Origin of the sequence: Streptosporangium sp. NPDC000239 (assembly GCF_040300765.1) — a bacterium.
Classification (GTDB): Bacteria; Actinomycetota; Actinomycetes; order Streptosporangiales; family Streptosporangiaceae; genus Streptosporangium.
Genome location: NZ_JBEPEI010000016.1, coordinates 114,379 through 170,489, shown reverse-complemented (window position 1 = coordinate 170,489; position 56,111 = coordinate 114,379). Strand labels below are relative to the sequence as shown.

54 protein-coding genes (2 of these 54 only partly in view) are annotated in these 56,111 nt (G+C 69.5%); 30 read left to right on the top strand and 24 right to left on the bottom strand.

Going from position 1 to position 56,111, the window contains the following annotated elements; all coding sequences use genetic code 11:
• The 17 genes from ABT340_RS31500 to ABT340_RS31420 all read left to right on the top strand — a co-directional run.
• Positions 1-872, top strand: partial view of a M20/M25/M40 family metallo-hydrolase gene (locus tag ABT340_RS31500; protein ID WP_352014501.1) — the 3' portion only. The gene continues 439 nt to the left of window position 1, outside the view; 872 of the gene's 1,311 nt are visible here — the last part of the coding sequence; the start codon falls outside the window, past its left edge; the stop codon is at positions 870-872.
• Between the two features lie 262 nt (positions 873-1,134).
• On the top strand, positions 1,135-2,301 hold the full coding sequence (locus ABT340_RS31495; protein WP_352014500.1) for a DUF559 domain-containing protein: 1,167 nt from the start codon (positions 1,135-1,137) through the stop codon (positions 2,299-2,301).
• A 4-nt stretch (positions 2,302-2,305) separates the two neighbouring features.
• The gene (locus ABT340_RS31490; protein ID WP_352014499.1) at positions 2,306-2,953 is read left to right on the top strand and encodes a hypothetical protein; all 648 of its coding nucleotides are present in this window, start codon (positions 2,306-2,308) and stop codon (positions 2,951-2,953) included.
• Positions 2,950-6,189, top strand: a complete 3,240-nt coding sequence (locus ABT340_RS31485; protein WP_352014498.1) for an ATP-binding protein — start codon at positions 2,950-2,952, stop codon at positions 6,187-6,189. The genes ABT340_RS31490 and ABT340_RS31485 overlap by 4 nt, the downstream gene beginning before the upstream one ends.
• Positions 6,190-6,314: 125 nt before the next feature.
• Positions 6,315-6,908 (top strand): DUF2975 domain-containing protein, encoded by a 594-nt coding sequence (locus ABT340_RS31480; RefSeq protein WP_352014497.1) that lies wholly within the window; start codon positions 6,315-6,317, stop codon positions 6,906-6,908.
• Positions 6,908-7,141 (top strand): helix-turn-helix domain-containing protein, encoded by a 234-nt coding sequence (locus ABT340_RS31475; RefSeq protein ID WP_352014496.1) that lies wholly within the window; start codon positions 6,908-6,910, stop codon positions 7,139-7,141. Before ABT340_RS31480 ends, ABT340_RS31475 begins: the two co-directional genes overlap by 1 nt.
• A gap of 863 nt (positions 7,142-8,004) precedes the next feature.
• Complete coding sequence (locus ABT340_RS31470; protein WP_352014495.1) at positions 8,005-8,550, top strand: hypothetical protein; 546 nt, start codon at positions 8,005-8,007, stop codon at positions 8,548-8,550.
• Between the two features lie 509 nt (positions 8,551-9,059).
• Positions 9,060-9,341 (top strand): hypothetical protein, encoded by a 282-nt coding sequence (locus ABT340_RS31465; protein ID WP_352014494.1) that lies wholly within the window; start codon positions 9,060-9,062, stop codon positions 9,339-9,341.
• A 35-nt stretch (positions 9,342-9,376) separates the two neighbouring features.
• Positions 9,377-9,877 (top strand): ATP-binding protein, encoded by a 501-nt coding sequence (locus tag ABT340_RS31460; RefSeq protein ID WP_352014493.1) that lies wholly within the window; start codon positions 9,377-9,379, stop codon positions 9,875-9,877.
• Between the two features lie 177 nt (positions 9,878-10,054).
• Entirely contained in the window at positions 10,055-10,882 is an 828-nt protein-coding gene (locus ABT340_RS31455) for an amino acid ABC transporter permease (protein ID WP_352014492.1), read from the top strand.
• Positions 10,883-10,890: 8 nt separating this feature from the next.
• Positions 10,891-11,640, top strand: a complete 750-nt coding sequence (locus ABT340_RS31450) for an amino acid ABC transporter ATP-binding protein (protein ID WP_502992549.1) — start codon at positions 10,891-10,893, stop codon at positions 11,638-11,640.
• Between the two features lie 196 nt (positions 11,641-11,836).
• Positions 11,837-12,736 (top strand): transporter substrate-binding domain-containing protein, encoded by a 900-nt coding sequence (locus tag ABT340_RS31445; RefSeq protein WP_352014490.1) that lies wholly within the window; start codon positions 11,837-11,839, stop codon positions 12,734-12,736.
• 42 nt (positions 12,737-12,778) lie between these two features.
• Complete coding sequence (locus ABT340_RS31440) at positions 12,779-13,630, top strand: helix-turn-helix domain-containing protein (RefSeq protein WP_352014489.1); 852 nt, start codon at positions 12,779-12,781, stop codon at positions 13,628-13,630.
• A 126-nt stretch (positions 13,631-13,756) separates the two neighbouring features.
• Positions 13,757-14,260, top strand: coding sequence for a helix-turn-helix domain-containing protein (locus tag ABT340_RS31435; RefSeq protein WP_352014488.1), 504 nt, complete (start codon positions 13,757-13,759; stop codon positions 14,258-14,260).
• A gap of 147 nt (positions 14,261-14,407) precedes the next feature.
• A complete protein-coding gene (locus tag ABT340_RS31430) occupies positions 14,408-15,871 on the top strand; it encodes an FAD-binding protein (protein ID WP_352014487.1) in 1,464 nt (487 codons plus the stop codon).
• 588 nt (positions 15,872-16,459) lie between these two features.
• The gene (locus ABT340_RS31425; protein WP_352014486.1) at positions 16,460-16,966 is read left to right on the top strand and encodes a SigE family RNA polymerase sigma factor; all 507 of its coding nucleotides are present in this window, start codon (positions 16,460-16,462) and stop codon (positions 16,964-16,966) included.
• A complete protein-coding gene (locus ABT340_RS31420) occupies positions 16,963-17,838 on the top strand; it encodes a hypothetical protein (protein WP_352014485.1) in 876 nt (291 codons plus the stop codon). Before ABT340_RS31425 ends, ABT340_RS31420 begins: the two co-directional genes overlap by 4 nt.
• Positions 17,839-18,116: 278 nt before the next feature.
• On the opposite strand, the gene ABT340_RS31415 is transcribed toward ABT340_RS31420, so the two are convergent.
• The 3 genes from ABT340_RS31415 to ABT340_RS31405 form a co-directional block, all read right to left on the bottom strand.
• Positions 18,117-18,404: a carbohydrate-binding protein gene (locus tag ABT340_RS31415; protein ID WP_352014484.1), complete on the bottom strand. Its 288-nt coding sequence runs from the start codon at positions 18,402-18,404 to the stop codon at positions 18,117-18,119.
• A 1,116-nt stretch (positions 18,405-19,520) separates the two neighbouring features.
• Positions 19,521-20,195: a response regulator gene (locus ABT340_RS31410; protein WP_352014483.1), complete on the bottom strand. Its 675-nt coding sequence runs from the start codon at positions 20,193-20,195 to the stop codon at positions 19,521-19,523.
• 13 nt (positions 20,196-20,208) lie between these two features.
• Positions 20,209-21,411, bottom strand: coding sequence for a sensor histidine kinase (locus tag ABT340_RS31405; protein ID WP_352014482.1), 1,203 nt, complete (start codon positions 21,409-21,411; stop codon positions 20,209-20,211).
• A gap of 205 nt (positions 21,412-21,616) precedes the next feature.
• Between ABT340_RS31405 and ABT340_RS31400 the strand changes: the two genes are divergently transcribed.
• Positions 21,617-22,303: a hypothetical protein gene (locus ABT340_RS31400; RefSeq protein WP_352014481.1), complete on the top strand. Its 687-nt coding sequence runs from the start codon at positions 21,617-21,619 to the stop codon at positions 22,301-22,303.
• A 99-nt stretch (positions 22,304-22,402) separates the two neighbouring features.
• On the opposite strand, the gene ABT340_RS31395 is transcribed toward ABT340_RS31400, so the two are convergent.
• Positions 22,403-22,819 (bottom strand): SRPBCC family protein, encoded by a 417-nt coding sequence (locus tag ABT340_RS31395; RefSeq protein WP_352014480.1) that lies wholly within the window; start codon positions 22,817-22,819, stop codon positions 22,403-22,405.
• An 81-nt stretch (positions 22,820-22,900) separates the two neighbouring features.
• Here ABT340_RS31395 and ABT340_RS31390 point away from each other — a divergent pair, with 81 nt between their 5' ends.
• The 4 genes from ABT340_RS31390 to ABT340_RS31375 all read left to right on the top strand — a co-directional run bounded on the left by ABT340_RS31390 (position 22,901) and on the right by ABT340_RS31375 (position 26,713).
• Complete coding sequence (locus ABT340_RS31390; protein ID WP_352014479.1) at positions 22,901-23,383, top strand: MarR family winged helix-turn-helix transcriptional regulator; 483 nt, start codon at positions 22,901-22,903, stop codon at positions 23,381-23,383.
• 61 nt (positions 23,384-23,444) lie between these two features.
• Positions 23,445-23,945, top strand: coding sequence for a SigE family RNA polymerase sigma factor (locus ABT340_RS31385; protein ID WP_352014478.1), 501 nt, complete (start codon positions 23,445-23,447; stop codon positions 23,943-23,945).
• Positions 23,942-25,078, top strand: a complete 1,137-nt coding sequence (locus ABT340_RS31380) for a hypothetical protein (protein ID WP_352014477.1) — start codon at positions 23,942-23,944, stop codon at positions 25,076-25,078. Before ABT340_RS31385 ends, ABT340_RS31380 begins: the two co-directional genes overlap by 4 nt.
• Before the next feature lie 432 nt (positions 25,079-25,510).
• The gene (locus ABT340_RS31375) at positions 25,511-26,713 is read left to right on the top strand and encodes a methyltransferase domain-containing protein (RefSeq protein WP_352014476.1); all 1,203 of its coding nucleotides are present in this window, start codon (positions 25,511-25,513) and stop codon (positions 26,711-26,713) included.
• A gap of 38 nt (positions 26,714-26,751) precedes the next feature.
• On the opposite strand, the gene trpS is transcribed toward ABT340_RS31375, so the two are convergent.
• Positions 26,752-27,894 carry a tryptophan--tRNA ligase gene (gene trpS, locus ABT340_RS31370; protein ID WP_502992547.1) on the bottom strand — a complete coding sequence of 381 codons (1,143 nt, stop codon included), beginning with the start codon at positions 27,892-27,894 and terminating at the stop codon, positions 26,752-26,754.
• A 179-nt stretch (positions 27,895-28,073) separates the two neighbouring features.
• Positions 28,074-29,027 carry an acyl-CoA desaturase gene (locus ABT340_RS31365; RefSeq protein ID WP_352014475.1) on the bottom strand — a complete coding sequence of 318 codons (954 nt, stop codon included), beginning with the start codon at positions 29,025-29,027 and terminating at the stop codon, positions 28,074-28,076.
• A 261-nt stretch (positions 29,028-29,288) separates the two neighbouring features.
• On the opposite strand from ABT340_RS31365, the gene ABT340_RS31360 reads away from it, so the two are divergent.
• The 4 genes from ABT340_RS31360 (at position 29,289) to ABT340_RS31345 (ending at position 34,622) form a co-directional block, all read left to right on the top strand.
• A complete protein-coding gene (locus ABT340_RS31360) occupies positions 29,289-30,587 on the top strand; it encodes a cytochrome P450 (protein ID WP_352014474.1) in 1,299 nt (432 codons plus the stop codon).
• A complete protein-coding gene (locus ABT340_RS31355) occupies positions 30,584-32,155 on the top strand; it encodes a peroxidase family protein (protein ID WP_352014473.1) in 1,572 nt (523 codons plus the stop codon). Before ABT340_RS31360 ends, ABT340_RS31355 begins: the two co-directional genes overlap by 4 nt.
• Positions 32,152-34,296, top strand: a complete 2,145-nt coding sequence (locus ABT340_RS31350) for a hypothetical protein (protein ID WP_352014472.1) — start codon at positions 32,152-32,154, stop codon at positions 34,294-34,296. The genes ABT340_RS31355 and ABT340_RS31350 overlap by 4 nt, the downstream gene beginning before the upstream one ends.
• Positions 34,297-34,361: 65 nt before the next feature.
• A complete protein-coding gene (locus ABT340_RS31345; RefSeq protein ID WP_352014471.1) occupies positions 34,362-34,622 on the top strand; it encodes a hypothetical protein in 261 nt (86 codons plus the stop codon).
• A gap of 198 nt (positions 34,623-34,820) precedes the next feature.
• On the opposite strand, the gene ABT340_RS31340 is transcribed toward ABT340_RS31345, so the two are convergent.
• Positions 34,821-36,407, bottom strand: coding sequence for a flavin monoamine oxidase family protein (locus ABT340_RS31340; protein ID WP_352014470.1), 1,587 nt, complete (start codon positions 36,405-36,407; stop codon positions 34,821-34,823).
• Between the two features lie 140 nt (positions 36,408-36,547).
• Between ABT340_RS31340 and ABT340_RS31335 the strand changes: the two genes are divergently transcribed.
• Together ABT340_RS31335 and cyaB are read left to right on the top strand one after the other, a co-directional pair.
• Positions 36,548-37,390: a M55 family metallopeptidase gene (locus ABT340_RS31335; RefSeq protein ID WP_352014469.1), complete on the top strand. Its 843-nt coding sequence runs from the start codon at positions 36,548-36,550 to the stop codon at positions 37,388-37,390.
• A gap of 305 nt (positions 37,391-37,695) precedes the next feature.
• On the top strand, positions 37,696-38,241 hold the full coding sequence (cyaB, locus tag ABT340_RS31330) for a class IV adenylate cyclase (RefSeq protein ID WP_352014468.1): 546 nt from the start codon (positions 37,696-37,698) through the stop codon (positions 38,239-38,241).
• Positions 38,242-38,294: 53 nt separating this feature from the next.
• Here cyaB and ABT340_RS31325 read toward each other — a convergent pair whose 3' ends face one another.
• From ABT340_RS31325 to ABT340_RS31290, 8 genes are all read right to left on the bottom strand, one after another.
• Positions 38,295-38,753: an NUDIX hydrolase gene (locus ABT340_RS31325; RefSeq protein ID WP_352014467.1), complete on the bottom strand. Its 459-nt coding sequence runs from the start codon at positions 38,751-38,753 to the stop codon at positions 38,295-38,297.
• Complete coding sequence (gene tmk / locus ABT340_RS31320) at positions 38,750-39,385, bottom strand: dTMP kinase (protein WP_352014466.1); 636 nt, start codon at positions 39,383-39,385, stop codon at positions 38,750-38,752. The genes ABT340_RS31325 and tmk overlap by 4 nt, the downstream gene beginning before the upstream one ends.
• Positions 39,382-40,842 (bottom strand): B12-binding domain-containing radical SAM protein, encoded by a 1,461-nt coding sequence (locus ABT340_RS31315; protein ID WP_352014465.1) that lies wholly within the window; start codon positions 40,840-40,842, stop codon positions 39,382-39,384. Before ABT340_RS31315 ends, tmk begins: the two co-directional genes overlap by 4 nt.
• On the bottom strand, positions 40,808-41,647 hold the full coding sequence (locus ABT340_RS31310) for a DNA glycosylase family protein (RefSeq protein ID WP_352014464.1): 840 nt from the start codon (positions 41,645-41,647) through the stop codon (positions 40,808-40,810). Before ABT340_RS31310 ends, ABT340_RS31315 begins: the two co-directional genes overlap by 35 nt.
• A gap of 97 nt (positions 41,648-41,744) precedes the next feature.
• Positions 41,745-41,975, bottom strand: a complete 231-nt coding sequence (locus tag ABT340_RS31305; RefSeq protein ID WP_352014463.1) for a helix-turn-helix domain-containing protein — start codon at positions 41,973-41,975, stop codon at positions 41,745-41,747.
• 16 nt (positions 41,976-41,991) lie between these two features.
• Complete coding sequence (locus ABT340_RS31300) at positions 41,992-42,237, bottom strand: hypothetical protein (protein WP_352014462.1); 246 nt, start codon at positions 42,235-42,237, stop codon at positions 41,992-41,994.
• 483 nt (positions 42,238-42,720) lie between these two features.
• Positions 42,721-43,089, bottom strand: a complete 369-nt coding sequence (locus ABT340_RS31295) for a hypothetical protein (protein WP_352014461.1) — start codon at positions 43,087-43,089, stop codon at positions 42,721-42,723.
• Positions 43,086-43,313 (bottom strand): hypothetical protein, encoded by a 228-nt coding sequence (locus ABT340_RS31290; protein WP_352014460.1) that lies wholly within the window; start codon positions 43,311-43,313, stop codon positions 43,086-43,088. The genes ABT340_RS31295 and ABT340_RS31290 overlap by 4 nt, the downstream gene beginning before the upstream one ends.
• Positions 43,314-43,459: 146 nt before the next feature.
• Here ABT340_RS31290 and ABT340_RS31285 point away from each other — a divergent pair, with 146 nt between their 5' ends.
• Positions 43,460-44,812, top strand: a complete 1,353-nt coding sequence (locus tag ABT340_RS31285; protein WP_352014459.1) for a helix-turn-helix domain-containing protein — start codon at positions 43,460-43,462, stop codon at positions 44,810-44,812.
• A gap of 262 nt (positions 44,813-45,074) precedes the next feature.
• Here the strand turns inward: ABT340_RS31285 and ABT340_RS31280 are convergent, their stop codons facing one another.
• The 8 genes from ABT340_RS31280 to ABT340_RS31245 form a co-directional block, all read right to left on the bottom strand.
• The gene (locus ABT340_RS31280) at positions 45,075-45,611 is read right to left on the bottom strand and encodes an NUDIX hydrolase family protein (RefSeq protein WP_352014458.1); all 537 of its coding nucleotides are present in this window, start codon (positions 45,609-45,611) and stop codon (positions 45,075-45,077) included.
• Positions 45,612-45,781: 170 nt separating this feature from the next.
• A complete protein-coding gene (locus ABT340_RS31275) occupies positions 45,782-46,540 on the bottom strand; it encodes a maleylpyruvate isomerase family mycothiol-dependent enzyme (RefSeq protein ID WP_352014457.1) in 759 nt (252 codons plus the stop codon).
• Positions 46,541-46,719: 179 nt separating this feature from the next.
• Entirely contained in the window at positions 46,720-48,201 is a 1,482-nt protein-coding gene (locus ABT340_RS31270; protein WP_352014456.1) for a multicopper oxidase family protein, read from the bottom strand.
• A gap of 40 nt (positions 48,202-48,241) precedes the next feature.
• Positions 48,242-49,603, bottom strand: coding sequence for an FAD-binding oxidoreductase (locus tag ABT340_RS31265; protein ID WP_352014455.1), 1,362 nt, complete (start codon positions 49,601-49,603; stop codon positions 48,242-48,244).
• Positions 49,600-50,838, bottom strand: a complete 1,239-nt coding sequence (locus ABT340_RS31260; RefSeq protein ID WP_352014454.1) for an acyl-CoA dehydrogenase family protein — start codon at positions 50,836-50,838, stop codon at positions 49,600-49,602. The genes ABT340_RS31265 and ABT340_RS31260 overlap by 4 nt, the downstream gene beginning before the upstream one ends.
• Positions 50,839-51,002: 164 nt before the next feature.
• Positions 51,003-52,373 carry a condensation domain-containing protein gene (locus tag ABT340_RS31255; RefSeq protein ID WP_352014453.1) on the bottom strand — a complete coding sequence of 457 codons (1,371 nt, stop codon included), beginning with the start codon at positions 52,371-52,373 and terminating at the stop codon, positions 51,003-51,005.
• 7 nt (positions 52,374-52,380) lie between these two features.
• A complete protein-coding gene (locus tag ABT340_RS31250; protein ID WP_352014452.1) occupies positions 52,381-53,538 on the bottom strand; it encodes an epoxide hydrolase family protein in 1,158 nt (385 codons plus the stop codon).
• Positions 53,456-54,931 (bottom strand): FAD-dependent oxidoreductase, encoded by a 1,476-nt coding sequence (locus ABT340_RS31245; RefSeq protein ID WP_352014451.1) that lies wholly within the window; start codon positions 54,929-54,931, stop codon positions 53,456-53,458. The genes ABT340_RS31250 and ABT340_RS31245 overlap by 83 nt, the downstream gene beginning before the upstream one ends.
• A 322-nt stretch (positions 54,932-55,253) precedes the next feature.
• Between ABT340_RS31245 and ABT340_RS31240 the strand changes: the two genes are divergently transcribed.
• A complete protein-coding gene (locus ABT340_RS31240; protein ID WP_352014450.1) occupies positions 55,254-55,958 on the top strand; it encodes a DUF2306 domain-containing protein in 705 nt (234 codons plus the stop codon).
• Between the two features lie 57 nt (positions 55,959-56,015).
• Here ABT340_RS31240 and ABT340_RS31235 read toward each other — a convergent pair whose 3' ends face one another.
• Positions 56,016-56,111, bottom strand: partial view of an acyl-CoA dehydrogenase family protein gene (locus tag ABT340_RS31235; RefSeq protein ID WP_352014449.1) — the end only. Its footprint extends 1,086 nt past the window's final position; only the last 96 of its 1,182 coding nucleotides appear in the window; the start codon falls outside the window, past its right edge — the gene reads right to left on this strand; the stop codon is at positions 56,016-56,018.

Sequence of the window (56,111 nt, the reverse complement as noted above, 5' to 3'; positions counted from 1 at the left end):
TCGCCGACGAGGAGGCCGGCGGTTTCTACGGCGCCCGCTGGCTGGTCGACAACCGCCCCGAGCTGTTCGAGGGCGCGACCGAGGCGATCAGCGAGGTCGGCGGCTTCTCGGTCACCCTCGCCGACGACGTGCGCGCCTACCTCGTCGAGACGGCGGAGAAGGGCGTCATGTGGCTGCGGCTGACAGCCAGGGGTACGGCGGGGCACGGGTCGATGCTGCACAGGGACAACGCGGTGGCGAAGCTGGCCGCCGCGATCACCCGCCTCGAACAGCACCGCTTCCCGCTCGTGCTCACCGACCCGGTGCGTGAGCTGCTCACCGGCGTCGCCGAGGTGACCGGCGTCCCCTTCGACCCCGACGACCCCGAGGCCGCCGTCGCCCGCCTCGGGAACCTGTCCAGGATGATCGGCGCGACCCTCAGGGACACCGCGAACGTCACGATGTTCGAGGCCGGATACAAGGCCAACGTCGTCCCCTCGGTGGCCAGGGCGACCGTGGACGGCCGGATGCTCCCCGGGCGGGAGAAGGCCTTCGAGGCCGAACTCGCCGAGGTCCTCGGCCCGGACATCATCCGCGAGTGGGACAGCCTGCCCCCGGTACGGACCACCTTCGACGGGGCGCTCGTCGAGGCGATGGCCACGGCCGTCACGGCGGAGGATCCGGGCGCCCGCCTCCTGCCCTACATGCTGTCGGCGGGCACGGACGCCAAGTCCTTCCAGCGACTCGGCGTGCGGCACTTCGGTTTCTCACCGCTGAAACTGCCGCCCGATCTCGACTTCACCGCGCTGTTCCACGGGGTGGACGAACGCGTGCCGGTCGATGCCCTGGAGTTCGGCACCAGGGTTCTCGACCGTTTCCTGCGCGCGTGCTGAACGCCGTACCGGACTCGTCGCCCCGAGTCCGGTACGGTCCCAACTAGCGCCTTAAGGGCATTTCCCGGGAAATCTATACACGGGTCCAGGCATTCCCCTATGGTCTTTTCCCTGGATCTTTCGCTCGTGCGGGTTGACGTACCACCAGGCCCGTTTCTCCGGGGCGTCCACCGTTTTCCCGGAGAACGACCACGACAGGCGGGAGATCTGGAAAAGACCCGGTCTCCACCGGGCTGAAACTCCGCGGCCCGGAGGAAACGACATGGTGCGATCGTGGAACGAGCCACCGGCGCGGCGGGTCGTCTGGATTCGCCGGGCTGATCCCACGGCCGCCACGAAGGTCACCTCGGCCCCGTCGTCCTCGGCCGATTTCACGACCACCACGGCGTCCGCGATGTTTCCCCACACCATGGGCGGCGGCCCGGCCGTACGGGAGACGGTCGCCGAGGTGCTCGACGCGCTGGAGAAGGCCGTCACCGGTCTCTACCCCGCCTGGCTCCCCGAGGCCGCGGACATCACCGGGCCGGGCGGGCTCGCGCTGCCCGCCGTACGCGAACTGGCCAGACGGAGGGTCCGGGGCCGTCGCGACCTCGCCGCCTTCCTGGGCGACCTCGCCGCGCGCTCCCTGGTGGGCGGGAGCCTGCGCCTTCCCCACCGGCCCGTCCCGCCGGAGACGCGGGCCGAGGGCCTGGCCATGGCGTTCGCCGCGAGCTTCGGCCGCCCGCACACCGTGGTCCTGGCCACGATCCCCGAGGGACTCTCGCCCGCCCGGGAGGAGACGCTGGTGGCGGCGGCCGAATGGCTCACCCACCGCGGCCACCTGGGCGTCTGCCTCACCGGAGCCGCCCTGACCACGGTCGACCGAGTCCCGGTGCTGACATCTCTCCAGGAGTACGGCCCCGCCTCACCAGGGACGAGTTCCCCGGCTGCCGGGGCTCCTTCTACGGGTGGTTCTTCGGTTCCCTTGGCCACGGGGCGTTCTGCGGCCGGTCCTCCGGCTTCTCCGCTGGCCGGTTCCTCCATGAACGGTTCTACGGCGGTTGTGGAGTCCTCGGTGGCGGGGTCTTCGGCCGTGGCGGGGCGTCCGCATCCGGGGAGTTCCGTCGAGGCGACTCTGGAGCGGGCGCTCAGTGCGCACACCTGGGCGGCGGGGCGCGCCTGGAACCAGACCTACCAGCCACATCCGCTGGTCAACCCCATCAAGGTCGACCTGATCTGGCAGGCCGAACGCTGCGTCGTCGAACTCGACGGCCGCGACCATCGCAGGCCGAGGAAGCTCGCTGGGGACCGTCTACGCGACGAACGCCTCATTGAGGACGGTTACGCGGTCATCCGTTTCACCAATGAGCGCGTCTTGACCGATATGCCGTCCGTACTCCGAGAACTGAAGCGCTTTCTCCACACCCACCGCGCCACGCACGAAGGATAGAGATATGTCTGATTCAGGGCTTTCGTTCACCGAAATCACGGTTTTGATGGTTCTGGCGGTCGAGGGGGAGAAGATTGTCAACCCTGACCTGGAGAAGCGCTACCGCGTGGTCCTCAGAAAGGAATCCCGCGAGAAGCTGAACGACCTCAAGCTCATCGAGAGCCACAAGCAGGGGCGTTCCCTTGTTCATACCCTGCTGGACAAGGGTTGGGAGGAACTGAAGCTCGCGGTCGCATCCGATGTTTCTCCGCCCAGCGGTGCGGGCGGGGCGATGAGTCTCGCTCTGTTGTCCCTGGTCCGTGGAATCCTGACGCGGACCGGACGGGAGTTCTCTGACCTCTTCCTTCCGGAAGACTCTCCGACGGCTGCCGTCGAAGTGGAAACCGATGGGGACATCACCACGCGCATCCGCGCGGCCTATACGAGGTTGGCGGAGAAGCCTGGTGCCTGGGTCAACCTGGTACGGCTGCGCCCGCTGCTCGGAAATGCCACGCGAGAGGAAGTGGACATCGCACTCAAGGGGATGATCCACATTCCCGAGGTGAGCATCGTGCCGGAGAGCAACAGGAAAACCCTCACTCCGGAGGCCAGGGCGGCTGCGGTGATCATCGGGGAGCAGGAGAAGCACCTCATCGCGATCGAGGCCCGGTGAGCACCCCGGAGCTCGAAGCCCTCCGGAGGCTGAAGGGCAACTACGTCGAGGGGCCGGAGGACGTGTGGAATCCCGCCACCTTCCACGTTGAGGGCCTGAACCGGACTGTGGAACGCGCCATCCTCAGCGGTCTCGATGATGTGGCGACCGGGGGCGCGACCAGCCCCATCGGCCTGGTTCTGCGCGGGCAGAAGGGCACAGGCAAAACTCGTCTGCTCGGTTGGATTCGCGAGAGGATCCAACAAGACGGTGGTTACTTCTTCCTGATCCAACTGCTGGACGCGCAGGCTTTCTGGGAGAGCGCCCTGTCCGCCATGCTCGACGGCCTGTCCAGGAACGGTGCCGAAGGGGAGAGCCAGCTCAAGATCCTGCTGCGGCGGCTGTCCGAACTCACCAACATGCCTCGCGGGGTGCACCGTGAGGTGATTGGGAACCGTGGGGTGACGAGGGAGAGCCTCGACGCTTTCGTGGAAGGGGTGCGCACTCTCAATTCCCATGTAGGCAGGGATGCCAGGGATACCCTGCGCGCCCTTGTGCTGTACGCAGGAGCCGACTACGCCGCACAGGACGTGGGTGAGGGTTTTCTCCGCGGGCTGCAGGAAGAAGGATTGGATGGACGTGAGGCCTGGGGCATTCGACAACTGTTCAAAACACCGCAGGCGATCGTCAAGGACATCTCTCGGCTGCTCGCGTTGACCGGACCATCCGTCATCGCCGTCGATCAGATCGACGTACTCGTCGCTCATTCGCCGTTTGCCACCGAAGGTACGGCGGCGCACGACTGGCGTGACCTGATCATGATCGACCAGGTGGCCGGCGGTCTGATGGCGCTGCGCGAGACCACTAACAGGACTCTGACGATCGTCTCGTGCCTGCAGCAGACCTGGACTCTCATCGAGACATATGCCGTGGACACTGCGCGTGACCGGTTCAAGGTGATGCCCGACCTCAAGCCCCTGCCCAGCGATGAGGCTGCCCAGGAGTTGGTCGAGAAACGGTTCGCCTCCCGATTCGCGGAGATCGGCTTCGTTCCGCCGTACCCGACCTGGCCGATCCGGCCGACTGTCTTCGAGAACGCCAGCGAGTACACCCCGCGACAGCTTCTAACGAGGGTCGACGCTCACATCGACGCCTGCTTGGCAGACGAGCAGGTACGAGAGCTTGAGCGCCTCGGGCAGACCATCGACCGCCAGCCCAAACAGATTATCCAGCCCTCCGCCTTCGAGCAGCTCGATGCTCGGTTCGCCGATCTCAAGAAGCTGACGCCCACGGACGACGCCCTGAACGCCACCGTTGAGGACGCCGTCATGCCCGCCCTGCTCGCGGCCGGGCTTTCGGCCTGGATCGACGGACTCGGTGAGGCCGGGGCCCAGTTCAGTGTGGACCCGCCGCCCAGCAGCAAGCCCCCGCTCCACGCGCGACTGCGGCGCACCCTGGACGAGGAGACCGAGGACGAGGAGCACTGGGCGTTCCGGGCCATCGCCGCCACGCACCACATCGCCGCCCTCAGCCGCCTGCGCGCCGCCTCCGTCACGGCCGGGCTGAACGCCGAGGTCTCCCGCAGGCGGCTGTTCGTGCTGCGCAACGTGGCCTGGACGCAGGGCCCCAAGACGATCGCCGCCGTCGCCGAGTTCGAGAAGGCGGGCGGCCGGGTGCTCACGGTCGACGAGGAGGACCTCAGGGTCCTGGCCGCGCTGCGGCAGCTGTACGCGGACAACCCGCCGAACCTGCGGGCCTGGCTGGCCGTACGGCGTCCGGCACGGGACGTGAAGCTGCTCCGCGAGGCCCTGGGGGACACCCTCCCCGAGGGAGAGCCCGAGCGTTCGAACGGCACGCTCCCCGAGACAGGAACCGAGCGTTCGAACGGCATCGCGGAGCCGTTCCCCAGGACCGAGCCGGAGCCCGCACCGATCCCCACCCCCACACCCACCGGCGCCGTGACCCCCGAACCCGTCAGGCCCGTGGACTCCCGGTCCGTGACCCCACAGATCACGGAGCAGCCGCCGTACGTGCCATTGGGCAACACCGTCATCGGCGGCCGGCCCGTCTCGGTCGAGCTTGAGGCGCTCAGGAAGCACACCGTGATCTTCGCCGGGTCGGGGTCGGGGAAGACCGTCCTCATCCGCAGGCTGGTCGAGGAGTGCGCGCTCCGGGGGGTCTCCGCGATCGTGCTCGACCCCAACAACGACCTCGCGCGACTCGGTGACGGCTGGCCGGAACCGCCGCAGGGCTGGGGGCCGGGTGACGCGGAGAAGGCGGCCGAGTACCTCGCGGCCACCGACGTCGTCGTCTGGACGCCACGGCGGAAGGCGGGACGGCCATTGAGCTTCCAGCCGCTGCCGGACTTCGCGAGCGTCGCGGCCGACCCGGACGAGTTCGGTGTCGCCGTGGACGCCGCCGTGGCCTCGCTCGCGCCGCGCGCCAAGCTCACCACCAAGACGGCGAAGACCGAGGTCGGGCTGGCCGTGCTCAGGGAGGCCCTCGTGCACTACGGGCGCGGGGGCGGAGTGGGCATGTCCGGCTTCGTCGACCTGCTCGCGGAGCTGCCGTACGGCGTGAGCGAACTCGCCAACGCCGGGAAGATCGCGGCCGAACTGGCGCAGACGTTGATGGCGGCCATGGTCAACGACCCGTTGTTCGCCGGGGAGGGGACGCCGGTCGATCCCGGCGTGCTGCTCACCCCGCCCCCGGGGAAGCGGGCACGGGTCTCGGTGATCAGCTTCGTCGGCCTGCCGTCGGACGAACAGCGGCAGAGTTTCGTGAACCAGCTGCAGATGGCGCTGTTCGCCTGGATCAGGAGGAATCCGGCCGGTGACCGTCCGCTCGGCGGTCTGTTCGTGATGGACGAGGCGCAGACCTTCGCGCCCTCGGGTGGGACGACCGCCTGCACGCGGAGCACGCTGGCGTTGGCCACCCAGGCCCGCAAGTACGGCCTCGGCCTGGTGTTCGCCACCCAGGCGCCCAAGGGGCTGCACAACTGGATTCCGGGCAACGCCGCGACCCAGTTCTACGGCCTGCTGAACTCCCCGGCCCAGATCGAGGCGGCCAAGGAGATGGCCAGGTCGAAGGGCGGCGCGGTCACCGACGTCTCCCGGCTGACGACGGGCCAGTTCTACCTGGCGGCCGAGGGAACCGCCTTCGCCAAAACCCTGGTCCCTCTCTGCCTGTCCCACCATCCCAAGGCCCCCCTGACCGCCGAAGAGGTGATAACCAGGGCCAACCCCACCCAGCCCTGAACACCCTCGGCGACCACACGAGGTGGCCTCGGGACGGCCGGTTGACTTATCGTTTTTCGATAACTTATCGTCCTGGTTATCGAAAAACGATAAGTGGGGGCGAGATGTCCGAGAGGAAACCTTCGTTGGAGCCCTTGGCCAGCGCGGCGCCGCTTGGGCTGTTGTGGTTCGTCGTCGTCACGGTGGTGGGCTTGGGGCTTCTCGCCTCCGGGAGAGGCAGTCTCTTCGGGCTGGACGGCGAGACCGCGTGCGCCGTCGATCCGGGCCTGCAGGCGGGAGAGGTTCTCGTCGACCGCGCCACTTCGGGTGTGTCGACGATGGCGACGGGAACGCGGTTCTGCACGGGCGACCCCAGCGGGGCGCAGATGATCTGGCAGGCGCTCACCACGTTCCCCGGCTTCGTGCTCGCCGTCGGCGCGCTCGTCATGGTGTGGCGTATGGTCCGCGTCGCGGACAGGCGGGGCGTCTACACACTCGATGTGGCGCGAGGGCTTCGTTCCCTGGGGTGGTGGCTGCTGGTCGGTGCCGTCCTGGCTCCCACCGTTCAGGACCTCGCCAACGCTCAGTTGCTCGGCACGCTCAGCGTCGGCTACTTCTACACGTTCCGGCTGCCTGACATCTCACCGGCGGTCGTTCTCACCGGGCTGGGTCTCATCACGCTCACCCGCGTCATGAGGAACGCCGTCCGGATGCGTGAGGACCTCGAAGGCCTGGTCTGATGTCACCCGCCGACATGGAAGAACACGGCATAGCCGTACACCTCGACCGCCTTCTCGCGGAGCGGGGGATGACCCTCACGGAGCTGTCGGAACGCGTCGGCGTGACCATCGTGAACCTGTCCATCCTCAAGAACGGCCGCGCCAGGGCGATCAGGTTCAGCACACTGACCAAGATCTGCGAGACGCTGGACTGTCAACCGGGAGATCTTCTCTCCTGGCGTGGAAAAGACTGAAGGCCAGGACTCGCCAACGCCTCGAAGCGCTCCTTCCTCCCGCCGTTGAACGCCTCCGGTGGGCCGAATTTGGATGACCCCAGTTCTTTGAAGGTGAGGAAAACCCAGATGTCGTAGGTTCGGCGGTGGGGAGAGGCCGTCCTACTACGGCTACAACGCCCACACCGACGTCGAGAGCCTGACCTCGGAGACCGACGACACCCGTGCCACCTACGGCTACACCGCCTACGGCAAGAACGACGACAAACTCTTCACCGGCGTCGACAGACCCGACCCGGCCGACCCCGGCAAGGACGAGTACAACCCCTACCGGTTCAACGCCAACTCCACCGGGGCCTACGAATTCGACGGCCACTTCAACGTGGCCTCCTCAGACGCCGGCGGCATCGCCCCGAAGAAGACCTCAAGTCCCACTCCGCCGCCTGCGGTGTCGCCGCCGAAGTCCGTGGGAAAGCAGGCCTTCACGACGAAGGCGACTCCCAGCCCCAAACCCGGTGAGGACATCAACGCCTACTTCCAGCAGTGTCAGAAGATCATGCACGAGAAGTGCAACTGGGGCAAGTCTGAAATAGCCGCGCTCTACGATCTTTTCGCTGCGGACTATGTTGACTGCGCCAAAGGCGATGGGAGCAGTTGCGTCTGGGCCGCCGTGGGCATCTTCGCCGGTCCTCTCGGTAGAGGTGCGGAAGTGGCCGTAGGCGTCCTTCGGGTGTGCGCTCGGCAGGGGAGGCTGATATCGCAGGTTCTTCGGGAAGTGGATACTTCGGCCTGGGCATCAACAATCAAAGCGGCCAATCCCAGCCTTCACGGGGAAGCCTTCAGGCCGGGACCGGCGCATTATCCGCAGCGGAGGTTAACTTCTAATGGGTGAGTTTGCAGCCCTCTTGGATCTCAATCTGCGACAGCTTTCAGCTGTGCTGTCGACAGGAAGACTATCTTTGGAAGAATTGGAACAAAACCAGTGCATAGGCCTCATCGAGTTGCTGACGATGCGGCTTATCGATGAATGTGAGGAATTATCCGCGGAGGACTGGGTGGTCTGTTCCGCAGCCACAGACTACGTGTTCTGTGTGGCAGAGAAAAGGAAGTCGATCGACCATGAGGAAGGGGTCATACGCCGGTTAAACATCTCCGCAGCCCTACTGAGACGTGTTGCTCCACGTTCTGAGGTCGATCTCCTTGCCCCAGACCATGTTGTCGATCTTCTTCTTCGCGAGCTTCCGGTGTCAGTGGACGAAGCTCGTGACATGGCAGCTCGATGGCAAAGCCTGGAGATCGACCAAATTCGCCGATTGAGACTGGTGAAGAATCTTCTCTCGCCCGTTGTCGGTATCGGCGATGTTATTCCGCGTCATACTTATGACTCGCGACTCAAGGCGTGGATAGGTATTTTTTCGTCTTTGCCTTAGAAGAAGAAAGGTCGCCTGAATTCCTGCCCGCGCCGGACAGTGTTGTCTGGCGCGGGGTACCGCCGTGGATCGGCGGAAGTTGAGCCGACAGTTAGAGAGGAGATACGGAACGTGTTCAAGGCCATCATCATGACGCGGGGCGCCGTACCCGGGCGGAGTGACCCTTTCTTCCCTCCGTCTAACCGACGGTTGCCGACGAGTGCAGGCCCAACGACGTGGACGAGGCATGGATACCCGTGATCACCCTGGACGGCCCAGAAATACTGACATGACCGAACTCGGACTGACGGTTTCGACAGCTCGTATAGGCGTTCTTCTGTCAGGAGGGAAGGTGGAAGGCCGTGGAACGACCTTTGCGTGAATCCGGTGAGACAGCGCAAGAGCCGTCACCCCGCTGTCAGCCTGGCCTGCCACTGTTACTCGAACGAAGGTTTCGTCCGTGGCGGTACGGCGTCGGCCATTCCGAGTTGTGTCTCCGGAGTGTGGACAAAGCCCCCACCTGTGACTTCGTGGAAGTCTTCTTCCGCGGGGTGCTCGGGGTGAAGCTCAAGTCGGTGTATAGGTCCCTGACGCTCGCCGAGGCCGACCGGCGGTCGGCGGACGAGATGCTGAGGTTTGCCGGGGTGTCGGATGTGTGGGCATCGAGGGTGCACTGTCTGACGTTGGGACCGGATGGCGAAGGCGGTTTCGTCGTGTGTCTCGGCTTCAGCGTCTGGTCGCATCCGGAGGGTGCGGGACACGACCTGTCCGGAATACCAAGAACCGGCTCCAATCTGATCATCGGAGGATGATGAAAAGCCTCCAGGAAGAACGCTCATGGCGGATCATGAGCCTTCTGGAGCGGATTGGTGAAGTGGAGTGGGCGCGGGCCTCGGTGATCAGCTTCGTCGGCCTGCCGTCGGATGAACAGCGGCAGAGTTTCGTGAACCAGCTGCAGATGGCGCTGTTCGCCTGGATCAGGAGGAATCCGGCCGGTGACCGTCCGCTCGGCGGTCTGTTCGTGATGGACGAGGCGCAGACCTTCGCGCCCTCGGGTGGGACGACCGCCTGCACGCGGAGCACGCTGGCGTTGGCCACCCAGGCCCGCAAGTACGGCCTCGGCCTGGTGTTCGCCACCCAGGCGCCCAAGGGGCTGCACAACTGGATTCCGGGCAACGCCGCGACCCAGTTCTACGGCCTGCTGAACTCCCCGGCCCAGATCGAGGCGGCCAAGGAGATGGCCAGGTCGAAGGGTGGCGCGGTCACCGACGTCTCCCGGCTGACGACGGGCCAGTTCTACCTGACCGCAGAAGAGGTGATAACCAGGGCCAACCCCACCCAGGTCTGAACGCTCTCGGCGAACGCGCGAGGAACGCCACCTCGCGCGGTCCACGGTCCGCCGGGTACGGCCACAGGTGGCCCCGGCAGGGGTGATCAAGCCGAACATGGCATCTGTATCGGGAGATCCCACAAGAGTGCAGTCAGCGTCAAGCTTTGGCGTCGGGGGCGGTTCTACGGTCGTCGCGTGCTCGACGAACTCTCGAAGATGCCCGTCGCACGGCGGCGGCGCCTGGGGTCACGATGGGGGCTCGGCGCGGTACTGCTCGCGCTGACCGCCTGGCTTTGCTGGACGGTCGTCACCAGCCCGAACCTTGACTGGGCGGTGATCGGATCCTATCTGTTCGCGGAACCGATCCTCAGCGGGGTCGGGGTGACGCTGCTGCTCACCGTCTCGACCCTGTTGTTCGGCCTGGTCCTCGGGATGCTGCTGGCCCTGATGCGGCAGTCCGACAACCCGGTGCTCAGCGCGGCCTACGCGGCGTACGTCTGGTTCTTCCGTGGGACACCGCTGCTGGTCCAGCTGGTCTTCTGGTTCAACCTCGCGCTGCTGTTCCCCAGGATCGGCATCGGGATTCCCGGCACCTCACTCGGCTGGTACGGCGAGGCCAACACGCTGATCACCCCGTTCGTCGCGGCGCTGTTCGGCCTGGCCCTGCACGAGGCCGCGTACATGGCGGAGATCATCCGAGGCGGGTTCCTGGCCGTCCCGCGTGGCCAGGTGGACGCCGCGCTCATGATCGGCATGACCCCGGCACAGGCGTCGCGGCGGATCGTGGTGCCGCAGGCCGTACGGGTGATCCTGCCCGCGCTCGGCAACCAGTTCATCCTCATCCTGAAGGGCACCTCGATGGTCTCGGTCATCGGCGGTGGTGACCTGCTGACCCGCGCCCAGCAGATCTACGGCCAGAACTACCAGGTCATCGCCCTGCTTCTGGTCGCCTCCCTGTGGTACCTGGCGCTGGTCAGCCTGGCCTCGATCGGCCAGCACTACCTTGAGCGGGGGCTGCGGTGAAGGGCGCGGTGAGTGTCAGGGGTCTGCGCAAGTCGTACGGTGCGACCTCGGTTCTGCGGGGCATCGACCTGGACGTGGCCCCCGGTGAGGTGGTCTGCTTCCTCGGCCCGTCGGGCGGCGGCAAGAGCACGTTGCTGCGCTGCATCGCCCACCTGGAGACCGTGGACGCCGGGCTGGTCGCCGTGGACGGGGAAGTGGTCGGCTACGAGCCGAAGGACGGCAGGCTGGTCGAGTCGTCGCCGAAGCGGCTGGCCATGACGCGCCGCAAGATGGGCATGGTCTTCCAGCAGTTCAACCTGTTCGCGCACCTCACGGCGCTGGAGAACGTCATGCTCGGGCCGGTGACGGTCCTGCGGCGGGACCGGTCCGAGGTCGAGAGGCGAGCACGTGACCTGCTGGGACGGGTCGGGCTGGCGGCGCACGCGGACAAGCGTCCGGCGCAGCTGTCCGGCGGCCAGCAGCAGCGGGTGGCGATCGCCCGCGCGCTGGCCATGGACCCGTCGGTGCTGCTGTTCGACGAGCCGACGAGCGCGCTCGACCCCGAACTGGTCGGCGAGGTCCTCGGCGTCATGCGCGACCTGGCCGGTCAGGGCATGACCATGCTCGTCGTCACGCACGAGGTGGGGTTCGCGCAGGAGGTGGGGGACACCGTGGTGTTCCTCCACGGCGGTGTCGTCGAGGAGCAGGGCCCGGCACAGCAGGTACTGCGTTCGCCCTCGTCGGAGCGGACGGCGTCGTTCCTGGCCCGCGTCCTGTAAGGGCCGGCGACACCTCGAAGCCCTCGACGCCGAGCCCCGAGCCCCGAGCCCCGAGCCCCGAGCCTCGGGTCCCGGGTCCCGGGTCCCGGGTCCCAAGAGCCTCGGAGCCCGAGGCGCCCGAAGCAAGGTCCCCGAGCCACCCCCCCCACGGGCTGCGAAGCACAGCCCGGCATGAGTTCGCAGAGCAAGGAGTGACATGTCAGTCATCACCCGTGGTTGTGTCCTGATCGCGGCCGTGGCCGTACTCGCCGGGTGCGGCACCTCGACGCCGGAGGCGTCCCCGTCCTCGGCCGCGTCCGCCCCGGGAGCGTCGGAGGCCCCGGCGGCGTCCGGCGCGGCGGCGCTGGTGCCCGACCGGATCAAGCAGGCGGGGGTCATCAACGTCGGCACGACCCTGCCGAACCTGCCCTACCTGCTGACCGACTCGGCCAACAACATCACCGGGGGCATCACCCCGGAGGTCGGCAAGGCGGTCGCCGCCAAGCTCGGCCTGGAGTACAAGATCCAGAACGTGGCCTGGGAGGCGCTGCTGCCGGGCGTCGCGGGCGGGCGGTACGACATGGCCGACGACGGCATCTCCGACACGCTCGAACGCCAGCAGATCGGCTACTTCGTCGACTACATGCAGTCCTCGCAGGTCCTGGTGACCAGCAAGGACAAGGCGGCGACGATCAAGTCACTCGACGACGTCTGCGGCAAGAAGGTCGCCGCGATCCGCGGCACGACCGACGTGCAGGTGGTCAAGGACGCCTCGAAGAAGTGCGCCGACGGTGGCAGGCCCGCCGCGGAGGCGGTCGAGTTCCCCACAGCCCAGGACGCCGACCTGGCGCTGCGCTCGGGCCGGGTGGACGTGGAGGTGCTGGTCGCCGAGACCGCCAAGTACGCCATCAGCCAGGGCTCGCCGGTGGCGATCGTGGCCGAGGGCTTCGCGCCGACCTACGTCGGCATGTTCGTCGCGAAGAAGGACAAGGCCTTCGCCGACGCCCTGCTGGCCGCGCTGAAGGAGCTCAAGGCGGACGGCACGCTCGACAGGATCCTCGACGGGTACGGCCTCAAGCCCATCGACGAGCCCGGAATCAACCTCGCCACGTCCTAGGGCCGGGTTCCACACGCAGAGGGGGTGAGCCGGATGTTGCCGATGCATGAGATCGAGGTGCCGGTACCGATGGGGCTCTCGCCCTTCGCCGTCGGGACCTTCGACGAGATGGGGTCGTGGTCGCGGGCCGCCTTCCCGCACCGTCACGTGTTCTACGAGATCCTCTACGTGAGCGCGGGAAGCGGCACCCACACCGTCGACTTCAGGTCGTCCCCGATCCGGCCCGACACGATGTACTTCATCGCGCCGGGCCAGGTCCACCACTGGACGTACGAGGTGCCCATGCAGGGCACGCTGGTGCTGTTCACCGAGGAGTTCCTGCTGTGGCAGGAGGAGCCGCCCTTCTTCCACGGTCTCAGCGAACGTGCCGAACTGCGCCTTTCCGGCGTGGAGGCGGAGGGCATGGCGCGGTTGCTGGGTCTGATGTGCGAGGAGTACCGGGGGCGGGGCGCCGGGTTCGCCTCGATGCTCCAGTCGTACCTGCAGATCCTGCTGGTCACCAGCGGACGTCTGCTTGAGGCGGGCAACGGCGGAGGGGCCGTCACGCGCTCCTCGATACTGGCGCGGGCCTTCACCCGGCTGGTCGCCAAGCACGTGATCGACGTCCGTTCCGTCCGGGCCTACGCGGAACGGCTCGGCGTCACCTCGGGGCACCTGGCGGAGACGGTCAAGGAGGCGACGGGACGCAGTCCGGGTGAGGTGATCAGGGACGCGCTCACGCTTGAGGCCAAGCGGCTGCTGGTGCAGAGCGACCTGTCGGTCGCGCAGATCGCCCGCGCGCTCGCCTTCGACGACGCCTCCTACTTCGGCCGGTTCTTCAAGCGGGAGGCCGGGGTGACGCCGGGGGACTTCCGTAAGGAAATCCGGGAAAAGTACCAGCCTGGCCGTACCTAGTGCCTGTTCCCGCAGGTGAACACCTCCTTAATGTGGGAGAAATCCCAGTGTTGAGGAGGTCCGTGTGACTCGTGGGGTGACGACCGGCGGACACATCGGCGAGACGGACAGGGGCGTCGGTTCCTGATGGGCGAGACGATGTCGGTGACGTACGTCTCCGCCGAGGACGCCGGGATGCTGGTGCTCAGGCTGCCCGGACACCTGGCGGCGGACTCCGCGACCGTCGAACGGTTGAAGGACGCCGTACGGCACACCGCCGCCGGCTTCGTCGAAGCCGGTCCCAACGAGGGTCCTCGTGACGGCCTGATGCCCAGGATCCGTGCCTACATCGACGACAACCTGGGTGACCCGGGCCTGTCACCGGAGTCGGTGGCCTCGGCGCACCACATCTCCACCAGCTACCTCTACAAGCTGTTCGCCCGGCAGGGTGTCTCGGTCGCCCGCTGGATCAGGCAGCGCCGACTGGAACGTTGCAGGAAGGACCTGTCCGACCCCCGGCTCGGCGGCAGGGCCGTCGGCGAGGTGGGCGCGCAGTGGGGGTTCGCCGACTCCTCCTACTTCAGCAGGGTCTTCAGGCAGACGTACGGCTGCTCGCCCCGGGCCTACCGGCACGGTCTCAAGGCCTCCTGAGGCCGGTCCCGGTCCCGAACCCCGAGGGTTGAGGTCGGTTTCGAGGCGTCCCGATCCCCGGAAAACGGTTGTACACGCGGACGCGCGATGCGCAATGTCACGAAAGGCGCGTTGTCCCCATATAGCTTGATCACTAGCGTCTCAAACGTGGTTACACGACGACGATTCCTCGGCACGCTCGGTGCGAGCGCCCTCATTGTCGGCTTCGATCCTGTGGAGCGGGCGTGGGCGACCGGTCCCGGCTCCGGTGGACTCCAGCGCATCCCTCACCTGGACGGCGTCCTGCTCACCGATCTCGCCACCCGTCAGGCCGACGGCCGTGACCTCGGCAGGATCGTGAAGCGCCTACCCCGCGCGGTGCTTCGGCCCGGGTCCGTCCGCGACATCCAGAAAATGGTCCGCTTCTGCCGCGAGCACCGCATCCCGGTCTCCACCCGCGGCCAGGGGCACTCGACCCACGGGCAGGGACTCACCGACGGTCTCATCATCGAGAACCGGTCGCTGTCCGCCATCCACTCGATCGGCCCCGACTCCATCACCGTGGGCTCCGGCGCACTGTGGCGGGAGGCGGCCGACGCCGCCGCGCCCCGCGGTCTGACGCCCCCGCTGTTCACCACCTACGTCGGGCTCTCGGTCGGTGGAACGCTCTCGGTCGGCGGCGTCCCCGCGCAGAACAACTTCGGTGTGCAGATCGACCACGTCCGCGAGCTTGAGGTCGTCACCGGCGACGGCCGCCTGCACCGGTGCTCGATGGACCGCGAGCGGGACCTGTTCGAGGTGATGCTCGGCGGTCTCGGCCAGTGCGGCGTGATCACCCGCGCCACGCTCGACCTGGTGCCCTCCCGCTCGCTGGCGCGCAACTACATGATCCGCTACCCGGTCACCGAGGTGGCGAGGGCCTGGGACGACCTGCACATCCTGCTGGACAGGAACGAGGTCGACGGCTCCTACCTGCTGATGTCCGTACCCGACGGCACGAACATCACCTGCCAGCTCAACGTGGTCGTCTTCCACGACGCCGACACCCCGCCCAACGACCAGCGCCTGCTGCGTGACCTGAGCGTCTCCCCGGCCTCCGCGGAGATCGAGAACAGCACCTACCTGGGGTGGGTGAAGCGCTACGACCCGGTCATCGAGCTGTGGCAGCGACAGTGCGCCTGGGACGACCTGATCAAGCCGTGGTTCGACGTCATGCTCCCCGGGGAGTCGGCCGAGGCCTACGTCTCGGAGGTCATGCCGTCGCTCACCGCCCGCGACTACGGCCCCCCGACCGGCATCGGCTTCCTGTTCCCGCAGCGGCGGGCCAAGCTGACCAGGCCGTTCTTCCGGGTTCCGCCGGGCGACAGCGAGTACGTCTACCTGTTCGACATCCTCACCTCCTCTCCCGCGCCCGGCCCCGACGCGGCCTTCACCGCCGAGATGCTGGAGCGCAACCGCCGTCTGCACGCCAAGGCGCGGGCGATCGGCGGGACCCGCTACCCCATCGGCTCGCAGGACTTCACCAAGGCCGACTGGCGCGCCCAGTACGGCGACCGGTGGGCGGACCTCGTGCGCCGCAAGGCGAAGTACGACCCCGACCACATCCTGACCCCCGGCCCGGGGATCTTCTGACCACGTCCGCGTCCCGCTCCGCGAAGAGCGGGACCCGGGCAGGTCCAGGGCCTCGAAGAACAGGCCGATGTACGGCCCACGGTCGCTCGGGCACCCAGCGCGGGGCCCGGTCCGTCGGCCCCCGTGAACCCGGTCAAGGAATGAGCGGCCGACGGTCCCGGCCGTGCGGATCCCGTGGACGCGCGCCCGGCAGGCCGCGGTACGCACGGTCGATCCGATGCGGGAGCCGCCGTCATCGACCGGCACCACACCGCCTCGCAGGCGGCGCCGAGAAACAGGCCACAGCCGGGGGCATGGAACGTCCTGATCCCGTCCGCGCCCAGGGGCGGGGCCGCCGTCCTGGTTGCCACCGCCTCCGCGTGTTCCGGGGCATGGGCGGTGCCACCGACGCCGAACGGCAGGCATCGAGCCGGTATCGTCATGGGACGGCGGCTCGCGCGAGCCGCCTCCCCCACGTGGCCCTGACGGTCGGTTCGCACAGGGGCGCTTACCGGCTTCCGCCTCCACGGCATCGGCGGTGCAGGCTGACGCGCGCCATAGATTCGCAGACTCTCCTCCATCTAAGGGTGCGAGACACGAGGAGAGCCCTTGCACCCTGACCATCAGCGCGACTTCACCGAGTTCGTCGCCGGCCGATCCGACAGCCTGATCAGGCTCGCCTACGTCCTGACCAACGACCGGCACGCCGCTGAGGACCTGCTGCAGACGGCGCTGGCCAAGACGGCCGCCCACTGGCGGCGCATCCGAGCCAACCCGGAGGCGTACGTGCGCCGGGTCATGTACCACGAACAGGTCGGGCGGTGGCGCAGCCCGCGCTGGGGCCGCGAACGCGTGCTCGAAGCGCCTCCCGATCACGGTGTGGCCGACCGCACCTCCGAGGTGGAGACCCGCGTCACGCTGGCCGAGGCGTTACGGGTCCTGCCCGCGCGCAAACGGGCGGTGCTGGTGCTGCGCTACTACGAGGACCTCCCGGAGTCCGAGGTCGCCAAGATCATGGGCTGCTCGGTGGGCACCGTACGCAGCCAGACCCATCAAGCCGTCGCCCGCCTGCGCGAACTGGTCGGCGAGACCGTCATCCTGGAGGGCCTGCAGTGACCATCGACGAACGGCGGATCGCCGAAGAACTGCGCCTGATGGCCGACGAGGCCGTCCCCGTGGACCCGCTGGCCTACGCCACGCGGGCTCTCGCCCGGCGTCGGCGCCGGACGTGGTCGGTCGCCGGGCTCATGGCGGTGACCGTGACCGCCACGGTGGCCGCCACCGTGGTGGCGGCAGTGGTCCTGCCCTTCCCGGACACCTCCGGCCCGAACACCGGGGCCAGTGTGGCGGCCCTGCCGGACAACACCCCCGAGCAGTTGCGGTTCGTACGCGAGTGCATGCCCCAGGGCGGGCCCGTGCACAACATGGACGGGAACCGGCGGATCACCGAGCACGGGGCGGTTGACGACTTCCGGGTGCTGGTGGAGTACCGGGACAAGGGAGGGAGCACCGCCCTGGTGGGCAGTGTCGCCGGTTTCGTGCTCTGCACGCCGACCGATCAGAAGGACATGGCCGAGCGCGCGGTCTTCACCTACTGGGGGTTCCGGCCGCCCGGGGACCTGGCCGGGTTCTCCGGCGACCTGCGGGTGGACGCGTACACCAGCCACACGCATTCGTCCGCGGTCGGCGAGCAGCGGATCCAGAAGGACGACGTGTACCGGGTCGTCACCGGGCGGGTCAGCGACGCCGTGCGGCGGGTCGAGGTCGACTGGGCGGACGGGCGGCGCACGTCCGCGCGGATCGCCAACGGGTTCTTCATCGTACGGATCATCGGGAGGCCGGTGCGTGACCCTGAGGGCCCCGGGAAGGCGGGGGCCGTGGTCCTGGACTCGCCGCCCGTCACGGTGACGGCGTACGGGGCCGACGGGAAGGTCCTGCGGCAGGAGAGGAACGTCGCGTTCGGGCCGGTGGGAAGCGGCGGCGACTGACGGCATCGGGTGGCCGCCAGAGCCGCGGGGGCGGCGGCCGCCGACCTCAGGCCCGTACTCCACCGCCGTCCTGGTGGCCCCGGCGGTCATACCTGGACGCTCACCGGGGAGGGCACCCCGGTGAGCGTCTTCGGCGAACCAGCGGAGCCGGTCCGTTGGCCGCCCGGACGGGAGGGGTGGAGGCGGCGGCCGGGTCGGGAAGCCCGGCCGTCCGCCTTCACCCCATGGCTGTGACGCTCATCCACGAGCCGCCCGTGCTGAGGTCGGGCGGGGCGTCATCAGGTGATGAGCCGCCACAGAGCGGGGGTGGTCGACGGATCACCACCGTCCGCCGACGAATGGGCCTGGACGCACTTGTAGGTGCAGCCGTCGCAGGTGACCAGATCGCCGGCCGTGTAGTTACGTGAGGCCGACCATAACGGCCACACGACACCCGGATTGGTGATGCGCGCCGGGCGTGAACCCCCGACGGGAGCGGCCAGGGCAGCGGCCACGCCGTACAGGATGACGCCCACGGAGACCATCGCGAATGTCGCGACGGCGGAGGGCACGCGGTCTGGTTTCATGTGACTCCTCGGGAGAGGGGAGAGCGAGCGTCCCCACACTGCCCTGGGCCCCGGGGGTATGAGGAGCCATCGCTTTTGCATATCCCCGTTGTATGGTTCGCGCACCGTCACGATCGCCTGTCCCGTGCGGCGCACGGCCGACGGCGCCCGACCGGCTCCCGTCCGGCGGGATACGCCGTTCACGCTGGTCACAGCGGTCGCGTCAACCCTCACCGCCTCACGGGTCCCGCGTCCGCCCGGCCGCGCCGAGTGTTCCGGCGGCCCTCGAACACTCACGTTCGCGGCCATACCGTTTGCCCACTCTCACGCGCGCATTACCCCCCTCACACCGACGCCGGTCACCGCCGTCCCATGGGGTACGGTGACCGGCTTACCAGGCCTTCTACCCGGCGGTCGTCCTAGGCGAGGGTCCACTGGGTGCCGATGGGCCTCCTGACGAAGCGGTTCCCCGACCGGGAGATTCTCCGTGCGCCGGGAGCGCTCGCTTTCCCGATGTTTCCACGGACCCCGACGGCGGGTTGCTCGGCCCCGTTGCGGGACCGTGTGGCGATAGAGCCTTCTCCGTCATTGTTTCTGAGGTTGCCGGCGCGATTTTCATGCTTTTCTGAAAACGCTCCGCATATCGCGGACGGCGTGGCGGCCGGTGTGCTCGCGATGGTCGGATCGACTGCTTTCTTCATGTCGCTCTCCTGGTGGAAGGCCCGTGACGTGCCCAACATGTCACGGGAGGGGTAAAGGGGATGCAGGTGAAGAATGGCAGTACATAGATATACACCATGGTGTACGAAACGGCCAAGATCACGATCGAAAATAGATTTTTATCCGGACCGGGAGTCGTTTGAATCCATTCGAATTCAATTTCAGAGAAGCTGGAACGCCTCCACTGCCACGCCCAAAACCAGACCACTCCGCCAGGCCCGGCCACCCCGCCCGGCCGTCCTCGCCCCGAGCCCCGGGGTTATGCCCCCTCATGGACGCGAGCCTCGTCCCAAACGATCGATCAAGGCGGTTCTGGAGCCACCGCGGTCCAGGACACGGTGACGAGGACCCCGGCAGCCGGGCGGCGAGCCGCCGTACGCGTCCGCACCACTCTCGGGTCCGCGTGGGTGGCCTCCGTCAGTCGCGCTGTTCGCCGGGGCGAACCAGTCCGCTCTCGTAGGCGTAGACCGCCGCCTGCACACGCGTGGTCAGGCCGAGCTTCATCAGGATCCGGGACAGGTGGGTCTTGACGGTGGCCTCGCCCAGGTGGAGCCTGCCGGCGATCTGGATGTTGGTCAGCCCTCGCGCGAGCAGCTTCAGCACGTCCGTCTCGCGGCCGGTGAGCGTGTCGAGCTCGCTCGGCCGATCCGTGCCCCTCGCGGAGGCGGGCCAGTCGGCGAACGCGGCGATCACCCGCAGCGTGACGGCCGGATCGAGCAGCCCGTCGCCGGCCGCGACCGTCCTCAGCGCGGTGACCAGTTGCTCGGGCGGCGCGACCTTCAGCAGGAAACCGCTCACCCCGGCACGCAGCGCCGCGGTGACGTACTCGTCCTCGTCGAAGGTCGTCAGCACGATGACCTTGCTGTCCGGGTGGTCGCGGACGAGCCGGTGGGACGCCTCCAACCCGTTCATGCGCGGCATGCGCACGTCGATGAGCACGACGTCCGGACGGGTGCGCGCGACGAGTTCGAGGGCCTCGGCCCCGTCGGACGCCTCGCCGACGACCTCGATGTCGGGCTCGCCGCCGAGCACCAGCCGCAGGCCGGTACGGATCATCGCCTCGTCGTCGACGAGGGCCACGGTGATCGGCATCGTGCCGTCCTTGTCAGACTCGGGGGAGAGGGAACCGGGCACGTACGGCGAAGCCGCCGTCCGGCTCCGGGCCGGTGTGCAGACTGCCCTGGACCATCGCCAGCCGTTCCCGCATGCCGACCAGGCCGTGGCCGATCCGCCGCCCGTTGGGCGGGGTGGCGGGAGCGAGGCTGTCGCGGGCCTTCGCTGTCCTGGCCCGCGTCCCGCTCCCCGAAGGGACGGGAGCGGGGGAGTTGTGCACTTCCATGGTGAGCGCCCGGCCGGTGTAACCGATGGCGACCGAAGCAGGCGCTCCGCCCGCGTGCTGCAACACGTTGGTCAACGCCTCCTGGAGCACCCGGTACGCGGTGACGTCCAGCACCGGCGGCAACCGGGGCAGGTCGGAGGGGGCGTCGAGGGTGACGGCCAGCCCCGCGGCGCGTACGTCGGCGATCAACTCGTCGAGCCGGGCCAGCGACGGCATGAGGGCGAGCGGCTCGCCGTCGACGCGTTCGCGCAGGATGCCCACCAGGCCGCGCATCTCCTCGACGGTCTGCCGCCCGAGACGCTCCAGCCCGGCCACGACCTCCTGCTCGGCAGGGCGGTCGGCGAGCAGTCTGCGCAGCGCGCCGAGTTGCAGGGTCATCACGCTGACCGAGTGCGCGACCGCGTCGTGCACCTCCCGGGCGATGTGCGTACGCTCCTGCACGACGGCGGCCTTGGCGACGACCTCGCTCTGGGCGTCGAGGGCGGCCGCGAGCTCGGCCAGCTTGACGGCCCGCTCGCCGTTGCGCCGCGCCAGCAGCCCCATGGACCAGCCCGGCAGCAGGATCAAGGGGACGAACAGCAGCTCCCACGGTGAAGCCGTGACGGCGGCGGTACCGGCGAAGGACGCACCCGCGACGCACAGCGCCACGACCGAACGCCACCGTGGCTCGCGCCAGCCCGCCCAGGCGACCGCCCCGAGCAACCCGAGCATCGTCGCGCCGCTGACCCCGGGCGCGCCGAACACCACCATGCCCACCGGCAGGCAGGCGGCTGCGACGACCGTGCCCGCCAGCGGCCACCAGGCCGCCGGTACCAGGCCGACGCCCATCACCACGCCCGAGACCCAGACGGCCGTGGAGGTCGCGTCGAAGAAGTCGTCCAGCCGGACCTCCGCCACGGCCAGTGCGGCGACCAGAGGTCCGAACACCATCGGGATGAGGCGTACGTTCCTCAGCCGGCTCATCGTCATGACCACCGATCGTAATCACGCTCGCCGCCCGCCGACTCCGCCAAACGACGGACCCCGGCAGCTCGGGGCGTCCGTCGAACAGCGGACCCGGCCGCGGGCGGGTCCGCCCCGAAGGGGACCCGTCACGGTGCGCGATGGCTGATCCGCCGGTCCCCGTCCCGGCGAGAGGGTGAGGCCCGCCAAGAAAAGCACCAGGAGGTAAGAGATGACCCCCCTCACCCCGTCCCCGGAGACCGAGGCCCGCGTCGCGGAGCCCGCGGCCCGGTTCCTGCGGCCGGCCGGTGGCGTCGCGCTGGTCGCCGGGCCCGTGCTGGTGTTCGCCGGGATGATGACCTGCCCGCCGCAGAGTTCCGACTCGACCGCCGACTACGTCACCGCGCTGGCCCGCGACTTCTTCCTGACCGAGCTGTCGGCGATCCTGCTGCACTACGGGCTGCTCGTGGGCGCGCTGGGCGCGCTGGCCGTGCCCGGGCTGGTACGCGGGCGCAGGGGCCGCCTGCTCACGGTGGCCGGGGCGCTGGCCGCCGCGGTGAGCATGCTGAACGTGTCCGGCGCCGTGCGGGACGACTGGTGGCGCATGATCCTGGGCCGGCAGCTTGAGATGGACGCCGCGGTGCGCCTGTCCGACGCCGTGGACAAGGCCGCGTTCATGCCGCTGTGGAGCGGCACGGAGATCTTCGCCTTCCTCGGCCTGCTGGCCCTCAGCGTGGGGCTCGCCCGAGCGGGCGTGGCCGGATGGTGGCTCACCGTGGTCTACGTCGCGGCCTTCGTCGGAATGATGTTCATCCCGATCCACCTGACATATGTGGCGGGCACGGTCTTCACCCTGATGTTCCTGCCGCTCGCGGTCGCCGGCGTGCGCGTACTGCGGCGCGAGCGGGCCGGTGCGTGACCACGATCCGCTTGGCGCCTCGTACTTTGACGGTCTTGGAGCCGGGCGGGAACCCACCGGCCCGATCGCCTTTCGGCGGTGGGTTCCCGTGCGTCGTGGTCAGGCCGCGGCGAGATGGGTGGTCAGGCTGTCGAGCAGGAAGTTGCTGCCCTGCTCGGCCTGGTCGCGGTCCTCCGCGGTGTCGAAGGTCTGGGAGAGGCTGATCTGGGTGCGCTCGCCGTCGGCGGTCAGGTCGAGAGTCATCAGGACGGGCTCGTCGCGGCCGGGCACGTTCATGCCCATCACCAGGCGCTTGTTCTCCACGACCTCGACGTAGCCGCCCGTCAGCGGGACGCGGGCGCCGCCGGGGATGACCATGACCGAGCTCCAGGCGCCACCGGGACGGACGTCCAGGACGACTTCCTCGGCACTGGCCCACACGGCGTATTCGTCGGCGACGGTCCAGGCGGCCCACACCCTGTCGGCCGGGGCGTCGAGGGTCCGGGTGATGGTGTAGTCGAAGCCGGCGGTGCTCATGGTGGGACTCCTTCGTCTGTGCCGGAGGTTGGGGATCAACTGATCTCAAGGTATAGTAATGATCAGTGATAGTCAATGATCGTGAATAATTGGGGAGTCGAGATGGACGCCACCGCCGAGGAGCCGGACTTGGGGATGTTGGTCGGGCAGCTGGGCCGGGCGCTGCAGGAGGAGCTGTTCGCCCGGCTCGCCGAGGAGGGTCACCCCCAGGTGCGGCCACGACACGGCACGGTGCTGGCGGTGCTGCCCGCCTCGGGCGTGCGGGCGACCGAGCTCGCGCAGCGGTCCGGGCAGCACAAGCAGATCGTCGGGGTCATCGTCGACGAGCTGGAGCGGCTCGGCTACGTGCGCAGGGAGGCCGACCCGGCCGATCGGCGCGCGAAGCTCGTCGTCCCCACCGAGACCGGTCTGGACGAGATCGACAAGGCCCGCGCCATCCTGGCCCGGATCGAACGGCGGCACCGCCAGGAGCTGGGAGACGACGACTACCGGATCTTCAAGGCCGCCCTCGGGCACATCACCCGTTCCCAGCGGGCTTGGCAGGCCCACGACCGGAAGGGCTGATTCAACAGTTCGGCCTCCTCGTCCGTCTATCCCGTGACGGGACGAGGAAAGGCAGGGGCCGGTGGAAGACGATTCCCGCTTCGAGGAGTTCGTGGCGGAACGCGCTGATGCCCTGCTGCGCTACGGCTATCTGCTCAGCGGCAATCCGCACGACGCCGCCGACCTCACGCAGGAGGCGTTGATCCGGCTGCACCAGGCCTGGCCACGGGTACGACGGAAACAGGCCCCCGAGCCGTACGTCAAGATGATCATGGCCAGGCTGCACGTCAGCATCTGGCGGGTGCGCAGGCGTGAGGCGCCGGGCTGGGCGCTGCCCGAGACGGCGCGTTTCGACAGCCCGCCGTCCGACAGCGACGAGGGGCTGTGGCAGGCGCTCGCCACCCTGCCGCGCAAGCAGCGGGCCGTACTGGTGCTGCGTTACTACGAGGACCTGTCCGACACGGAGATCGCCGACGTGCTCGGCGTCTCCCGGGGGACGGTACGCAGCCACGCCTCACTCGGCCTGGCCAGGCTCCGTTCCGTCCTGCCCAGCCCCTCAGCGATCAACGGGAGCCCCGCATGACCGACAGGTTGGAACCCCGTCTGCGCTCGGCGCTCGGAACCGCCGCCACGCGTGCGCCGCAGGCCCCGGCGAGGTTCTCCGCCGAGGTGGTGCTCCGGTCGCGGCGCCGCCGTACGCGCAGGCACGCGCTGGTGGCGGGCGTCTGCGTCGTCGCGGTCGCCGTGCCGGTCGCGGTGACGGTCACCCGCGACACCGGGGGAGGAGGCATCGCCGCCGTCGTCACCGCGACCCCCACGGCCTTCGAGGACCCGCTCAGGAACCCGGACCCCGTCGGGAAGCGCCTGACGATCGACAACCCCTCGGAGGGCCGTCCCCTCTCGCTCTGGTACGCCAGGGCGAGGAACGGTGCCACCGTCTTCTGCCGGAAGTACACCTCCAGGACCGGAGGGGGAACGGAGTTCTGCGGCGAGGGGCCGGTGATCGACGGCGCGGAGGCGACGGACCAGGGCTCCACGGAGTCGTTCCCGCCCCCCGTCACGGGAAAGGTCCTGCACTACGGCACCGCCCAGGCCGGGATCGCCCGGGTCGTGGCCGTACGCGAGGGAGGCGGGCGGGTCACCGGCACGCTGCGGACGCCGCAGGGCGCCCCCCAGGCCATCTGGACCGTGACCGTTTCCGCGGACGAACCGGTTACCGCCTTCGAGTTCCTGGACGGCTTGGGCAGGACGGTCAAAAGGATCGAGCGGCAGCCCCCGGTGTTCCCCGAGACCGACGCGAAGCCGGTCGGCCCGACCGTGGAGATGCCCGGCGGCCTCGTCGTGGGCCTCTACGAGACGCCCGACAGGTCCCTGATCTGGAAGCTGGGGGGACGGGCCGTCGCCATGAACACCCTCTCGCCGGGAGGGCCGCTGACCGACATGGGCGGCAGGCCCATGAAGGCGGAGCTGCGGGAGCACGAGGACCGCTGGTTCGGCATCACCGGCGCCGGGACCGCCCGCGTCGCGCTGGTCCTCCGGGACGGTACGACGGTGACCGCCGACACCAGGCCGGAACCGTGGCAGGCCGGCGACTTCCGGATGTTCGCCGGAACGCAACGGCGCACCGACGACATCTACGCCGAGGGCTTCGAACTCGTCGGCTACGACAGGGACGGCGCGGAGCTCTGGCGCGAGGACCACGGCCCCACGCGCTAGAGGCACAGGGCAGCCGTACGGTAGGGCGGTCAACGGGGGCGGCCGTCCTGCCGTACTCGGTGCGAACCCGGCGAGATCCGGCAGGCGGGAAGCCGCGCCGACACCCACCCGAGAGGTCGAGGAACGGCACCAAAAAGAACCATAAGCCACCATGATTTCCGGGTTGCCGTGGAAAACAAGGTAAATTCCATCCTCAATGGACTTCCTGTGTCCAGGGCCCCGAAACGGCGGGAAGAAAAGCGGCGTAAACCTTTCCTGGGAATCCATGTGTCACCGTCGTGACCTGTCCCTACGCTGGGTGCGAGTGCTCTGTTTCGGGGGCGGGACACGGGAAGAGGAGCAAATGGGAGACCGTAAGGAAAGGCGCGATCCTCGCATTCTCGGGGTGATGCCTTCACGGCTGGACGGTGACGCTCATCGGGGCCGGAAGAAATGACGACCTCGCACCAGGACCGGCGGGCACTGCGTGACATGTTGCGGAAGTCGGGCGTGCTGACCCCCGACTGGGGGGCCGCCTTCGAGGTGGTTCCCCGGCATCTCTTCCTGCCCGAGGTGATGTGGCCCTCGACCGAGGAGGGGCACACGGCCGTCTCCAGGATCCACGACCCCGACGGGTGGTGGCACTGGGCCAACGCCGACGTGCCCATCGTCACCCAGTGGGACGACGGCACCCACCTCGGTCTTCGTCACGGCGTGCTGGCCACCAGCTCCAGTTCGATGCCGACCGCGGTGTTCTCCATGTTCGCCGAACTCCTGGTGTTCGAGGGCGCGAAGGTCCTGGAGATCGGCACCGGCACCGGCTGGTGCGCCGCCCTGCTGTCGGCCCGGCTGGGCGAGAGGAACGTGGTGTCGGTCGAGATCGACGAGGAGGTGGCCGACACCGCGCGCAGGTCACTGGCCGCCGCGGGCTGGCACCCCGAGATCGTCGTCGGGGACGGCCTGCTCGGCAGCCCGGAGCACGCGCCGTACGACCGGGTTCTCGTGACGGCCGGGGTGCGTGAGGTTCCGCGCGCGTGGATCGAGCAGACCAGGCCGGGCGGGGTGCTGGTGATGCCGTGGGGCACCCACTACACCGGGCAGAACCCGCTGGTGCGGCTGGTCGTCAACGACGACGGCAGCGCGGGAGGGCGTTTCTCCAGCGCCGCGCGGTTCATGCATCTGCGGTCCCAGCGTGACCGCCGGGTCACCCGGGCCGACTACGTCCCCGGCGACGAGTGGCCGGGGGACACCCGCCGGTCGTTCACCGACCTGCCGGTGGACGAGGTCATGGACGACTCCGGCTACGCGGTCTTCGACTTCGTGGCCGGCCTGCTGGTGCCCGGGTGCGTCCACGCCCACGGTCGCACCCGGTCCGGCAACCGGACCATGTGGCTGTACGGCCTGGACGGCCCGTCCTGGGCCGCGGTGTTCTTCGACGAGGAGTACTCCCTGGAGTCGCGGGTCTTCCAGGGCGGGCCGCGCGACCTGTGGGACGAGGTCGAGGCCGCCCACCGGTGGTGGACGGAGCAGGGACGGCCGCGGCACGAGGAGTTCGGGCTGACGGTCACCGCGGACGGCCGCCAGGAGGTGTGGTTCCGGGAGCCCGCAGTCCTCCTGCCCCGGTCCGAGGCCGCGCCGGCTGAGGCGGGCGGCTGACGGGACACCGATCCCGGTGTCCCGTCAGGGCGGGGCAGTCAGTAGTGGCTGTTCATGGCGGCGCGTACCTCGCCGAGGGTGGCGTCGGCCACGGCCCTGGTCCGCTCGTTGCCCTCGCGCAGCACCTTGCGGAGGTGGGCGCGGTCCCGGGCGTACTCGGCCCGGCGGGCCCTGATCGGCGCCAGATACTCGTTGACCGCCTCGGTCACGGTCCTCTTCAACGCGGCGGCCCCCGCGGAACCGATCTCCTCGGCCACCCGCAGCGGAGAGCGGTCCAGGCACAGGGCCGCCAGCAGGACGAGGGAGGACACCTCGGGGCGGGCGACCGGGTCGTAGGTGATGTGCCGCTCGGCGTCGGTCCTGGCCCCCCTGATCAGGCGGGCGGTCGCGTCGGCGTCGGCGGACAGGGCGACGGCGTTGCCCCGGCTCTTGCTCATCTTGGTGCCGTCCGTCCCCAGCAGGAGCGGGGCGTTCGACAGCAGCGCCTCGGGCTGGGGGAACACCGCGGTGCCGTCGCCGTACCGGTCGTTGAAACGGCGGGCGACGGTCCGGGTGAGCTCCAGGTGGGGAAGCTGGTCCTGGCCGACCGGGACCAGGTTGGCCTTGCAGGAGAGGATGTCGGCGGCCTGGTGGACGGGATAGGTGAACATCAGGCCGTTGACGGACGACTGGCGCGAGTGGGCGATCTCGTCCTTGACCGTGGGGTTGCGGTTGAGCTCGGAGACGGAGACGAGGCTCAGGAAGGGCAGCATCAGCTGGTTGAGCGCGGGGACGGCGCTGTGGGTGAAGATCGTGCTGCGCGCCGGGTCGATGCCGATGGCGAGATAGTCCAGCACCAGTTCCTCGACGTACTCGGTCAGGTTGTCCGCCACGTCACGGTCGGTCAGGACCTGGTAGTCGGGGATGATCACGAACATCTCCACCCCGAGGTTCTGCAGCCGCACCCGGTTGTGCAGCGTGCCGAAGTAGTGCCCGAGGTGCAGCCGCCCGGTCGGACGGTCACCCGTCAGCACCCGGAACCGCCCGGGGTCCTTGAGGATCAACTCCTCCAGTACGGCGCTGCGGGCCTGCGCGGCGGACATGCCGAGGGTGTCGGGCGCGTCGGGCGTTCCAGGTGCTTCCGGCGTTTCTGGCGCTTCCGGCGTTGCGGTGGAAGGGGTCGTGGTCTGGATGGTGCTCATGAGGTCTCCTGGTGGGTCGGTCGAGCCGTCGGGACGACACGAGCCCTGGTCCAGGAACACGAAAGGGCCGTTCATCCGAACGGCCCGGTCATGCGCGAGAGGTGCCGCTCCTACGAGGAGCGCCACCAGCTCAGACATGAGGAAGAGTACACACCCCCATGATAACCACCGTCCGGGACCTAACCGTCTGACCGGTGGGGGAGGCGGTGGGCGGTGAGGCGGTGGGGGTTGGGCCAGTGGACGTCGTCGGCCCAGTTGGCCAGTTCGAACCAGCGGATCAGGCGAGCGCTCGGGTCGAGTTGTCCCCTGAGGACCCCGTGCCTGGCACAGGTGGGTTCGGCGTGGTGCCAGTTGTGCCAGCCCTCGCCGAGGGTCAGCATCGCCACCCAGCGGACGTTCGACGAGCGGTCCCTGGTCGCGAACGGACGGTCCCCGAAGGTGTGGGAGACGGAGTTCACCGACCACGTGACGTGGTGCACCACGGCGTAGCGGACCAGGCCGCCCCAGAACAGCGCGCTCAACGCCCCCTGCCATGACATCGACCACAGCCCTCCGACGACCGTGGGCAGCGCGAACGACAGCGCCACGACGGCCGGGTAGGCGGCGTCGAAACGCCGGACGTCGGGGTCGGCCAGCAGGTCGGGCACCCAGTGCGACCGGCTCGACCGGCGGCGCGCGGTGTAGAACCAGCCGACGTGGGCGTGGGCCATGCCGCGCAGCAACGCCAGGCCGCTCTCGCCGTACCGCCACGGGGAGTGCGGGTCGCCCTCGCGGTCGGCGTACTTGTGGTGACGGCGGTGCTCGGCGGCCCACAGCGTGACCGGCCCCTCGACGGCCAGGCCGCCGGCCAGCATCAGCGCGATCCGCAGCGGCCTGCGGCACCGGAAGGAGCGGTGGGTGAACAGCCGGTGGTAGCCGATGGCGATGCCGAAGATGTTGACGAAGTACATCACGACCGCGATGACCAGGTCGCGCGGCCCGACCCCCCACCCCCACGCGGCCGGTACGGCCAGCGCCAGGAGCACCGCGGGAAGCACCACGAGGACGACGAGGTAGGCGGCCCTGCGGCCGGTGGGGACCGTGACCGTCTCCGCCGTCCGCTGGTCGGGGCGTGAGTCGGGCGACGGGGCCACGTTTTCTCCCTGCGGTCGGATGGGGCTTATTGAACGTCCGTATTCCGGCGCCGTGGCAGTCGCCCGAAAGTGACATGATAATCACTTAGAGGCAGCAAAACACTCCATAGAGTAGCCATCGGTGAATCCCTCGCGACCCTCCTAAATTGTTGTGGCCACCCGATGTGACGACCCGTGTTCGCTCCGGCTTTCCAGGGGTCCGGAGAGACTCCGGAAAGCCCCGGAGAAATCCGGGGAGACCGGGGGAGAAGGGGCCAGGACATGGGCGCTGTCGACCAGACGACCACCGGTGACCACCTGAGGAGATACGACGAGACCCTGGCCGACGATCCGGTGTCCGCGCTCGCCCTCGTCCTGCGGTGGTTGCGTACCGACTGGCGTGACTTCCTCGCGGAGCTGCGCGAGCACAGGCCGGTCCTCGTCACCCCGGCCTTCACGGTGGTGACGAGATACGCCGACGTCGTGGAGGTGCTCTCCAACGAGGAGGTCTTCACGGTGCGCTCCTTCGGGCCGCGCCTTGAGGCCGCGCTCGGCGCGCCCTTCATGCTCTCCAGGGACGCCACCCCGATGAACTGGCGTGACAAGGGGCTGATGCGGGTCATGCTCCCCCAGGGAGACGCGGCCCGGGTGCGCGACACGGCAGGGCGGCTGGCCGACGAGGCGCTGGACGCCGCCTGGCCCCAAGGCCGGGTCGAGGCGGTCCACGAGCTGTTCCGGCACGTCGCCCTCGGGGTCTGCGCCGAGTACTTCGGCCTGCCCGGCCCCGACCCGGCGACCCTGTCACGCTGGACGAGGGCCGTCATCGTGGACGGCTTCGCCAACTTCCAGGGCGACCCGGAGATCCAGGCGGCGGCCGTCGCCGCGGGCTCCGAGCTGACCGCCCACCTGCACGGCAGGCTCGTCGAGCGCAGGTCCGCGCTGCGGGCCGGGCTCGACCTGCCCGACGACGTCTTCACCAGGCTCGTCGGCACCGTGCTGCCCCCGGGCACCGGGTTCGACGACGAGCGGGTCGTGATCAACATGGCCGGGCTGCCCCTGGGGTTCGTCGAGAGCGGCCCCGGCGCCATGGTCGAGGCGGTCGAGCAGCTCATGCTGCGCCCCGAGGTGTACGGCCAGGCGGTCGAGGCGGCGGCGGAGCCGGACCCGGCGCGGTTCGACTCCTACGTCTGGGAGGCGCTGCGGTTCAACCCGTTCTTCAAGCTGCTGGCCCGGGTGTGCGTGCGCGACCACGTCCTGGCCGCGGGCACGCCGCGCCGTACGGTGATCCCGGCGGGGACGTTCGTGCTGGCCGCGCCCGCCTCGGCGATGTTCGACGCCGACGTGGTCGAGGCGCCGGAGGAGTTCCGTACCGACCGGCCCGCCCACCACCGGCTGTTCTTCGGTCACGGCCACCACGCCTGCCTCGGCGTGACCCCCGCGAAGGTGATCATCTGCGAGGCCGTACGGCGGCTGCTGCTGCGGCCGGGGGTGCGGCGGCTGCCGGGGCCGGAGGGGGAGATCGTCCGTGCGCACGGCATCTTCCCGGACAGGTTCGTGCTGGCCCTGGGAGACGCCGGATGAGAGCGCGTGGCATCGCCACCGACGGGGCCTCGAACCGGTTACGCTTCCTCGCCCTGACCAGGGGGCGCGCCCTGTGGGAGGCGGCCCAGGCCGTGCCTCCCGTGCAACGTCGCCTCAACGCCACGCTGATCGACCACGCGATCCGCGAGATACCGCCCCGGCCAGAGCCGCTCAGCGCCATGGCCGACTACACCTCGTGGACCTCGCTGACCGACCGCACCTACAGCGGCAGGCACCTGCCGCCGGTCACGGCCGACGACAGCCGCAGGCCGTCCCCCGAACGGGCCGCCGACCTGTTCGCCCGGGGCGACGCCATGATCCCCTGCCCCCGTTCGACCGTGCTGTTCGCCTACTTCGCCCAGTGGTTCACCGACGGCTTCCTGCGCGGCGACAGCAACGTGCCGCGTGACCCGCGCAGGAACACCTCCAACCACCACATCGACCTCAACCAGCTCTACGGCCTGACCCCGGAGGCGACCGCGGTGTTACGGTCCTTCGAGGGCGGGCGGCTGAAGAGCCAGATCATCGAGGACGGGGAGTTCCCGCCGTACCTGTGCGAGGGCGGCGAGATCAAGCCGGAGTTCGCCCCGCTGAAGGTGGTCCGCCTCGCGGAGGTCGACGCCGCACGGCGTGACACCCTGTTCGCCGTCGGCAGCGACCGGGGCAACATCCAGGTCGGGTTCACGATGCTCACGGTGCTGTTCCTGCGCGAGCACAACAGGGTGGCCGCCCTGCTGGCCGAGCAGAACCCGCGCTGGGACGACGAACGGCTGTTCCAGACGACCAGGAACATCCTCATCGTGCTGCTCATCAAGCTGGTCGTCGAGGAGTACGTCAACCACATCACGCCCTACCACTTCCGCTTCACCCTCGACTCCCGGCTGTCGGCGAGACTGGCCCACGCGCCCTGGCAGCGGGAGAACTGGGCCTCGGTCGAGTTCAACCTCGTCTACCGCTGGCACGGGCTCATCCCCTCCCGGCTCTCGGTCGGTGACGCCGACCTCCCGCTGGCGCGGACCCTGTTCGGCGCCGAGCTGATCCCCGGCCCCGGGATCGGCAGGCTCTTCGAGGACGCCTCCCGGCAGCGCGCGGGCCGGATCGGCCTGTTCAACACCGATCCCGGCCTGCGGGAGGTGGACGTGGCCAGCGTCGCCGAGTCACGCGCCCTCGGCCTGGCGCCCTACAACGCCTACCGAGAACACTGCCGGTTCCCCAGGGTGCGGCGGTTCGAGCAGATCACCGGCGACCGGCGGGTCGTCGAGGCGCTGCGCGAGCTGTACGGCGGTGTCGACGACGTCGACCTGTACGTCGGGTTGTTCGCCGAGGAGCACGCCTCCTCGGAGGCCATCCTGCCGCCGTTGCTGACGAAGATCATCGCCATCGACGCCTTCTCCCAGGCGCTCACCAATCCGCTGCTGGCGCCGAGGGTGTTCAACGCCGCGACCTTCTCCCCGCTCGGCCTGCGGATCATCGCGACCACCGGGACGCTGTCCGACGTGCTCAACCGCAACATCCCGGAGGAACCACGCCCCCGCTACGTCAGCATGGGCCGTGAGGTGGGGAGATGAGCGGGCGGAGCCGCGACCACGCCGCGCTGCTGCGGGCCGCGGCCTGCGAACTCGTGGACATCGGCGTCACGATCCACGAGGTGTCGACGCACGCCACGACCGCGCTCACCGAGAGCGCCGCGCCCGGAGCCGTGGTCCGCGCGCCCGCCGTCGCCTACCGGGCGGAACGCGCGCTGCTGCGCGCCGTCACCAACGTTCAGGGGCTCGGCTACGCCTTCACGGGCGGGCCGCTCGGAAGTCTGGCCGCCAGGCTCGGCGTGCTGGGCGGCGCGGAGAGCCTCACCGTCCGCGTCCTGGCCACCTCACTGCGGCTGCGCATCGCGGCCGCCGCCGTCGAGCATCCCGAACTGCGCGACGACCCCATGCTGACCAGGCTCGTCGAGGCCGCGGCGGCGGACCGCGACCTTGAGGCGGTACGCGCGCTGCGGGCCCTGTTCAAGGACCGCGGCGCGGTGCGCACGCTCAGCACGCTCGCGCCGATCTTCGGTGAGGTGCTCGCCCTGCGGGCCCTGCTGGACGAGAACCCGTTCAACGACGAGGCCGCCTGGCTGATCGCGACGGGACGGGGCTTCGCGTCCGCCGACCCGATCACCGGCCTCGGCAACAGGGCCGTCGCGGTCCTCGACACCGGCGAGGGAGCCGCCCGCCGCGTCGACCTGGCCACCGTCGAGTCCGTACGGCTGAGCCAGCGGGGCTCGCTGCTCGGCTTCCTGCGCAACATCGGCCTGCTCGGCACGACGGGCCGGGTGCTCATCCAGAGCGTCGAGGACGACGAGGGGACGACGCGTCACGTCGTCCAGGCGCCCGGCATGCGGGTCGGGCTGCCGGACGACAACTCGCCGCAGGACCTGCTCGGCGCCTTCAGCAGCGCCGTACTCGACAGCAGTCCCTACAGCCGGGCCCTGATCAGAGCGGTGGAGGACTACGGCGTGCCGCGCGGTGAGGAACTGGCGCTCATCGGGCACAGCGCGGGCGGCGCGGCCGTCATGAACCTCGTCCAGGACGCCACGTTCTGCGCCCGTCACACCGTCACCCACGTCGTGTCCGTCGGCGCGCCCATCGACTTCAAACGGCCCGCCGACCCACGTGTCCGAGTCGCCAGCGTCACCAACCAGCACGACATCATCCCCACCCTCGACGGGCAGGGCGCGGGCACGTGCTTCGACCTGCACCCCGACTGGTACGTCGTCGACTACTTCGACCCGACCCACCTCTTCCCGCGCTGCCACAGCATGGAGCACTACATCGCGAACCTGGCCGACGACCTGCCCGAGGCGCGGGAGCGGATCGACGCCGAACTGGCCCCCTACCGGGGGCGGGTCGTGCGGTCGCAGGCCTACCAGCTGTTCGACCGGGCTCCCCGCCCGGAGGGGTTCCCGTTCCTGACCGTGCCCACCTACCTGGCCGAGACGCGGGACGGGTCGGTCGAACTGCCGGTCAGATGCCAGGACGGCGGCTCCCTGACCGCCTACTTCGCCGCGGACCCGGCCGCCACGGCCGCCCTGCTCGTGAGCACCGGGCTCGGGCCCGCCGTACGGGTCGGGGGGCGTGCCCTGGTCGCGGTGCACGCCTCGTGGAACCGGCGGACCAGCCTGGGCGAGTACCACGAGGCCCACCTGGGGGTCGTGGTGCCCGACCCGTGGCGTTCGCGGTCGATCCGGGTCTGGCCCGACCTGCCGCGTGGCGCCGACCGGCGGCGTTCGGGCAGCTTCCTGGCCGGTTCCGTGGTGGACACCGCCGTCGTCCGCGCGGTCGCGCCCCGGCTGTGGGGCGGCGAGCCGTACGTCATGCCGGTCGAGTTCGACCTGACCGGCGGGGCGGTGCGGGTCACGGTGGGCGAGCTCACCGACCGGGTCCTCACCCTGACCGGCTCCCTCGGCCCGTGGGTGCCCGCGAGCGACCGCGACCTGGTCGCCTACGCGCGTCACGAGGGGGCGACGTTGCGCTCGTGCGTGCGGACCCGGGGCCTCGGCCGGGTGCATCTCGCCCCCCGGGTACGGCTGGTCGTCGGGCGCTCGGCCAATCCGCTGACAGGGCGGCTGCGTGAGCTGGGGCTCGACGGCGCCCGTCCGTTGCTGTGCCTGTCCACGATCACCAGGCGGACGCTCCAGGAGGCGTGCGTCCCGGTGCGGACGGTCTGACCGCCCTGAAACCGGAGAACCGGAGGCGGCCCGACCGCCCCGGGACCGGAGAACCGGAGGAACGAATGCCTTCTTCCCCCGACAAACCGGATGCGCCGCAGCGGATCGCCGCGCGGGTCGAACTGCTGCGCTCCGACGTCCGAAGACTCGCCGACTGCGCCGAGCGCCTGCGCAGGATCGAGGCGGAGCTTGAGGAGGGCGGTGCGGCACCGCCGTGGCTGCGCGAGTCGGTACGGGCCCACCTCGACGCGTGCGCGGTGGCCGCGGCCGACCTGACGGAGGCGGAGGCCAGACTGAGCCGCTACGCCGAACGACTCGGCGGCTGACCGCCCGAGGCGGCGGTGGGGGCTCGGTAGGCGGTGAAGGCCGGGCGCGGGGCGAGGTGTTTGGTACGGCGTGGCGGTGGGGGTTCGGCCTGGCGGGAAACGTCTGGCGCCGTGGGAGGTGTCTGGTACGGCGGTGAAGGCCGGGCGTGGCGTTTGGTACGGCGCCCGGCGCCGGGGGAGAGACGCCGGGCGCCGGGGTCAGGACGCCTCGTGGATGGCCTGGGCCGCCTTGAGCCCGGACTCCAGGGCTCCTTCGATCCAGGCGTGCCACAGCGAGCAGTGCTCACCGGCGAAGTGCACGCGACCCTCGGGGGCGATGATCGCGTCGTGCAGACTCGTCTGCTGGTGCGGCTCGAACAGGGCGAAGGCCCCCGCCGCGTAGGGGTCGTCGTACCAGGCGTGCGTCACGCCGAACTCGATGTGGTCGTGGATCTCGGGGTGGATCTTGGCGACGTCCTCAAGCGCCTGCTCGACCCGCTTCTGCGGCGACATCGCGCCCCACCTCAGGGCGTCCTGCCCCCAGGTGTAGCTGGCCAGCAGGACCGAACGCTCCTCGTCGCGGGCGTTGTGCGAGGGGTAGCAGATGCGGCGGATCGGCAGGTCGGTGACCGTGGTGCCGCCGACGATGCCGTCCGTCCGCTCCCAGAACGGCCGCCGCACCTGGAAGAGGATCTTGGTGGAGGCGTTGTAGTTCAGCTCGCGGATGGCGCGCTGCTTGCGGCGCGAGAAGGCGGGCCTGACCTCCACGTCACGCAGCACCGAGAACGGGATCGTGCAGATGGCGTAGTCGCCGGTGAGCGTCGTCCTGCCGGAGGCCGTCCTGACGTGCAGGGTGACCGAGTGGTCGTCCTGCTCGATGGCGGTGACCTCGTGGCCGAACCGGATGTGGTTTCTCAGCTCCCGGTAGAAGGCCGTCGGCAGCAGGTCCGTGCCGCCCTCGATCTCCTGCATGTCCTCGAACGCCCGGCCGATGATCTCGCGGAACTGCTCGATGATCGCCGCGTTCAGGTTGGACTCCCTGAAGCTCATGACGCCGTACAGCTCGATGGCGCCCTCGGAGAAGCCGCGCTCGCGCAGGAACCCGCGGATGGAGTAGCGGTCGTACTCGGCGCAGATGCGGTCGAGCGCGGCCTCGCCCTCCTGGGCGTACAGGTCGTGGATCTCCTGGGTGGCGGTGCGCCACAGGTCCTCGTAGGTGCGGCCACGCTCGTGCTCGGCGAGCTCGAAGTCGATGATGCCGGGGTTCTCGTTCAGCTCCCTGACGGTGGTCCTGACGCCCTGGATGTAGGCGAGGGTGTTCGGATTTCCCATCACGAAGGGCCGTAGGGTGAGCCCGAACCGCTCGCAGTAGGCCAGGGTGAGGTCGTGCACGCGCGGGATGCGCATCGCTCCGGCCTCGGCGTACAGACCGGGGGCGAAGTCCCGCAGGGTGAGGACCCGTCCGCCGACCCGCTGCTGGGCCTCCAGGACGACGGGCTCGTGCCCCTGGCGCATCAGCTCGTAGGCGGCGACGAGGCCGGCCATCCCGCCGCCGATGACCAGCACCCGCTTGCGCGGCGTGCCGCCTGAGGTCAGGCCGTGCTCGGCGGTCGCGACCAGGGCGGCGGGGACTCGCAGCTCGTGACTCGGTCTCGGGGCTCCCGCCTCGATCAGCTCTTCGGGCGTCGCCGTACCCAGGACCGGCGGTTTGTTGGTGTTCAGAGCTTCACACCCCCTATGTTCACGTAAAGCGACAGTAATATCGCTGCCAGTAATCTCACCTGCTGGGGAGAACGTCAAGACCACCCGGAACATCCATCACGCGAAGGAGCAACGGAGTCATCTCCAAATGAGAGCCGTACGGCTTGGCGGGCGGAACGTATCCCTCGGAGGCGTTCGCGGTGAGGCTGGACGGTGTCGTCCGTGGAGCGTGAGGAGTCCTGAACATGAGGGTCTATGTGTCCATCGACATGGAGGGCGTCGCCGGGATCGCGACCATGGACCAGGTGGTCAGAGGCGGACACGGCTACCCCGCCGCGCAGCGCCTGATGACCGCCGAGGCCAACGCCGCCATCGCGGGAGCCTTCGACGCCGGTGCGGAGAGCGTCCTGGTCAACGACAGTCACGGCACCATGGACAACCTCATCCACGAGGACCTCGACCCCAGGGCCAGGCTCATCTTCGGCTCCCCCAAACTCGACTGCATGGCCGAGGGGATCAGCGAGGAACACGACGTGGCGCTCTTCCTCGGCTACCACGCGGCGGCCGGTGAACCGGGCGTGCTCGCGCACACCTACTCCTCGTACTTCACCGAGGTCCGCCTCAACGGTCTCGTCGTCTCCGAGGCCGAGGTCAACGCGCTGCGGGCCGCCGCGGTCGGTGTGCCGGTCGGGCTCGTCACCGGTGACGACGTCATCTGCGCCACCATCAGGGACCGGCTGCCCGGCGCGCGGACCGTCGAGGTGAAGGCCGCGCACGGCTACTTCGCCGCGGACAGCCTCTCGCCGACCGTGGCGCGCGAGCGCATCAGGGCGGCCGCGGCCGAGACGGTCGAGAAGGCCGGGGAACTGCCGACCATCCAGGTGCCCGACGAACTACACCTGGAGATCGACATGCCGAGCGCGGCGGCGGCGGAACAGGGCGCGATGATCCCCGGGATGACCCGCACCGGCGACCGTACGGTCGCCGGCGGCCTGTCCAGCCCCCGGGAGGTGCTGGGGGTCGTCAACGTCTGCTACCAACTCGCCGCGGCCACGGCGAGGGCGCGCTCGATCTTGTTCGATAGGTGACTTTTGCGCTGCCTGGCGGCGTCGCGGGCTTGGGCGCTTTCGGGTCGGCGCTTTCCCTCGTCACTCCGTCGCTGCGCTCCTGCGTTCCTCAGTCCAAGCACCGACGCGCCCAAGCCGGACACTCCTCACACACGGCACCGGTACCCCAAACCCAAGCCCCTCCCTCATCGACGAGTCCAGCCAGGTTCTCTTGTGATGTGAGTTTGGCGTTCCGCCGTTTCAGAGTGGGCTGTGCTGATTCCATGTCGAGCCACGCACGCTCTCGGTAGGCTCCCCGCGTCCCAGCGGAGACCAGGGAGGCCGATGTGGCGCAGGAGATTGAGGTCAAGTACCGCGTGCGTGACCTCGTGGCCTTGGAGGAGGCGTTGGCCCGGCGCGGAGTGATTCTCTCTCCTCCGGTACGGCAGGACGACCAGGCGTATGCCGAGAACGGCTGGACCTACGAGCAGAGCAAGATCGGCGTGACGTTCGCCCGGTTGCGCACCCAGCACGGACGACACCTGTTCACGATCAAACGACCACTGGACAACGCGATGGCCTGCCTTGAGCACGAGACCGAGGTGGCCGATCGGGAGCAGATGCACCACGCCATCGTCGCGATGGGTTTCCACCCCACCGTCCGCATCGTGAAGACCCGTAGGAGCGCGACGCTCAACGGGGTGGCGATCTGCGTGGACGAGGTCGAGCACGCCGGAGTGTTCGTCGAGTTCGAACGTACGGCGAACGACCAGGAACCCGGCACCGCCGTACAGGATGAGCTGGACGCCTTCGCTCGTTCCCTCGGCATCGAGTTGGAACGTACGAGGGACACCTACGACTCGTTGGTACGTGCCGCCCTGGCCCTGACTTAGAACAGCTGGTGAGAAGGCCCCGGTTCTCTTCGGAGGCCGGGGCCGTACTCGTTTTATGTGGCTGTCGGTTCGGACCAACCATGTATGCCGATGCCAGTGCCGGTGCGGTAGAGCCTGACCCCGGCGGCGGTGTACGGCACGGTGTTACTCGGCAGGACGTCAGCGGGCACCCATTCGACCTTGGCGCACTTGTTCGGTTCGGCGTTGACCACCTCCCCGTCCCAGGCATCCGTGGCGAAGAAGAACCCGACCCGTGGCCGACCTTCGGGAGACAGGTGGTGGACCACGGTGGCGGGCCGTAGATGGCCAGGGTCGATGGTGACGCCGACCTCCTCGCGGGCTTCACGGATCGCGCAGTCGACGACTGTCTCACCGGGGTCGAGATGGCCGGAGGGTAGGCAGTACAGCCCGTCGGCGTACCCAGTGCCCTGCCGAAGGGACAGCAGAACATGACCGTCGCGTTCGAGGATCACATGAACATCCACGGTGACCTGCTGGCGCTGCGTCGTCATGGCGGCAGGAGCCTTTCCCGAGGCGGGTCTGACGCCCGTGACAATAGCTCAAGGATGTGGCCGGTGAGAGTCGCAGCGGCGTCTTGCGATGATTGGTGCCCTGTGTCGATTCGGTGGAAAACGTATCCATCGACAGCCAAGGTGTCGGCAAGGTCCTCGTACAGGGCGACTTCGGCGGTGCTGGAGCCTTCGTGCTCGAATCGTGAGTGCGCTCCTCTCACGCTGAGTCGCTCCTCCAGAACGGCGGAAGCGGCTGTGACCAGAACTGCCAGACCAGGCCGGTCGGCCAGGGCGTTGAGGTGGCGGATGTAATCCAGCGGGACGCCGTCGCGACTCTGGAGAACATAGGAGGAGGGCACGTATCGGTCGCACACCACCACCTCGCCTCTGGCCAGTGCCGGCCGAATCTCGGTCTCAAGGTGGTGGTAGCGGTCGGCGGCCACCAGGCAGGCCAGCGCAGGGCCGGAAAATGTCGCTGTCTGCCGACGGGCGATCTCGCCGAGAGGCCCGCCGGACGGCTCGCGGGTGGCCAGCGCGGAGACGCCCACAGCCGCGAGTTGCTCAGCGACCAACTGGGTCAAGGTGGACTTTCCGGCCCCGCCGGGGCCGTCGAGGGTGACGAACAAGCTCATGCAACCCTCCGAGAGTGCTGGGCGCGTGCGAGATCGGCCAGATGACGGTGAATCTCCTCCTCGGTGGCCTCCCCGAACTGGAGCCGCGAGGAGAAGTTGAACTCGTCCCGGCCGCGCAGAGCCGCGTCTTCGGCGCCGAGGTCCACGGGCGCGTAGTCGAGGAGTTGCTCGGTGGCGTAGCGGCCGGTGGCCATCAACCGCTCCCACTCAGGGGTGCCAGGGTAGGGGCGAAACTGAAACACCGACGCACGGAACGCTCCGGCCTGACCGTCGGTGAGATCCCACAGTCTGTGGATCAGGCCGACGGTCTCGGCCAGCTCGACACGGGTCTCGGTGGGGAAACCGAGAATGAAGTAGCCCTTCACCTTGATGCCGCGGATGGTGAGACGGCGGACAACGTTGAGGACCATCTCCTGAGTAATGCGCTTGTCGATGTGGGCCAGCATCCGTTCCGAGCCGGATTCGATGCCAAGGGCGACCTCGCGCAGCCCACACGCGGCGAGCAGATCGAGTGTCTTGTCCGGTGCACGGTGGAGCACGTTGATACGGCCAGTGGCGTCCCAAACCGCCCATTCGCTCACCTTCTCGGCGGCGAACGCGGCCGTCATCTGGTCGATCACACGGCGGGCGCCGAGGAACAGGTCGTCAACGAACCGGAACGCCGTCACGCCCTGACCATCACGGAGCTGGTGCATCTCGCCGAGGATTCCGTACGGCTCGCGTACTCGGATCGTCACATCCGGGTTAGCGCTGACCGCCGCGCCGCAGAACGAGCAGTCGTAGGGGCAGCCACGCGCCCCGACCATGTTCGCCTCAATACGGCCGTCTTCGGCCCGGTAGGGGTCCTGGGCAAGGTAGGCGCGATCGACAAACGGAAGTGTGTTGATGTCCGGTGCCAGGTGATGGTTGCTACCGGGGCTACCGCCAGTGACCGGAGCGCCCAGAACGGGATCACACCACATGACTCCGGGCAGGCCGGTCCGGTTTCGGTGGTTGGCCAGCAATTCCGCAACGCGAGTCTCGGCCTCGCCGATGACCAGGGCGTCGCAACGGGCCATCCGGGGATCGGCGAGGATTCGCTGCGGCATGGCTTTGGCATGGTGACCCCCCACCATGATGCGGATGTGCGGGTCGAGGGCGGCGGCGATGGTCGCGCTGATCTCGTAGGTAGGGGCTAACAGGTTGAATCCGACCCAGCGAGGCGCAGCCTGGTTGATCAGGCTGACGGTGTCAGCGATCGGCAGGCCCGCTGCCTCGGCGTCCAGAACGCCGACCGTGAAGCCTTGAGAGGCGGCGTAGGTGGCGATGTAGGCCATGCCCAGCACGGGCAAGGTGTAGTCGTTGACGCGGGGCCGGAGGGAGTAGTCCCGCAGCGGAGCGTTGACGAGCAGCAGGTCAAGTTGCGCAGGTGTGGTTCCTAAGTCAGTGGTGCGTGCTCCCTTGATCAACTTGTGCATGGTGATCTCCCCAGGCGAGTGTGAGGACAGTGAGTACGGACAGGTGCGGTCCGGCCAGACGCCGCCAGGTAGCAGCGAAGCCGGGCTCGTCGGTCGGCCACGCGGTGGCTGGATCAGCCAGCGCCGCCCAGGTGCGGACGGCCAGGTCGGCGTACGGGTACAGGGAGAAGTCGCCGGTCGCATCGGCGACAGCAGCCCCGGCGGTCCACGGCCCGATGCGCGGCACCGACTGCAAGGCTTTAACCAGGGCATCAGGGGCAAGCTGCGCCCATTCTGCGTGGTGGGTCAGGTAGGCGGAGGCTGCGGCCTGAAGTGGTCGGTGCTTGAAGGCCATGCCGAGTTCGGCGAAGTCCTCGGCACTGAGAGCGAGCGTCTGTTCCGGAGTCGGGATCAGCCAGGTACTTCCAGCAGCTTCACCTGCGGCGGCCCGAAACGCACGATGCATTTTGCGTGCCTGCCCAGCCCGGATGACCTGTCGGACGATGGCGGTTGCCAATGCCTCCCACAGATCGGGGTTGCGCACCCGCTCGACGCGACCGAGTCGGTGCAGGGAGGTGGCGAGTCCGACCGGTACCCGTCTGTCCAGCAGAGATACCGGGTCGTAGGAGTCGATGACGGGCGCGGAACCGTCTCCGCAGATCAGAGTGGCAATACGCTCGGATGAGCCGGTGAACGTCCACGTCCCTGTTGAGGTACGCAGCGCCCTGATCGGTGTACCGGTGTCAAGGTCCCAGGCGGGGTGGTCCAGCATGAGCCAGGTCATGACGTGGCCTTTCGGCTCGACGATCAACGATGTTCGCGCCACCGTACGCAGCCTCCGGTGCCGACGCGGGAAAACAGAAGAGTTGCTTCGGACATTCACGGCGGATCGCGCCCTTGATATGAGCATCACGTGTTCGTTCTCATGCGCCAACGGCTCCTGACCCGTGTAGCAGTGCGCGGACTTCGGACTCCAGGTAGCGGCGTTGTCTGCTGGGTGTGCGGACGGACGGGACCTTTCCGGTCAACGCCCAGCGGTTGACGGTCTTGGGGTCCACCCCGAAGATGCGGGCGACCTCGCCGGGGGTGAGGAGGCGGTCGGTGGCTCCGGTTTCGGTGCTGAAGGTGCCGTCGGGGCTGATGATGCTGGTCATGGGGATCCTTATGGCGTCAGGTGCGGATGATGTGGGTGATCCCGTCCTGGAGGCCCAGGGCTTGGGCCAGGCGGTGGACGGTGGTGCGGGCGAGGACGTCACGTGCTCCGGCGGCGTGCTGGGCCGGGGTGACCGGCTGGTAGCGGTAGGCCCACCACCGGGGCAGGCCCGGCATGTCCCGGGCCTCGTACCTCCAGCCGCGATGGATGGTGCCGAGCAGTTCGATCAGCCGCCGCTCATTCTCGGGATCGTGGCCGGTCACGAACGGTCCCTTCGTAGCCGGGCGGCGATCACCGGCCATGCGGGAACAGCCCGCATCGCGATCCACGGGACCGGCTCGACCCCGACCGGGACGGCCATGTCAGGAACCCTCCCGGCTCTCCGGAGGCGCCACGGGCGGTTTCAAGGACTCTCTCGGGGGTCGAGGTTCGATCTCGGTGCCCGGGAGGCCGGGGAGAGCTGTGGAAAGCAGGTCGAGCAATACGCTCAGCGGGTTCTTCACGGGACTCCTGTCCGTGACGGATGGCGACGGATGGCTTGGAGGGCGCCCGGCCGGCGAGGTTGCCTGGCCGGGCGCCCGAAGGGGCCGGTCACTCCGTTGTGACCGGCGCCGACGACCCCGCTTCCCCGATGCGTTCCGGAGCCGCCGAGGGGGTGCGGCCCAGGCCCCTCATGCCTGGGCCGCACGTTCACGAGGTACGGCGGGCAGGGGCGGGATGAGGGCCCCGCCCGTCGTACCGGCTTGTCAGGCCGCGTTCCGGCGATGGCGCCGGGGGCGGTACGGCGCGACGGCGGGCACCTGGGAGTGGTTACCGCCGCGCCGGGTCGAGTGAAGGGGAAGCGCCCGCCAGGCGAGGGCCGTCTCCGCCTCGCGCATCCGCTCCTGAAGCCCTTCGGGGCTGACGTCGGAGATGATCAGCGGTTCGGGCGTCGGCCAGATCGCGATGGCGTAGAAGCGGCGCTGTCCAAGGCTGTAGAGCACGCTCCACCACTGGCAGGAACGGTCCAGTCGTTCCGCTTCGGAACGGGCCGGGCCGTCCCACAGGCGCCGGTACACCCTCGTGAACGGCTGCCCGTCGCGGTGCCGTCCGCAGCGGCGAGACCGCCTGATCACAACGCCACCTGCCCGGCGGCCTGACGGGCGATCTCCTCATGGCGGGTGATGACGGCCTGGATGTCGTCGAAGGTGTCAGCGTCCAGGTCCGGTTCGGCACCGGCCCGCCGCGCCTCGACGGGGAAGGGCTTCTGCCGGAAGGCCCAGAACCGGCCCGCGTCACTGATGAGCAGGCGCCAGCCCGGGATGGTCGGTGAAGGCCCAGCGGCCTTACCATCGTTCACGATCGCACCTCTTTTGCGATCAGGGACCCCGTACGGCCTGCCAGCCTGCGGGGTTCCGCTTTACACGGCCCTTGCTGGTGCCATAGTTGAAGTCGCTGGGAGTGTGGGGCAAGACACACTGCGTTGCATCGGCGCAGGTGCAACGCGTGCAACGGATCGCGAGGGCGAACGTGACCGGACAATCGACTCCGAACACCTCGACGGGCTGGCAGGAGTTCGGCCGTGCCCTGCGGATCCGGCGAGAACATCACGGACTGAGCCTGCGTGACCTCGCTGAGCAGATCCGGTGGAACTACTCCCTGATCAGCAAATGGGAGCAGGGAAAGAACCGCCCGCCCGTCGAGGCCGTCAAGGCCCTCGACGCCGAACTCGGCGCCGGAGGTGAACTCATGGCGCAAGCGCTTCACGCGGCGATGACTGACGCCGATCAGGCGCGGAAGGGTACCGTCGAGGCAAAGGCCTCAACGCGGGATGAGGATGAAGACATGGAGCGCAGACGACTTATGCGGGACGCCGCTGTCGTCGCCGTCGGCGGCGCGGTGGCGCCCGCGCTGGCCGCGCTGACGGACGCCTGGCAGGTATCCCAACCCTCCATCTCCGGGGCGAGCGTGTCACAGGCGATGATCGACGACTGGGAAGACGCCGCCGACGTACACGCCAAAGCCGCCCGCGTCGAATCGCCCGCCGTCGTCCTTGCCGCCCTCGCTGCCGACTTCGCCGAGATGGCTCCCCATCTCGCTCGCAATCAGCCCGATGCGGTACGGCGAGACCTCGCCCACGCCGCTGCCCGGCACACCGCCTTGATCGCCGGTAAGTGGACCGACATGGGCAATCGCAGGCAGGCCCATCGGTGGTGGAGCACAACCCGGACGCTTATCGACGAATCCGGTGATCGGTTGCTTGCCTCCTGGTTGCGAAGCCGCGAGGCGATCCACAGGCGCAGCGATCCGGCCGAGGATCTCGCCGAGGTCCTCAAGCTCTCTCAGGAGGCTCGTCGGCTGGCCGGTTCGCAGCCAAGCGCTCCGCTTGTGGCGGCCTTAACCACTGAGGCGAAGACGCTGGCGGCAATGGGTTCTCACGCGGACGCGATCAACACGCTGCAAGAAGCTGAGAGGGCGTTTGACCAGCTCCCGGCAGCGTCTGGCGCTTTTCGCAGCCTCAGCGAGCGTGGGCTGTGGTTCGATCGAAGCCTGATCTACACCCTCGCAAGTGATGTGAGGAACGCTACCCAGGCGCAGGATGCCGCCGAAGCCCTGTATCCGGTGAACGATCAAACCTCGCCTCGAATTCGATTGCACCGTGTCGCGCTGCACGCCCGAACTGATCCAGAGAACGCCGCGCATGAAGCTCTCCGGATCGTTGACGGCCTTCCTTCCGGACGCTGGATGACCCGCTATACGACGGACACGCATCTCGTTCTCGGCGCCCTGCCGGAGCATGCTCGAACTCTGCCCGTTGCCCGCGAACTGCGCGCGCTGACAGTCAACCGGTCGGCCTGAGCTGCAATCAGACGACGGTCCTGCCTCTTTGCTCCGCCTGGCGGCGTCGCGGGCTGCGCCTTTTGCTCCGCCTGCGGCGGCGCGGGCTTGGGCGCCCTGAGTCGGTGTCTTCCCTCGTCGTTCGTCCGCTTCGCTCCCTCACTCCTCAGTCCAGACACCGACGCGCCCAAGCCGACACCCCTCACGCACGGCACCGGTAAAGCACAAGCCGACACCCCTCGCGCACGGCATCGGGGAAGCTCCGGCGCCGGGCGTCTGAGCCTTAGGACAGGCGGCCCACGTGGGCCAGGGCCTGCTTGAGGAGGGTGCCGTGGCCGCCCTGCATCTCCTGTTGGACGAGGGGGGAGGCCGCCTCCTCGGGGGTGAACCAGACCAGGTCCAGGGCGTCCTGCCTGGGGCGGCAGTCCCCGGCAACCGGGACGACGTAGGCGAGGGAGACCGCGTGCTGCCGGGGGTCGTGGTAGGGCGTGACACCCGGCGTCGGGAAGTACTCGGCGATCGTGAAGGGCTGCGGTGAGGCGGGTACGCGCGGCAGCGCCACCGGGCCGAGATCCTTCTCCAGGTGGCGCATGAGCGCGTCGCGGACCCGTTCGTGCAGGAGCACACGACCGGAGACGAGGGCACGGCTGACCGTGCCGTCGGCTCCGATGCGCAGCAGCAGGCCGACGTGCGTGACCACCCCCGTGTCGTCCACCCGGACGGGGACGGCGTCGACGTAGAGGATCGGCATCCGGGCGCGAGCGGCCTCAAGCTCGTCGGGAGAGAGCCATCCGGGCGCGGTATCGGTCATTTCGGTCATTGGTCGATCGTACTTCGCGGTCAGCGCGTGGACACGCAGGCGCCCTGGGGCGTGGCGAACCGGATATGCCCAGGTCATGTGGGACATGTCCGAGGCTGGTAGAGCGTACGGGATGTCTCCAAGGGGGTACGGCTGATGCCTCGGAGGCGCAGGAGGCGTTCGAAGGGGGTTCAGGGGTGTCCCTGGGCTTCGGTAAGCCCGGCCAGCCATCCTCTCGCCTCGGGGCCGCTGGCGAGGAGGTCGGACGCCTGTGCTCCGTGCCCGGTCACCAGCAGGCAGAAGTCCTCGGCGGCGCCGACGATCTTCTGCCGGGACTCGGTGGGGCCGTAGTCCCACAGGGCTCCCGAGGGGGCGGTGAGGAACACGTGCAGGCCGGGGCCGGGCGGGGCCCAGCCGGTGGGGCGGTAGCGGGCGCTTTCGGGCAGCAGCCCGAACTCGATCGCGTGCCTGACCCGGTCCGTCCGCTTCCTGCTCAGCCCGAGCGCGTCCGCGATGTCCTGGTCGTGGCGGAACAACTCGGTCATCGCGGCGCCCGCGAGCGCGGCGGCCTCCAGCGGGCCGCCCAGCCACGGCACCGTACGGTCCGGCGGGAGGGCGGCCAGGACGGCGGCGGTGTTCTCGCGTTCGGTGTGCCAGCGGGGGAACAGCGCCCCCGGCGGTTCGAGCAGGTAGCCGGACAGCGACGCGCGCAGCCTCGCCTCCAGGTCGAACCTGGGCTGCGTGGTCAGCGCGGTGAACGCCACCGGGTCCGAGGCCGCCAGGCCGATCAGCCGGTAGAGGGCGGCGAGGTGGGCGATCTGGTGCCCGACCGTCCAGCCGGGTACGGCGGTCGGCGTCGCCCACCCGTCGGCGTCGAGATCGACGACCGTCCGGTCGAGCTCCTCGGCCTCGGCGTGCAGGTCATCGGTCACGTCCCTCAGGTCGCTCATGACGGGGTCCTCATCGGTTCTGGGGGTCGGGGAAGGTTGTCGCGGTGATCCAGAACCCTCATCGGTTCCGGGAGCGGGCATCCGGCAGGCTCCTGGTGGCGGCCGCCGACGGCCTTCGGCATGGCTTTCGGTGGGGTTTTCAGCGGAGCTTACGACATGGCTTTCGGCGGGGAACGGGGTCAGGGGACGATCTCCATCTGCGCCATCATTCCGCCGACCGAGTGTTCGAGCATGTGGCAGTGGTAGAGGTATCGGCCGAGGAAGTCGCCGAAGGTGACCTGGATTCTGACCGAGGCGCCCGCGGGCACCAGGACGGTGTCCTTCAGCCCCGACTCGCCGGGCAGCGGCGGGGCGCCGTCGCGGTCCAGGATCCTGAACTGCACCAGGTGCAGGTGAAGGTTGTGGTCGAGGGACACGTCGGTGTCGAGGTTGGTGATGCGCCAGATCTCCGTGCTTCCTCGTTTGACGCGGGCGTCCACCCGGTTGGGGTCGAAGACCTGGTCATTGATGTAGGCGGCACCGCGGACCATGTCCACCTTGAGGGTGATCTCCCGGTCCGTCCGTCCGCTGCCGAGGGCGGGCAGCGGCGGCAGGGGGCGCAGCACGTCGGGTACCCGGCTGTCGTCCGCCGCCCTGGTGACCACGTCGAAGCGCAGGACCGGGCCGCTGACGTCGTTCAGCACGACCTGTTCGCCGACCCTGCGGGGGCCGAAGTCGACGACCACCTCGGCCCGTTCGCCGGGGGAGAGCACCACGACCTCCCGCCGCACCGGCGCGGGTAACAGGCCACCGTCCGAGCCGATCTGCGTCATCGTCATGTCACGGTCGAGGCTCAGGTGGAAGGTCCGGAAGTTGGACACGTTGAGCAGCCGGAACCGGTACCTGCGCGCCGCCACCGGGAAGTACGGCCGCGGCCGTCCGTTGGCCAGCAGCGTCGTGCGGTTCGGCGTGTCCTCGGGGGCGTAGATCAGGGAGCCGTCGGGGGCGAAGTGGGCGTCGGTGAGCATGATCGGCACGTCGTGGTCCCTGGAGGGCAGCCGCAGGCGCCTCTCGTCCCGGCCCTCGACCAGGTAGAAGCCGTGCATGCCCCGGTAGACGTGTTCGGCCTCCATGTGGTGGGTGTGGTCGTGGTACCAGAGCGTCGCCCCCGGCTGGGCGTTCGGGTACTCGTAGAACCGTGACCGGCCGGGTTCGATGAGGTCCATCGGATAACCGTCGCTGTCGGCCGCGACGTGCCCGCCGTGCAGGTGGGTGTTGACGGCCCGGTCGAGGCCGTTGCGGTAACGCACGACGACCCGCCGCCCCTGCCTGACGCGCAGGGTCGGGCCGACGAAGGCGCCGCCGTACCCGAGGACCTCGGTGCGCACGCCGGGCAGCATCTCCACCCGGGAGGCGCGGATGTCCTGGTGGTAGACGTCCACGTCGCGGTAGGAGGCGACCGGGGTGAGCACGCGGGGCACGGGCATCCGCACCCGGAACGGGGCCGGGTCCGAGCCCCGGGTGGGCGTCGCGCCGTGGGTCATGTGCGTCCGCCGGTGGGTGCCGAGGCCCGCGTCGGCCATGGCGGGGGAGGCCTCCTGCCTGGGCAGCAGCAGTGTCCCGCCGACCATGCCGCCGAGCGTGAGGCCTCCGGCCGTCAGCAGGCGTCGTCTGTTCAGCATCTTCTCCCCAATCGGGTCATACCGGTTCCACCCGGGCGTCTCACGGATTGCTGTGGGCCGTCGCACCGGGGGCGATGTCGTCGCGGAACAGCCCGGTGGGATCGACCCTGGCCCTGACCCGGTCGACGGCCTCGACCCGCTCGGGACTCAGGTGGCGCTGGGGCTGGGAGAGGCTCTCCACGAACGAGGGCGCGGTCAGGCCGGTGTCCCACGGCCGTAGTACGGCCCGCGTCCGCGCGCAGTGGCCGACGAGGGCCTCCGGGGTGAGGTCGCCGAAGGGCACGCCCCCGCCCATGTAGGCGAAGCTCGCGTCGAGGCGGTCGAGCGCCCCGCCCTCCCGTTCCGGTACGGCCAGCGCCCCGCCGAGCTGGCGCAGTTCGGCGTTGGTCAGCGGCGACCCCGGCCCGGCGATCCGCAGGAACTCCCCGGCCGCCTCCTCGGGCAGGTCGTCCAGCAGCATGTGGTCGCCGAAGATGGGGAACGGCTCGGTGGGGTCCATGTGGGTCAGCGTCGCCTGGCGGGGCGGGGCCGTACCCCAGGTGTCGAGGATCGGCGGGGCGAGCGCGCGCAGCGGGCCGAGGAGGTCCTCGGCGACCGCCTCGTCCCCGGGTCCGCCGAGCACGACGCCGTCGACGCAGAGCACGCTCCGCCCGCGCAACGGCTCCGGGACCTCGGGCAGCGGCGGCAGGTTCATCAGCCGCAGCGTCGTGGTCGCCTCACGCGGCGCCTTGCGCGTCCAGTCCAGCCACAGCGGCAGCAGCCGCTCGGCGTGTACGGCGGGCCAGTACGCGGCGCCGGTGACCACCCGTTCCAGGGGGAACAGGTCGAACTCGACGGCGGTGACGACGCCGAACCCGCCCCCGCCGCCGCGCAGCGCCCACAGCAGCTCGGGATCGGAGGAGGCGTCGGCCCTGCGCGGTTCGCCGTCCGCGGTGACCAGTTCGACCGCCCTGACGGAGTTGGCGGCCAGCCCGGTGTGCCGTCCGTAGAGGCTCACCCCGCCGCGCAGCAGGTAGCCGACGACGCCGACGAGCGGGGAGGAGCCGTGCGGGGCGGCCAGGCCGTACGGCTCGGCGGCCTCGACGACCTGACCCCAGCGCGTCCCCGCGGGCACCCGGGCGACGCGGGCCGCGGAGTCGATCTCGACGCCGCCGGACAGTTCGGTCCTGAGCAGCAGCGCCTCGCCCATCGGGCGGGCGGTGGCCGAGCCGTGGCCGGTCGAGTGCACCCGGACCCGCAGGTTCTCCGCAACGGCGTGGGCGAGCGCGGCCCTGATCCCCGCGACGTCGCGCACCGTCGCCGCGACGGCGGGTTCGGCGGGCGCGGCCAGGTTGAAGACCCGCGTCGCCTCCGCGTAGCCCGCCTCGCCCCGGCGAGCGAGGCGGGCCTCAGGAGCGGTCATGGCGCGGTGAAGTGGACGCGGGTGAACTCGCGGTTCGCCACGGTCGGCAGGAAGACCGCGAACCCGGCGTGGCTGTGCAGCATGGACATGTCCCGCCACACCCGTTCGAGGCGTTCGCCCTGGCGGACCGAGCTGGACCCGGCCGTCGGGAACAGGTAGCTCTCCACCGCCGTCCAGCACAGCCGGATCGTGTGGCGGCAGATCGTGGTGATCCGCAGGTCCTGTTCCCTGGTGAACGCCTCGGGGCCGAGCGCGCACAGTTCCTGCCACTGCCTGATCGCGCCCTGCACCCCGGCCTCGGCCGCGGCGATCATGCCGGCGGCCTCGGCGTACCAGAACTGGTAGTCGGGGTCCTCGGCGCGGCCGACGACGGGCGGCAGCAGCGTTTTCCTCGACCGCATCAGCTCGCCGTAGACGTCGAGGGCGCCCTGGGCGATGCCGACGGCCAGCGACGCGATCTCCAGGACCATGTAGCTGAGCGGGCCGCCGCCGTACTGGGGGTTGCCGTGCAGCTCACGGCCCGGGGTCCCGCCGGCGACGGTCGCCTCGCTCAGGTGTGTGCCGGGCAGCGCGAAGGAGGCCGGGATGCGGCCGTTCTCCATGGTGACGCTGTGCGACCCGCTGCCCTTGAGGCCGAGCTGCCGCCCCCAGTCGTCGACGAGGCGCCACTGGTCACGTGGGGCGATGAACAGCATGGGCGCGGGGGGCCCGTCGCCGGTCTGGGCCAGGGCGTGGCCGATGAAGTGCGTCGCGTACGGCGCGCCCGAGCAGTAGTTCCAGGTGCCGTTGAGCACCCACCCCCCGTCGGCGGCCGGTACGGCGGAGCCGCTGGGCACGATCGTCGCCGGGCAGACGAAGTCGCCGTCCCGGAAGATCTCGGCCTGCGCCTCCTCGCCGAAGAGCGTGGCGGCGGCGATGGCGTGGGTGGCGCCCAGGCAGTACATCCAGGCCGTCGAAGGGCAGCCACGGGCGAGCGTCGTCACCACCCGCATGAAGGTGTCGATCCCGAACTCGTAGCCGCCGTAGCGGCGGGGCACCAGGATGCGGTGGAAACCGGCCCTGGCGAACTCCTCGTGCGTCCGCCGGGAGTAGTGGGTGCGCTGCTCGGTCTCCGCCTGGAGGCCGACCAGCGTGGGCGCGATCGCCTCGGCCCTGGCCAGCACCTCGTTCGGGGTGAGGCCGGGCTCGGGCGGAGCCGGGAAGCCCTGTCCCGGGGCGTTCGTGACGGCCGTCATCGCTGATCGGCTCCTTCCGTTCTGGGGTCTCGGCCCGGGGGCGGCGGGTCCTGGGGTCTCGGCCCTGGGGCGGTGAGTTCCGGGGTAGCGGGTTCTGGGGCGGTGGGCTCTGGCGGTGTCCCGGTCCTGGGGCTTCGGGTTCCGGGGCGGCGGGTCCTTCCGGGTCAGTCCCGGGGGAGCGGGGCGTCCGGGGCGGCGACGGCCTCGGTGAGCAGGCGGCCGTACTCGGCGACCAGGCCCGCGATCGTGTCGTGGTCGTACAGGGCGTTCTTGTACTGGACGCTGCCCACGATCTCGCCGGTCGGGTGGAGGTTCAGGGTCCACAGCGCGCCGTCGGGCACGTCGGAGCCGACGGACTGGTCGAGCAGGCGCAGCCGTACCTCCGTGTACTCCAGGTCGCCGATCACCTCGCCGTCGAGCACGAACGGGAACGGGAAGACCTGGAAGACCCAGGGCGCCCGGTCGGCCTCCATGGCGGGCCGCATCAGTTCGGGCGCCTGCCCGAAGATCCGCAGGGTCGGGATGTCGTGCGAGTACCCCTCAAGGCAGGTCGTCCTGGTCCGTTCGACGACCTGGCGGAAGGTACGGCAGGCCGCCAGGTCGGTCCGCAGCGGCAGGAAGTTGAAGCAGGAGCCGACCATGTCCCCGAACCCGTCCCGTTCCCGGCCCCGGCCGGGGGTGAAGGTGGGCACGGTGATGTCCGTACGGCCGGTCTCCCGGTGTTCGAGCAGGTAGAAGGCGGACAGCAGCACCATGAAGAGCGTGCCGCGCACCGCCCTGGCCAGGGCCGTCGCCCGGGAGATCGTCTCGGCGCCGATCAGGAAACGATGCACCGACGTCTCCTGCCCGGCCTCGGCCGACCGGGGCCGGTCGGTGCGCACCGTGAAGATCTCCGCTCCGCGCAGGTTCTCCCGCCAGTAGGCGTGGTCGGCCTCCGCGCCCCCCTCCTGCGCGGAGGCCAGCTGCCAGCGCGCGTACTCCCGGTAGGGGCGCGTTTCGGGCAGCGCGGCGGGGACGCCCTCGCGCCGAGCCGCGTAGTACCGGGCGACGTCCCTGATGATCAGCCGCATGGACCACCCGTCGGTCGCCGTGTGGTGCGTGATGATCACCAGGATCGTGTCCTGGTCGTCGAACCGGCCCAGTACGGCCCGCAGGTGCGGCAGCGTCCCCGACTCGATCGTGGACGCCTCGACCTCGTCGAGCAGGTCGTCGACCACCGCGTCCCGCCGTTCGGGGGCGGTTCCCGACAGGTCCCTGACCTCCAGCTCGACCGGGCAGGGCGGCAGGATCTCCTGGTGGCGGGAGCCGTCCCTCCTGACGATGAGGGTGCGCAGCGCCTCGTGCCTGACGACGACGTCGGCGAGGGCGCCCCGCAGGGTCTCCTCGTCCACGCCGCCGCGTACCCGCCAGCCGTGGACGAGGTGGTAGCGCGGGCCGAACGGGCCGCAGTCGTCCCCCTGGTCGAAGACGCAGACGAACTCCTGGTTGAGGGAGAGCGGCGCAATGGTTCCGGTGACGGTGTCCGAAGTGGTCATGGCGTCCTCACCGCAGCGGGCGGGCGAAGGCCCGCACGTCCTCGACGAACAGTCCCGGCTGCTCCATGGCCGCGAAGTGCCCGCCCCGGTCGAACTCCGACCAGTGCGACAGCGTCGGCAGCACCCGTTCGGCGAACGAGCGCACCGGAAGCACCACGTCGGAGGGGAAGACCGCGACCCCGACGGGGGCCCGCAACGGCCAGGGGCCGCCCCAGGTCCGCAGGAAGTCGGCGGTCAGGTGGTTGGACTCGTAGTAGAGCTGGGCACTCGACCCGGCGGAGGCGGTCAGCCAGTAGATCGAGGCGATGGTCAGCAGGTGGTCGCGTTCGACGGCGTCCTCGGGCGACTTCGCCGAGTCGGTCCACTCCTTGTACTTCTCCACGATCCAGGCGAGCTGCCCGGCGGGGGAGTCGGTCAGCGCGTACGCCAGCGTCTGCGGCCTGGTGGACTGGATGAACCGCCAGCCCGCCCCGTCCTGCTCGAAACGCGCCGCGAAGTCGAGCCGCGCCAGGTCGGACTCGCTCAGCTCGCCCCACTCGGCCGGGTCCTGCGGCGGGAACGCGGCGAACATGTTGACGTGGACACCCAGCACGTGGTCCGGGTCGGCCAGCCCGACCTCCAGGGAGATCGGCATGCCCCAGTCGCCGCCCTGCGTGAGGTAACGGTCGTAGCCCAGGCGCCGCATCAGCTCCGCCCACGCCCGCGCGACCCTGCGGGTCGACCACCCCGGCTCGCCCGGGTGGCCGGAGAAGCCGTACCCCGGGATGGAGGGGACCACGACGTGGAAGGCGTCGGCCGGGTCGCCGCCGTGGCTCGCCGGGTCGGTCAGCGGCCCGACCACGTCGAGGAACTCGGCGTAGGAGCCGGGCCAGCCGTGCGTGATGACCAGCGGTACGGCCGTGCTCCGCGGGGAGCGGGCGTGCAGGAAGTGCACGTCGACGCCGTCGATCTCGGTGACGAACTGGGGGAAGCGGTTCAGGCGATCCTGCGCCGCCCGCCAGTCGAAACCGGTGCGCCAGTACTCGGCCAGCTCCCTGAGGTAGTCCGGGGGAACACCGCGTTCCCACCCGGCGCTCGGCGGTTCACCGGGCCAGCGGGTCCCGGCCAGTCTCCGGTTCAGGTCGTCGATGTCCGCCTGGGGGAACTCGACTCGGAAGGGACGCATCGAAGGGCCTTTCGGTCGGTGCGGAGGGGCTGGAGTCATGGTTTCCGTGCGCGGCCGGGGGCCGCCGTGACCCGCGCAGCACCCGGACGACGTGGCGGGGCAGCATGAGGGAGGTGGGCGGGTCGACGAGCCCGGCGACCCTGATGAAGGCGTTGGCGAGGGTGGGGTCGTTGACGGCGGCGTCCTGGAGCCTGGCCACGTACGCGTTGACGAACCTGACCTTCGCCGAGCGCTTCCCCCGCACCCCGGCGTAGCCCAGGTCCGACCCGGCGGCCAGTTCCCACGGGGAGTCGATCTCCCGGGAGAGGTCCCTGAAGAACGCCCTGGCGTCCGGTTCCGTCCCCCGCTCCAGGTGGCGCCGCAGGACGAGGGACCCCAGCGCGGAGACCGTCATGCCCTGGGCGTAGACCGGGTTGAACGTGCACACCGCGTCGCCCATGACGAGCAGGCCGGAGGGGAAGTCGGCCAGTCGTTCGTAGTGCCGCCGCACGCTGGCCGGATACTTGAACGTCACCGGGTCGTCGAGCGGTTCGGCGTCCTTGATCGACTCGTGGATGTCCGGGATGGGCAGGGACCTGGCGAAGTCGAGGAAGCCGTCGGGGTCGGTCGGCGGGTGGTCGCCGAGGATGCCGGTGAGCGAGAGCTCGACCAGGCCCTCGCCTCCGGAGATGGGGAAGAAGAACGCCCCGCGCGGGGTCCGCGGGGTGGCGGCCGGGATGATCGCCAGGTCGCCGCCGAACGGGTCGGCGCGCAGCCGGTAGTGCCTGGTCGTGTAGGCCAGGTCTATCTTGATGCGCTCCTCCTCGGGGCGTCCGTAGCCCAGCTCCTCAAGCCACAGCGGGGTGCGCGACCCCCGGCCCGTGGTGTCGAGCACCAGGTCGGCGTCGAGGGTCTCCGCCGGGGCACCGCCGTCGTGCCGCTGCACCCGCGCGCCGGTCACCCGGCTCCGGTCTGCCGTCGTCTCAAGGCCGAGGACGTCGTGGCCCTCGACGAAGCGCACGTTGGGGATGGCCTGGACCCGCAGGCGCACCTGGTTCTCCAGCACCGGCCTGGTCGCGGGGACGCACCCCAGCCCCGAGTGGGACGGGGCGATCCGCCGGCCGTTGAACAGCCAGCGGATGTCGCCGTTGAAGTCGCCGGGCCGTACGCCCGCCGCGACCAGGTTCCCGGTGAGGCCGGGGAAGTGCTCCTCCAGGATCTGGTGGCCCCTGGCGACCAGGCCGTGGGCGTGCCGCCCGTGCGGGACGCCCGGCCGGTAGGTGGTCACCCCGGTCAGCCGGTCACGATCGACGAGCAGCACCTCGGTGAACCGTTCGGAGAGCACCCGGGCGGCCAGCAGGCCCGCCATGCTCCCGCCGAGCACCACCGCGCGGGTTCCCGCTCCATCGGCCATCAGGGGTTCACCTCACAAGTTCGACTCCGTGGCCTGGGTGCGGCCGGGCACGCGGAAGGGACAACCGAAATGGATTTCCCAGTGGATTCCGTGCGCCCTCTCCGCCACTGCATGGTCGCACCGGGGACACGGGTGAGACATCTTCTGAATTGCTCCGGGTCATCGCTTTCCAGGTGTCGCCGACGAACATGGCAATACGGGAGATGCGTTTTCCGGGGAGCGGACGTGAAACTCCCATTGGCGCCTTCAGCCGCGATCTTTCTCTCCCCCGGACGACGTTTTCGGCCCTGGGCGGGGCCGCCTAGGAAAAGGTGGAAAAGCAGTGACGAAGAAATCCGAAGGGACCCTGGTCGACGGGCTGGAGGACAGGGAGGGGGGCCTCGCGCGACGTTCCCCGTGGCCGTGGTGGCGCAGCCCGTGGCTGTACGGGCTCGGCGCGCTCGTCGTGTTCAACCTGATCTACGCGCTGCCGCGCTACCTGAGCTTCGACCCGGTCCTGTCGCGCACCCGTATCGACCCGGGCTTCGCCCTGCACTACCCGGTGGTCGTGGCGCACGTCGTCGCGGGCAACGTGGCGCTGGTGACGGTCTTCGTCCAGTTGCTGCCGTGGGTACGGCGTCACCGTCCCGGCCTGCACCGGATCTCCGGGCGGGTCTACGTCTTCGCCGGGGCGCTGCCGGCCTCGCTGCTGTCGCTGGTGCTGCTGCCGTACTCGACCGCGCCGATGGGCAAGCTGGGGCTGGCGACGATGGCGGTGCTGTGGATCGCGACGTCGCTGGCCGGGCTGCGGGCCGCGCGGCAGCGCCGTTACGTGGACCACCGGCGCTGGATGGTCTACAGCTTCGCGCTGGCCATGGGCACCTCGTGGGGCCGGGTGATCAGCCAGTTCGCCATCCCGGGCAACGGCATCGACGTGGCGGTCTTCTTCGACATCTCCTCGTGGATGGGCTGGGTGGTCAGCCTCGTCGCGGCCTACCTGTGGCTTGAGCGGACCACCCCCAGGAGGCGTGTCCCCGCCGGACGGTAGGGCCGTCCGCGTCAGGGGTCCTCACGGGAGATCTCCCGTGAGGACCCCTTCGGCGGTTCAGAGGTAGACCGTGTTGGGCTCAAGGCCGCACAGGACCCGGCCGTACAGTTCGAGGTTGGTGTTGGGGTGCATGATGGCGTGCAGGTTGAGGGT

What these genes read in the sequence shown, in the direction of transcription:
- ABT340_RS31495 (WP_352014500.1), top strand. Translation starts at nt 1,135, where the DNA reads ATGGTGCGATCGTGGAACGAGCCACCGGCGCGGCGGGTCGTCTGGATT.
- ABT340_RS31490 (WP_352014499.1), top strand. Translation starts at nt 2,306, where the DNA reads ATGTCTGATTCAGGGCTTTCGTTCACCGAAATCACGGTTTTGATGGTT.
- ABT340_RS31475 (WP_352014496.1), top strand. Translation starts at nt 6,908, where the DNA reads ATGTCACCCGCCGACATGGAAGAACACGGCATAGCCGTACACCTCGAC.
- ABT340_RS31470 (WP_352014495.1), top strand. Translation starts at nt 8,005, where the DNA reads ATGGGTGAGTTTGCAGCCCTCTTGGATCTCAATCTGCGACAGCTTTCA.
- ABT340_RS31460 (WP_352014493.1), top strand. Translation starts at nt 9,377, where the DNA reads ATGAGCCTTCTGGAGCGGATTGGTGAAGTGGAGTGGGCGCGGGCCTCG.
- ABT340_RS31445 (WP_352014490.1), top strand. Translation starts at nt 11,837, where the DNA reads ATGTCAGTCATCACCCGTGGTTGTGTCCTGATCGCGGCCGTGGCCGTA.
- ABT340_RS31440 (WP_352014489.1), top strand. Translation starts at nt 12,779, where the DNA reads ATGCATGAGATCGAGGTGCCGGTACCGATGGGGCTCTCGCCCTTCGCC.
- ABT340_RS31435 (WP_352014488.1), top strand. Translation starts at nt 13,757, where the DNA reads ATGGGCGAGACGATGTCGGTGACGTACGTCTCCGCCGAGGACGCCGGG.
- ABT340_RS31415 (WP_352014484.1), bottom strand. Translation starts at nt 18,404, where the DNA reads ATGAAACCAGACCGCGTGCCCTCCGCCGTCGCGACATTCGCGATGGTC.
- ABT340_RS31410 (WP_352014483.1), bottom strand. Translation starts at nt 20,195, where the DNA reads ATGCCGATCACCGTGGCCCTCGTCGACGACGAGGCGATGATCCGTACC.
- ABT340_RS31405 (WP_352014482.1), bottom strand. Translation starts at nt 21,411, where the DNA reads ATGACGATGAGCCGGCTGAGGAACGTACGCCTCATCCCGATGGTGTTC.
- ABT340_RS31400 (WP_352014481.1), top strand. Translation starts at nt 21,617, where the DNA reads ATGACCCCCCTCACCCCGTCCCCGGAGACCGAGGCCCGCGTCGCGGAG.
- ABT340_RS31395 (WP_352014480.1), bottom strand. Translation starts at nt 22,819, where the DNA reads ATGAGCACCGCCGGCTTCGACTACACCATCACCCGGACCCTCGACGCC.
- ABT340_RS31380 (WP_352014477.1), top strand. Translation starts at nt 23,942, where the DNA reads ATGACCGACAGGTTGGAACCCCGTCTGCGCTCGGCGCTCGGAACCGCC.
- ABT340_RS31375 (WP_352014476.1), top strand. Translation starts at nt 25,511, where the DNA reads ATGACGACCTCGCACCAGGACCGGCGGGCACTGCGTGACATGTTGCGG.
- trpS (WP_502992547.1), bottom strand. Translation starts at nt 27,894, where the DNA reads ATGAGCACCATCCAGACCACGACCCCTTCCACCGCAACGCCGGAAGCG.
- ABT340_RS31360 (WP_352014474.1), top strand. Translation starts at nt 29,289, where the DNA reads ATGGGCGCTGTCGACCAGACGACCACCGGTGACCACCTGAGGAGATAC.
- ABT340_RS31355 (WP_352014473.1), top strand. Translation starts at nt 30,584, where the DNA reads ATGAGAGCGCGTGGCATCGCCACCGACGGGGCCTCGAACCGGTTACGC.
- ABT340_RS31350 (WP_352014472.1), top strand. Translation starts at nt 32,152, where the DNA reads ATGAGCGGGCGGAGCCGCGACCACGCCGCGCTGCTGCGGGCCGCGGCC.
- ABT340_RS31345 (WP_352014471.1), top strand. Translation starts at nt 34,362, where the DNA reads ATGCCTTCTTCCCCCGACAAACCGGATGCGCCGCAGCGGATCGCCGCG.
- ABT340_RS31335 (WP_352014469.1), top strand. Translation starts at nt 36,548, where the DNA reads ATGAGGGTCTATGTGTCCATCGACATGGAGGGCGTCGCCGGGATCGCG.
- ABT340_RS31325 (WP_352014467.1), bottom strand. Translation starts at nt 38,753, where the DNA reads ATGACGACGCAGCGCCAGCAGGTCACCGTGGATGTTCATGTGATCCTC.
- tmk (WP_352014466.1), bottom strand. Translation starts at nt 39,385, where the DNA reads ATGAGCTTGTTCGTCACCCTCGACGGCCCCGGCGGGGCCGGAAAGTCC.
- ABT340_RS31315 (WP_352014465.1), bottom strand. Translation starts at nt 40,842, where the DNA reads ATGCACAAGTTGATCAAGGGAGCACGCACCACTGACTTAGGAACCACA.
- ABT340_RS31305 (WP_352014463.1), bottom strand. Translation starts at nt 41,975, where the DNA reads ATGACCAGCATCATCAGCCCCGACGGCACCTTCAGCACCGAAACCGGA.
- ABT340_RS31280 (WP_352014458.1), bottom strand. Translation starts at nt 45,611, where the DNA reads ATGACCGAAATGACCGATACCGCGCCCGGATGGCTCTCTCCCGACGAG.
- ABT340_RS31275 (WP_352014457.1), bottom strand. Translation starts at nt 46,540, where the DNA reads ATGAGCGACCTGAGGGACGTGACCGATGACCTGCACGCCGAGGCCGAG.
- ABT340_RS31270 (WP_352014456.1), bottom strand. Translation starts at nt 48,201, where the DNA reads ATGCTGAACAGACGACGCCTGCTGACGGCCGGAGGCCTCACGCTCGGC.
- ABT340_RS31265 (WP_352014455.1), bottom strand. Translation starts at nt 49,603, where the DNA reads ATGACCGCTCCTGAGGCCCGCCTCGCTCGCCGGGGCGAGGCGGGCTAC.
- ABT340_RS31260 (WP_352014454.1), bottom strand. Translation starts at nt 50,838, where the DNA reads ATGACGGCCGTCACGAACGCCCCGGGACAGGGCTTCCCGGCTCCGCCC.
- ABT340_RS31255 (WP_352014453.1), bottom strand. Translation starts at nt 52,373, where the DNA reads ATGACCACTTCGGACACCGTCACCGGAACCATTGCGCCGCTCTCCCTC.
- ABT340_RS31250 (WP_352014452.1), bottom strand. Translation starts at nt 53,538, where the DNA reads ATGCGTCCCTTCCGAGTCGAGTTCCCCCAGGCGGACATCGACGACCTG.
- ABT340_RS31245 (WP_352014451.1), bottom strand. Translation starts at nt 54,931, where the DNA reads ATGGCCGATGGAGCGGGAACCCGCGCGGTGGTGCTCGGCGGGAGCATG.